Below are 55,043 nucleotides of genomic sequence, written 5' to 3'. Positions count from 1 at the left end.
GCCGATGGGCCCGGCCCCGAGCACCAGCACGGTGCTGTGCCGGTCGGGGTCGGCGTACTGCAGCGCCTGCCAGGCGGTCGGCAGGACGTCGGAGAGGAACAGGAACCGGTCGTCGGGAGGACCGTCCGGCACCTTGATCGGCAGCTGGTTGCCGAAGGGAACGCGCAGATACTCCGCCTGTCCGCCGGGGACCTGGCCGTAGAGCGAGCTGTAGCCGAAGAGGCTGGCGCCGGTGCCCTGGTCGCGGTTCTGGGTGGTCTCGCACTGCGAGTGCAGGCGGTGCTGACACATCCAGCACGTGCCGCAGCTGACGTTGAACGGCACCACGACGCGGTCGCCGACGCTCAGCTCGGTGACGGCGGGGCCCACCTCCGCGACGATGCCCATCGGTTCGTGACCGACCACGTCGCCGGGGGTCATGAAGCCGGTGAGCACCTCGTAGAGGTGAAGGTCGGAACCACACAGTCCCGTCGAGGTGATCTCGACGATGATGTCGTCGTCATCGACGATGTGCGGGTCCGGGACCTCCTCCACTCGGATGTCGCGCTTGCCTTGCCAGGTGACCGCCTTCATGGGATGTGCCTCCTCGGTGTCGGGTCGCCTTCGCGGTACCCCGATCCGTACCTGCTAGCCATCGGGCGGTGCTGAACCCGGTGCAGGTGGGTACCGGTGGGTCACATCGCAGATCCGTCCGGCCGCAGGGAGGCGTGGAACATGAAGGTGGTCGTCATAGGCGCGTCGGGAAACCTCGGCACCGCCGCGATCCGGGCGCTGACCGCGGACGGCGCCGCCATGGTCGTGGGCGTCGCCCGCCGAGCCCCGAGCCCACCGTCCAACGTCCACGCGTCCGTCGAGTGGCGCGAGGCCGATGTCTCGACCGACGACCTGGTGCCGCTGATGGAGGGCGCCGACGCGGTCGTCCATCTCGCCTGGAAGTTCCAGCCCACGCACCGCCCCGAGGAGACCTGGGCCACCAACGCCGTCGGTACGCGCCGCGTGCTCGAGGCCGTGGCCCGGGCGGGCGTCCCGGCGCTGGTGTGCGTCTCGTCGGTGGCGGCGTACTCGCCGGCGCATCACGACGACCCGGTCGACGAGACCTGGGAGACCGACGGTGCCTCGGCGGCTGCGTACTGCCGGGAGAAGGCGTACGTCGAGCGTGCCCTGGACGCCTTCGCCTGCAACCATCCCGAGGTCCGCCTGGTCCGGGTCCGGCCCGCCTTCGTCTTCCAGCGCTCCGCCGCCAGCGAGCAGCGGCGCATCTTCGGCGGCCCGCTGCTCCGTCCCTCGTTCCTCGACCGCCGGCGGATCCCGGCGGTGCCGGTGCCCGCCGGGCTCCGGTTTCAGGCCGTGCATGCCGGCGATGTCGGCCGAGCGCTGGCCGCGGCGGCGACCACCGTCGTGACGGGTGCGTTCAACCTCGCCGGAGCCGGTGTCATCGGCCGCGAGCAGATCGGTGAGCTGATGGACGCCCGGACGGTCGAGATCCCGCCCAACCTCATGCGCCACGGCCTGCACTCGGCCTGGCACGCCCGGCTGGCACCGGTCCCAGGCAGTCTGCTGGACGCGGTCATGCAGCTCCCGCTGATGTCGACCGCCCGTGCGGAGCTGGAGCTCGGCTGGCGGCCGCGCCACACGGCCATGGAGGCGCTCGAGGCGGTGATCTCCGGGATCCCGGAGAAGGCAGGCAGCGATCTCCCGCCTCTGCGTCCCTGACGCCCGCGAGAACGATCAGATTTTCGAGACGTGGTAGTGGCTCAACGCCCATCCGGTGTGTCCACGTCGAGCGATCACGGTGAGGTAGACCGCCACGTCTCCGTCCGGCCGTTCGAACAGCACCCGCGCATATCCCACGAGGGCGTCCGTGGCGATCGCGCGTGTGGAGAGGAGCTCGTACTCCGCGCGGAGGCCGATCGGCTGCTTGGCGTAGTAGCTGCTGATGTAGTCACGCCCGGTGCCGGGTGCGGGGTCGAAGCCCTGGAAGAGGGCGTCCTCGGTGAAGAGGGCGGCGACATCGGCCGGCCGGTGCTCGGCGATGGCGGTGGCCCACTGGTCGAGTACGTTGCGCAGCTCATGCTCCGCAGTGATGGTCTCGCTGGTCATGGAAGTTCTCCTTCGGGTGAGGTGGGATGAGTCAGCGGCCGGCGCTCTGGCCGCCGTCGATGTGGAGGAACTCGCCCGTGACGAAGGGGGACTGCTCCAGGTAGAGCACGCCGCGGGTCACGTCGTCGACCTCGCCCAGCGTCTCCATGGGGTGGAGCGCTGCGAGGAAGTCATGGGTCTCGGGCGCGTGCATGGGGGTCTTGATGATGCCGGGCGAGACCGCGTTCACACGGATGCCCCGGCCGGCGTACTCGACGGCGAGCGACTTGGTCGCGGCCGCGACGCCACCTTTGCTGAGCGACGCCAGGACCGAGGGCACCGCCGCGGATGCGCTCTCGACCAGGGTCGTGGTCACACTGACCACGTGTCCGCCCTCGCCCTGCTCGAGGAACTGTCCGAGGGCCGCCTGGGTGATGTGGAAGAAGCCGTCGAGGTTGGTGCTCTTGATCGCCTCGTAGTCCTCGACGGTGTAGTCGGTGAACGGCTTGGCGACGAAGATGCCCGCATTGTTGACCAGTGTGTCGACCCGGCCGAACCGCTCGAGTGCCGTCGCGATCACGCGTTGTGCGACCGCGGCGTCGCCGATGTCGCCGGCGACGGTCTCGATGGTCTCGGTCGAGCTGGGCTCGATGGATCGAGAGTTGGCGACGACGGCGTAGCCGAGGTCCTGATAGGCCGTGACGAGCGCGGCTCCGATTCCCTGTGAAGCGCCGGTGATGACGGCGACCTTTCGTGTGCTCATGCCGATCCGAACATAGACGGTCGGTCAACTATTCCGCTAGACGACCGGTCTACAATCGAGACCGTGGGACGGACTTCAGATGCGCGCGAGCGGCTTGTGGCCGCAGGCACCGAACTGTTCAGTGAGCGGGCCTACAGCTCGGTCGGCGTGGCGGAGCTCGCCGCCCGTGCCGGGGTGCAGAAGGGCTCGTTCTACTACTTCTTTCCGTCGAAGGAGGCCTTGGCGCTGGCCGTCATCGACGCCCACTGGATGTGGCAGCGCGGCGAGTGGTCCGCGATCCTGGCACGACCGGGCACGGCGTTGGAGCGCCTTCGGGGGATCTTCGACGCAACCGCAGAGATGCAGACGTCGGCACTGCGGGGCACCGGTGCGGTGACCGGCTGCCTGTTCGGCAATCTCGCCCTCGAAGTCAGCTCGATGAACCCGTCGATCCAGAAGAGGCTCCAGGAGATCTTCGAGGAGCAGGTCCAGATCATCGCCGAGCACCTGACCGCGGCGGTGGACGACGGCGAGATCGAGCTCGTGGACCCACGGTTGGCCGCGAAGTCGATCGTGGCCCAGCTCGAGGGACTCGTTCTCTTCGCCAAGCTGTTCAACGACCCGAGCGAGCTGGACGCGCTCTGGGGCAACAGCCTGCGACTGATCGGCGTCGCCTCGCCGGCCGGGCAGTCGGCGGCCCTGTGAGGGACCGGCGCCTCTAGGGGCGTGGGGAATAGGTTCCGAACTTCGGCGTTTAGTAGATGGTCGGTCAACTATTGATCGGCCATCGAGAAAGGACTCACCCCATGTCTGACAACGTGAAGGTCACGATCGTCTACTACTCCTCGACCGGCACCACGGCCGAGGTCGCCCGCGAGCTCGAGAAGGGACTGCTGGCCACCGGCGCCGAGGTCCGTCTCACCAAGGCCCCGGAGCTTGCTCCGATCTCGGCCATCGAGTCGAACCCGGCGTGGACAGCGAACCACGCCACCACCTCGGACGTCCCGGAGGCGTCGCCCGAGGACGTCGCGTGGGCCGACGTCATCCTCTTCGGCACTCCGACGCGGTTCGGGAACGTCTCCGCCCAGCTCAAGCAGTTCATCGACACGCTCGGTGGGCTCTGGGCCGAGGGCAAGCTGGTCGACAAGGTCTACAGCGGATTCGTGTCGTCCTCCAGCCTCCACGGCGGCCAGGAGACGACGCTGCAGTCCCTCTACACCTCGGTGCACCACTTCGGTGGGATCCTCGTCGCGCCCGGCTTCACCGACCCGGTCAAGTACGACGACGGCAACCCGTACGGAACCTCGCACGTCGACGCCCAGGGAACCAACCCGGTCGGCGACGTCACCCGGGCCTCGGCCAAGCACCAGGCCCAGCGTGTGGTCGAGATCGCCCGGCGGCTCAAGGCCGGACAGGCAGCCTAGGAAGGAGTGGACCGATGGCTGAGTTCATCGTCGAGATCACGACCGTGATCCCTGACGGCACCCCGCAGACCGAGGTCGATCGACGGCGGACCGCCGAGGCGGCCCGGGCTGCGGAGCTGGCGGCAGCCGGTCACCTCGTCCGGATCTGGCGACCGATCGGCGAGATGCGGAGCATCGGCCTGTGGGTCGCCGCCGACGAGGCGGCCCTGCGGGCGGACGTCCTGGGAACCTTGCCGCTGGCTCCGTGGATGACCTTCGACGTCACCGCGGTGGCATCGCATCCGAACGACCCGGCGGCTCGCGACCGCTGAGCGACACGCGTACGTCACCGCGACCCGTCGGCTCCCACCGTTCCTCAGGACGGCGCCGGCGAGGTCGCGGTGACGGCGCGTGCGATCAGGGCATGGGGGGCGACGCCCTACGGATACCGGTCGGCATGACGTCACTGAGCTGTCTGATCCTGAACTGCACCCTCAAGCCCTCGCCCGGCGAGTCCAGCTCCGCGCTGTTGGGATCTCAGATCCTCTCGGCGCTCATGGACCACGACGTGAAGGGTGAGATGGTCCGGGTCGTCGACCATGACGTCCGGTTCGGCGTGAGCACCGACGAAGGCGAAGGCGACGCCTGGCCGGAGCTGCGCGAGCGGATGCTCGCCGCCGACGTGCTCGTGCTGGTCACCCCGATCTGGCTGGGCCAGCCGTCCTCGGTGTGCAAGATGGTGCTCGAGCGCCTCGACGCCGAGCTCAGCGAGACCGACGAGGACGGCCGGATGCTGACCTACGACAAGGTCGCCGGGATCGGCGTCGTCGGCAACGAGGACGGTGCCCACCACGTCACCGCCGAGCTCTGCCAGGCGCTCAACGACGTCGGCTTCACCATTCCCGCCGCCGGGTCGACGTACTGGGTCGGCGAGGCCATGCAGGGCGTCGACTACAAGGACAAGGAGCCGACTCCGGAGGCGACCGCGGGGACGACGAAGACCATGGCCCGCCACCTGGCCCACCTCGCCGGGCTGCTCGCCGAGGCGCCGTATCCCGCGGAGTAGGGACCTGTCGTCAGGTCACGTCGCGCTCACGTGGGGCCCGGGCGAGGAGTCGTCGCTGGGTGCGGCGTCCCTGGGCCACGACGAGGGGCGCCGCGCCGAGGCCGAGCCGCGGGATCGCGTCGGCCAGGCGTGCCTGGAGCCCGCGCCACCCGGGCACCGTCTTGACCGGCCGAGGCCTGTCGAGCACCGTGCCGACCGCCGCCACGACCTCCTCGGGCTGGAGCAGCTTGCCGGAGAACGAGAGCGCGGCGGCGGGGTCCTCGAGCTTGTCGTAGAGCATCGGGGTCCAGATGCCGTCGGGGCAGATGCACGAGATGTCGACGTTCTCGACGCCGGCGAGGCGCAGATCCGCGAGGGTGCTGAGGCTGAAGCCGATCGCCGCGTGCTTGGAAGCGGCGTAGACGGCCTCGCCGGGGACCGCGGTGATGCCGGCCAGGGACACGATGTTGACGATGTGGCCACCGGTCCGGGCGCGCATGGCCTCGATGGCGCTGACGGTGCCGTTCATCGTGCCGAGGGCGTTGACCTCGAGCATCAGCCGGCGGGTGTCGGGAGCCTGCGTCCAGGCCGGGCCGCTGACGAGCACACCGGCGTTGTTGACCCAGACGTCGAGCCTGTCGGCGTGGCTGAGCAGCGCGTCGCGGGCGGCGTCGACGGCGTCGGCGTCGCGTACGTCCAGGGCCCGGGGGATCGCATTCGGGCCCAGCTCCTCGGCGGCGGCCTGCGCGGCCGCCTCGTCGAGGTCGGTGACCAGCACGGTATGACCACGCTCGATGAGCAGCGCGGCGATCTGCCGGCCCAGACCGCGGCCAGCTCCGGTGACGAGGGCGCCGGAAGCGGGGCGCGTGGCCGTGGTCATGATGCTCTCCTTCTCGTCGGCGAACGGAGGCTAACACCTCGCCCGCCTGCTCCGATGGACCCCTCAAGAGGGCGCGACCCGTGCTGACGTGCTCGGTCCGGTCCACCCACCGAGGGAGAGGCGACACTCACGAACTGCGCGTAGTGTCGAGTCCGTACCTCGGATCCGGCGAACGGTGGACACCATGAATGGTCTGAGCCTGGGGATCCCTGGGATCGGCGCTGTCAGCTCAGGAACGCATTTCTGCGCGCTCTACTCAGGCCCGGTCGAGCGCGACCGGCTGCTGTACCCCTTCCTCGAGGAGGGGCTCCGGCAGGGCGACAAGTGCCTGTGCCTGATCGACGATGTCGAGCCGATCGTGGTCCGTGACAGGGCCCTGGGCCAGCCCGGCCCGGCGTACTCGCGACGATCCGGTCAGCTCGACGTGGAACGAACATCGGACGCGTACCTCCGCTCGGGGGAGTTCAACGTCGAAGACATGATGAGCTACCTCTCCGAGAACCTCGACGCCGCGGCCGAGGAAGACTTCGACCTTCTCCGAGCCGCTGGTGAGATGTCGTGGGTCCTGCCCGGGCCGCTCGGCTGGGACGACCTGTTCCGCTACGAGTCGGGCCTCAACGCGGTCGTCGACGAGATGCCGGCCATCCTCATCTGCCTCTACGACCTGCAGAAGTTCGGTGCCGACATGCTCGTCGAAGTGCTCCGCACCCATCCCAAGGTCCTGCTGGACCGAACGGTCATCGACAATCCCCACTACCTGACCCCGACGGAGTACCCCGCCGACAGCGTCGCCGCGACCTCCCGCCGTCCCGTGTTCGGGGCAGGTTCGCCCGGCGAGGCGGGCACCGCCCCAGGATGGGCCTCCCTGACCGACGGCGAGCTGCGCGTCGTGGCCGGGGTGGCGCGGGGGATGACCAACCGCAGCATCGCAGCGGAGCTCCGCCTCTCGCGGCACACCGTGGACGCCCATCTCAAGCACGTCTACCTCAAGCTCGACATCCACTCGCGCGTCGAGCTGACGGTGCGGGCCCTGCAGCACCCCGTCCCCGCTCGCCGGCCCAGGACCGATGCGGCTCGGCCGGGGAAAAGCACCCGTTCACGGGATGCCGGACGTCCACGCACCTGAGGATCATGGGCGGTGACAACCATTCCGGGTGAGCCGCTCGCGGTCGACCGGGCTGCAACGGTGCACCCTTCTGAAGAAGGAGTCCGACCTGTGCTGACCAAAGCTCTCCTCGTGCGCCTCGAGGCGCTTCCGGGCAAGGAGTCCGAGCTCGCGGACTTCCTCACCAAAGCTCGGACGATCGTGATGGAAGAGCCGGGTACCGTCGCCTGGTTCGCCATCCAGTTCGGCCCCTCGAGCTTCGGCATCTACGACGTGTTCCCCGACGACGAGGCCCGAGACGCCCACCTCGCCGGCGGAGTCGGTCAGGCGCTCGGCCCGAACACCGGCGTCCTCTTCTCCGAGCCGCAGGTCGAGAAGATCGACCTCCTCGCCGACAAGGTCCCGGGGTAGTCGCGGCGAGGACCGCTCAGCGGACCGAGCGAATCGCGTTCTCGATGAGAGCGAGCGTCTCGTACGGGTGGGACTGCATCGCCACGTGCGAGGACCTCACCCTCACGATCTTGGCGCCGGCCCGGTTCGCCATGAACTCCTGAGCCGCGGGCGGGATCGCCTTGTCGGCTGTGGCCAGCAGGTACCAGGAAGGGACGGACTTCCATGCGGGCTCTCCGGACGGTTCGGTGAACGCCGCCAGCGAGAACGGACGCTGGGAGGCCTGCATCACGGTGGTCGTGCTGCGGGGGAGGTCGCCGGCGAAGGCCTCGCGGAAGATGTCTGCCTTCAGATACAGATCGACCCCGACGCCGCCATCGGGCAGCGGGTAGGGGCGGGGTTCCAGGGCGTCCTCGGTGACCAGCGTGCCAGGAAACTGCTGGGCGAGCTGGGCAACCGGTTCGCCGGCGTCAGGGACGAATGCCGCGATGTAGACGAGGGCCTTGACGTTCGGTAGGCCGGTCGCCGCGTTGCTGATCACGGCGCCGCCATAGGAGTGGCCGACGAGGACGACGGGGCCTGGGATCGTCTCGAGGATGCTGCGCAGGTACGCCGCGTCGGAGGAGAGCCCACGCAGCGGGTTCGCCGGGGCGATGACCGGGTAGCCCTCCTTGGTGAGCTCCGCGACTTCGCGCTGCCAGCCAGAGGCGTCGGCCCACGCACCGTGGACCATGACGATCGTGGGCTTGGCGCCCGTGCTCGAGCCGTGCTGCCCTGCTGTGGAGAGGGTGCGTCCGGTCGCCGAGGCGCCGCTGCCTGCCGTCGCGAGCATGGTGGCCGCGACCAAGAGGGTCACGAGCATTGCCGCGAGCGCTCGGCTGCGGCGGAGAGTGAACTTCATGTCAGTTCTTCCTTTCGATCTTGGGACGATTTCGTCGGGCTCGGAACCTAGGAGGCGATCGCCTTGGCAGCGCGCTTGATCAGGTCGGCCACCGCTTCGGGCTGTGAGATGAAGACGGAGTGGCTGGCGGCGACCTTCTCGACCGACGCTCCGGCCCGTGCGGCCATGCCCTCCTGCGCGGAGGGCGGGATCATCCGGTCACCGGTGGCCACGACGTACCAGCTGGGCTTGGACCGCCATGCCGGTTCGGTGACGGCGGTGCTGAGGGCGGCACCGCCCCACGGGGTCTGGGAGTCGGCCATGAACCGCGCCAGCCCGGGCGGGAGGTCGGCGGCGAACGCGTCCTGGAAGCGGTCGCGTTCCAGGACGAGCGACCCGTCCTTGCGGGGAACGATGGGCGGGGCCGGCGCGTCCGGGTCGGGCTCGGCGAGCATGGATGCGACGGACTCTCCGGCGTCGGGGGCGAACGCCGCGACGTAGACCAGGCCGGCCACCTGCGGGTGCGTGCCCGCCTCGGTGATCACGACACCGCCGTACGAGTGGCCCACGAGCAGGACGAGCCCGTCCTGGGCCTCGATGATCTGATGGACCTCGGTCACGTCCTCGGTGAGAGATCGGGTCGAGTGCTGGGTGACGGCGACGTCGAGACCGTCGTCGGTGAGGAGGTCGTGGACCGGCTGCCATCCGGATCCGTCCACGAACGCTCCGTGGACGAGGATGACGGTGGGGTTGGCGTTGCTCATCTGTTCTCCTTGATGTCGGAATGGTCGAGAGGTCGATGTCCGGTGGCCGTGATGCGATCAGGGACCGGGTCGCGCGGGTGCCTGCTGAAGGCATGGACCCGGCCGTAGGCCGTGGTCACGCCGAGCCCCAGCAGGAACCCGAGCGCGCCGCCGAGAGCGACGCTGATCCAGGCACTACGGAGTCCGGCCGTCGCATCGCCGTCGAAGTAGAGCAGCGAGCGGGTGCCGTCGATGATGTGTCGGAACGGGGAGATCTCGGAGAACCAGCCGAAGAATGCCGGGGTGGCCTCGAGAGGCACCGTTCCGCCGGAGGAGACCATCGCGAGCGCGACGAAGAAGAGCGTGTTCACGAGTGCGCCGAACCCGGGTCCCAGGGCTGCGAAGACCGCCAGGGCGCTGGTGCCGATCGCGGCGATGACGGCCGTGGAGTAGAGCCAGAGCGTGATCCAGTCGGGTGCTGTGACGCCGAGCAGGGCGGCGACGAGCTGGACGGCAGCGGCGGCGAGCGGTGCGGCGGTCACGAGGATCGCGGTCTTTCCGAGGAACGTGCTGCGCCGGGAGATGGCGGTGTAGGGCCGGCGCGCGACGAGGGGACCGATCTCGCTGGGGATGAAGCCCAGGGCGGAGTCGACCAGCGGGCCGACGAGCGAGGCGCCGATGAATCCCAGGAGGACGAGGATCAGCGAGTAGTAGAAGGCGCTGGTTCCCATCCCGGCATGGTCGGGAAGCGGTTCGTACGGGCGCGAGACGATGTCGAAGGGCTGGGACAGCAGCGCGACGTTCGCGGCCGGCGGTGCGGTGGCCGTGTCGCGGTCGAGCAGCTGGTCGCCGAGTGCGTCGGCGGCCCTGTGGAGCACGGGGGTGAGGGTGCCGACCAGCAGCCCGTTGCTGAGGCCGCCGTCTCCGGCGTTGGTGAGGATCGTGACGGTGGGGACGGTGGTACTGACGGCCCCGGGAAGCAGGCTTGCGATCGAGTGGTCGAAGTCGGCGGGGATCACCACAGCACCCGCAACCCGGTCCTCGCGGATGGCGGTGGCCAGCTCGTCGTGGCTCATCCGGGTGACCGCCAGCGCCACACCCGCGCCGTCCTCGATCCCGGTGGCGACGCTCTCTGCCGCGCCGACCTCGGCCATGCCGGTCTGCGGCTCGATGACGAGCCCCACCGGCAGGTTGCGGAGGTTCCCTCGGGGGTCGACCGTCCCGGCCAGGTAGACCGCCGGAAGGACTGCGGCCAGGCAGACGATGAGGAGGATGGGCGCCAACCAGGTGCCTCGTGCGGCGAGCGGACGGCGCGCGTTCATGCCGGGTCCTCGCGGTTGAGGATGGCCCGGGTGGCTCGACGACTGAGTATCGAGCAGTTGCTGAGCGAGCTGAGGATCGAGCAGTTGCTCCGCGAGCTCAGGATGGAGCAGTTGCTCTCCGAGCTCAGCATCGACAGCGCCGACATCCAGGATCCGATCGAGCCGACGGAGAGTACGCCGCCGATGCATCCCACCGAGGCGATCGATCCGATGCTGCCGATGGACAGGATGGACCCCTGGGAGCAGATCGACAGGAACGAGTTCTCTGAGCGGTAGGACAACATGCTCGTGGCCCCCTCAGGCCGTCGCGGAGACGGCGGCCAGTGGCTGCGGTGGGGCCACACGAGGAACGGTGACCGCGAAGAGCAGGAGACCGGCAGCGGTGAGCACCAAGCCGGCCCAGGCGGTCGAGAGAGCGCCCCAGCCGGCGTTCAGGACGAGGGCGCCGCCGATCGCGCCGAGCGCGTTGGCGAGGTTCAGGGAGGCGAGGTTCACGGCCCCCATCAAGGTCGGGGCCTCGGGTGCGTACCGTGTCAGGAGGACCTGGATCGTCGGGATCGCCATCATGGTGGAGGCACCGACTCCGAGCAGGCAGGGCAGCAGGACGGCGAGGTTCTCTCCGCCGACCGCGATGACGGCCAGGAAGGCCAGCGCGACCGCATAGCCCAGGACCAGGCCTCGATACTCGTACTGGTCTGCCAGGCGACCACCGATCCAGTTGCCCAGCGCCATCCCTACCCCGAAGACCGCCAGCGCGACCGGGATCCAGGCTTCGTCGACCGCGACGGCGTCGGTGATGTACGGGCCGATGAAGGTGTAGACGGCGAAGATGCTCGAGATGCCCAGGGCGGCGATGGCCGTCGTGGCCCAGACCATGGGCCGTCTCAAGGCACCGAGCTCCTGCATGACGGATCCGCCGGCGAGCGCGCTGGTCCGTGGGACGAAGACCCAGATGGCGATCCCGGCCAGCAGACCGACCACCGACACGACGACGTACAGCGCCTGCCATCCGACCTGTTGCCCGATGAAGGTGCCGAGCGGCGAGCCGAAGATCGTCGCGATCGTCAGACCGGCCATCACCGTGGCAAACGCCTTGCCGCCCTTGCCCGGGCCGTAGGCGTACGCGGCGACCACCGCCCCGGCGCCGAAGTACGCTCCCTGGACCGTGCCGGTGATGAAGCGGGCCACGATGAGGACACCGAGGCCGGACGCCGCGGCGGACAGCAGGTTGCCGACGATGAAGAGCACGACCAGCCCGAGAAGGAGCGTCCGCCGGTTGAGTCGGGCGGCCGCGATGGTGAGCACCGGTGATCCGATGACGACGCCGAGGGCGTAGGCGGTGATCGCGTTCGTCGCGGTCGGCACCGAGGCACCGAGATCGGCCGCGAAGAGCTGGACGATGCCGTTGCTCCCGAACTCGCCCGACCCGATGGCGAAGGTGCCCAGCGCCAAGGCGAACAGGATGAGCGCGTCACGCTGTCTCGACGCCTGTGCCGGATGTCGGTTCTCCGCGGCTCTGCATTGCGCGTTGTAGGCCTGTTCGTGCATCGTCTGTCCTCTTCCACGCGGAGGTCCGCATGCCCGGCCTTCGACCACGGGCACACGCTCGGTCGATCGGAATCTACGAAGGCGTACTGGACGGGCCGTGGAGATTTTGTGGAGCCCGGCTCGCCCCAGAGGGCTGCGGCGGATTCGATGGGCGCCTAGGCTGGTGCCGAGGCCCGGTACGTGTCGGGGTGTGGGCCAACCGCCTGCGCCCATAGGACTCACGATGGAACACTCCTCGATCGCCGAGAGATCGGATCCGCGGAGTTCCCTGCGCCTGCAGATTCTCGGCCCGTTGCGTGCCTATCGCGACGACGTCGAACTGGAGACCGGCCCGCGGCAGCAGGGGTACCTGCTGGCTCTGCTCCTCGCGCGGGCGGGCCGGCCGACGAGCATGTCGGAGCTCGTAGATCTCCTCTGGGAGGAGAACGTCCCGATGTCGGCGGTCAACACTGTCCAGAAGTACGTTGGGACCATCCGCCGCATGCTCGAGCCCGACCTTCCGGCGCGCGAGTCCGGGCGCTTCATCGTCCGCAGAGGCGGCGGCTACGCCTTCGTCGGAGGGACCGCCGCGGTGGACCTGATCGACTTCAGGTCGCATGTCGACAGCGCCAGAACCCACCTCTCCTCAGGCCGACGTGACGAGGCGGTCGACCAGTACGCCCAGGCACTCGGTCTTTGGCACGGTCCGGCCGGCGACGGCCTCGGTCCGAGCGCGACCACCTCACCGTTGTTCGCCGGCATCAACGAGGAGTTCTTCGACGCCTGCGTCGCGGTGGGGGAGCTGGCCCACACGCAGCGGCTCTCCACACAGATCCTTCAGCCGCTGCGCCTGGCCGCCTGGATGGCACCGCTCAACGAGCCCGTTCAAGCCAGCCTGATGACCGCCCTTGCCGCCGCGGGCAAGCAGGCCGAAGCACTCTCCGTCTTCGAGGCCGTTCGGGCTCGGCTGGCCGGCGACCTCGGGGTGACCCCCGGCGAGGCGCTGCAGGCCGCCCGGACGCGCGTCGTGAAGCAGGCCCGCGTCCGGAGCGACCAGCAGAGCGACCAGGGAGAGAGCGCGCCACTCGTCGGACGCGGCGAGGAACGCGCCCTGCTGGCGCGTTCGCTCGAGTCGGCGGCGGCGGGCAACGCCGCCCTGATCATGGCCGAAGGCGAACCCGGGGCAGGAAAGACGTCTCTCTTCTCCGAGTTCACCCAGGATGCCGAGCGGCTTGGTGCACTCGTCGTGTGGGGACGGTCCCTGAACCACGAGGGAACGCCGGCCCTGTGGCCATGGAGCCGTCTCATCTCCGACCTCGTGGCGAGCCAGCCGGAGCCCACCCGCGCAGGGTTGGCCAGCGGCGAGATCCGACGCCTCCTCGACCCGCGCCCGGAGAACCTCCTCGGTGGTGCGGTGCTACCGGACAGCGGCGCTCAGTTCCGTCTCTTCGAGCAGACCGTCGACCTCATCCGGAGAGCCGCTGCCGAGCGTCCGGTCGTGCTGGTGATCGACGACCTGCAATGGGCGGACGTCGCGTCGTTGCAGCTGTTCAGACATGTGGCAACCCAACAGCCGGACGGCGTCGTCCTGGCTGGTCTCCTGCGCGATCGCGCTCCCGCCCCTGGCGATGGGCTCGGGGGAATGCTCGCAGCGGTCGGACGTCTGCCCCATCACCAACGCATCCGCATCGGCCCGCTCCAACCGACCGAGGTCGGCGAGCTCGTCCGGCGCGAGACCGGACGGACACCGAGCCCGTACGTCGCTCGTTGCATCCAGGCGCGCACCGAGGGCAACCCGTTCTTCGTACGTGAGCTCGCCCGCCTCCTGGCCGACAGCGATCTCGACGTCGCGGCCGGTGAGGACGCCCTGGTACGCACGGGCGTTCCGTCCACGGTGCGTGACATCGTGCGAGACCGTCTCGCCGGTCTCGACCAGGAGACGAGGCGGCTCGTCGAGATCGCAGCGCTCATCGGGCGGGAGGTGGATGTCCGTCTGCTCGCTCGTGCAGCCGGCGTCGGGATGTCGGCCTGTTCGGCACTGCTCGCCACCGCCGACTCGCAGGGCCTGCTGGAGCCGGCCGAGGACAGACCGCTCTCCGTGCGGTTCGTGCACGACCTGGTTCGTGAGTCGGTGCATCAGACGACCTCGCGACTGCTCTCGACCGGTCGGTTGCACCTGCAGATCGCCGATGCGTTGGAGGGGATCCACGGGGACGACGACGCGGTCACCGAGCGACTTGCTCACCACCTGTGGCTGGCCGGGCCGTTCGCAGACCCCACACGAACCACGACCGCCCTCGTCCGCGGCGGTCGACGAGCCGTTGCCCAGTCGGCCTTCGACGCGGCGGTCCCGCACCTCGAGGCCGCTGCCAGCATCGCGCACTCGGCCGGTCTGCTCGAGCTCGAACTGTCCGCGCTGTCACAGCTCGTAGCGGTGATCGGGATGCAGACGGGCTACATGGGAAGCGCCGACGCCACCTTCGACCTGCTCGAACGCGCGGAGCGGGCCGCCCGCGGCCTCGGGCGGGAGCGAGAGGCGGCCGACTTCCTCTTCTCCCACTGGGCCGCTCACTCCCAGGCGATCCAGCTCGACCGCAGCGGTCAGCTGGCCCACCGGCTCCTCGCGGACAGCGAACGATCCGAGGATCCGGTTGTGCGGGCGTACGGGCGACACGCCTGGGGGATCCATCAGTGGGACGTCGGAAATGTCGGTGAGGCGTATCGGCACCTCAGCGAGTCGAACGCCGTCGTCGCCGAACGGGCGAAGTCCCTCGAGCAGGACCAGCTGCGGCACGACCTTCAGCTGCTCTCACCGGCGATGCTCGCGCTCAACGCCGCCCTGCACGGCAAGGACGACGAAGCCCGTCGCATCTTCGGGCGGATCGAGAGCGACGCCGGAAACCACTCCTATGACGTCACGGTGTGGTCCGCGTTCGCGGTCACAGCCGCGGCGCTGATGGCCGACCCGCACTGGGCGCTCCGTGCCGCAGAGCGAGGCATCGCAGCGGATCCTGAGTTCGCGTTCCGTTTCCTGGGCGCCTATCAACGGCTGGGCCGATGCTGGGCACATGCGGTCACCGGCCGGGACGCCGATCGGTCTCTGGCCGAGGCAGAGGCACTGATCGAGTCGAACCTGACCGACCCGCCACGCTCCGGTCTGACGACCTGGCTGGCGCTGCTCGGCGAGATGTATCTCGCGAACGGGCGGGTCCAGGAGGCCGCAGACGCTCTCAGGCGCGCCGACGCGTCCATCGAGGCACACGGGCAACGCTATGCGGCCGCCTTCGTCCAACTGATGCACGCGAAGCTGAGACGAGCACTCGGGGACCCGCTCGAAGCCGTCCACGAGGCCGCGGGACGTGCCCGCGCGACAGCGATCACCCAGCAGGCGTACCTGTTCGTCCATCGCGCGGACGACTTCCTCGGGCTGGCTCGCAGCTCGTGAGCCGCAGTGGCGGGCAGTGGATCAGCAGTGCCGGCAGCGCCATCGCCGATCGCGGCGAAGGAGGGATGTCTGTGCCCAGCCTTCGCCGTGAGATCGCGGCAGGTTCGGGCCTTGGCGCGGAGCGTGGCCCTCGGGTGGCTGCATCTCAGGTGTAGAGAGCCGTCGCCCCGCCCCACAGCGCGCCCGGGTTCAGGCGAGCGGGATAGCGCTCCAGCATCGCGTTGAAGAAGTCGAGGGCGGTGGTCTGTTCGGTCAGGAGCGTTGCCGCGGAGGTGAGGTAGTCCCGCGTCTCGCGAATCGTCCGCTCCGCGTCGTCATCGAGGGCCTTGTTCTTGTGGCCGGCCACGATGAGCCGTGGGTGGAGCGACTCGACGGTGTCGATCGCGCGGAGCCAGGCGTTGATGCCGTCACCCTGCGCCTCTCGCAGGAACTGGTGCACCCCGTTGTAGATGACGTCGCCGGCGACGACCAGGTCGAGGTCTGGGACATGGAGCACGCTGGTCTCGTCCGTGTCGGTGTGCCCGACCTCGATCACCGTGAGCGGGTGCCCCTCGAGGTCGATCGTGTTGTCGACGACCTTCGTCGCCACGACGTCGGTCGCGGGGATCTGGCCGGGAAAGAGTGCATCCCAGAAGAACTCGCGAATGGCGAGGTTGCCGTGCATCTGCTCGATCGTCCCGGCGGTGGCGACCACCTCGGCGCCGAATCGCTCGGCGAGCTCGGCGGAGCCGAACCAGTGGTCGCCGTGGCCGTGGGTGGCGAAGATGTACGTCAGGTTCTTCCCGGTCGACTCGACCCAGTCGCCGACGGCGGCGGTCTGGGCGATCGTCATCGGCGGATCGACGAGGACGGCGTCCCGGTCGCCGGAGATCAGCGTGATCGACAGCGGCGAGAACTCGCGCTTGTCGCCGTTCGGCACGAGGTCGGTGACGTTCTGGGGGATGGGGTCGGCGATGAAGACCTCGTAGGTCAGGTTTCCAGGCATTGGTGCTCCACGTTGTTCGGTGAGTGTGGTCATGTGAAGAGCAGGCAGGTGGCGATCGCATGCGCCACGACCCGCCCGTTGCTGTCGATGACTCGCGCCTCGGCAGTGGCGGTGCGGCGCCCGATGGTGACGACCTCGGCTCGGCAGCGGAGCAGCCCGCTGTCGAGGTTGGCGGCCCTGGTGAACTTGATGTTCAGATCGAGCGACGTGTATCCGGTCCCTGCGGGGAGCTTCGTGTGAACGGCACAGCCAAGAGCTGAGTCGGCAAGACCCGCGAGCATTCCGCCGTGCACCGACCCGATCGGGTTGTAGTGCCACTCCTCGGGCTGCATCTCGAACTCCGCCCAGCCGTCACCCACGGCGACCGGAAGGATGTTCGTCGTCGCTCCGGCGGGAACGAGTGGCAGCTCTCCGCTCCCGATCTTGCCGAGGAACTCCAGTCCGCTCAGGCCGGCGGCGGCATCGACGAAGACCTTCGGGTCTTCCCAGGAGTACGTGCGTTCCCGGCTCATGCGCGGCTCCGTGCTCTGCGTGTGCCGTGCATCTGCGGCATGTCAGATCCTCTCGATGATGGTCGCGTTGGCCAGTCCGCCGGCCTCGCACATGACCTGGAGGCCGAACCGGCCGCCGGTCTGTTCGAGATTGCTCAGCAGGGTGGTCATGAGCCGGGCGCCGGAACCGCCGAGAGGGTGGCCGATCGCGATGGCGCCGCCGTTGATGTTGACCCGGGCGAGATCGGCGCCGGTCTCCTTCTGCCAGGCGAGCACGACGGAGGCGAACGCCTCGTTGACCTCGAAGGCATCGATGTCGTCGATGGACAGTCCGGCCTTCTGGAGCACCTTCTGGGTGGCCGGGATGATGCCGGTGAGCATGTAGATCGGGTCGTCGCCGGCGATGGCGAAGGAGTGCACGCGTGCCCTGGGGGTCAGGCCGAGACGCGCGGTGGCCTCTTCGCTCGCCACCAGGATGGCTGCGGACCCGTCATTGACCGGCGAGCTGTTGCCCGCTGTGACACGCCAGTCGAGATCGGGGTAACGCTCGACCCAGTAGTCGTTCTTGAAGGCCAGCCGGAGGCCGGCGAGCGTGTCGATCGAGGTTTCGGGGCGGATGGTCTCGTCGGTGCGTAGGTCGTTGACCGGTGCCACCTGAGAATCGAAGAGCCCGTCCTTCCACGCGCGTGCGGCGCGGTGATGGGACTCGGCGGCGAACTCGTCGAGTCGGGTGCGGGAGAGGTTCCACTTGTTGGCGATCAGCTCGGCGCTGATGCCCTGGGGCACCAGGCCGTGGTCGTATCTGGCCCCGACCTTGGAGCCCACGAAGTCCTTGCCGAGGGTCTGCGAGCCGATCGGAATCCGGGACATCGACTCCACGCCCGAGGCGATGGCGACGTCGTACGCTCCGGCGATCACGCCCTGTGCGGCGAAGTGCAGGGCCTGCTGGGAGGAGCCGCACTGCCGGTCGACGGTCACGCCGGGGACCGACTCGGGGAACCCCGCCCCGAGCAGCGCCCAGCGGGCCGTGTTGCCGGACTGTTCGCCGACCTGGCCGACCGCACCGGAGATCACGTCGTCCACCACGGACGGGTCGATGCCGGTGCGGGAGACGAGGGCCGCCAACGTGTGGGCGTGCAGGTCGACGGAGTGGATCTCGGAGTAGGCGCCGCCTGGCTTTCCCTTGGCGATGGGAGTGCGGACGGCGTCGACGATGTATGCGCTGGTCATGACGGGGAGTTCCTTTCAGAGGCGCGACCCTGGCTCAGGGAAACCATAGTCAGAACGTACACCCTGACTTGTGACAAGCAAAGCCAGAGGTACGATGGCGCCATGGATCACGACGACAGCGCAGCTGGCTCGACCGACGTCCTCGAGCGCCTGGGAGCCTTCTCGGACCGTGACGACTGGCCCGCGAAGGGTTGGTGCCGGATCGAGCGCTCGCTCGACGTCATCGGTACCCGTTCGGCGATGGTGGTGGTCCGAGAGCTGTTCTACGGCGGGAGCAGGTTCGACGAGCTCGCCCGCCGAACCGGGCTGAGCGAGGCGGTCGTCGCCGGGCGGCTCAAGCAGCTGTACGCCGACGGGATCGTCGACCGCAGGCCGTACCGAGAGGCGGGCAAGCGCACGCGCGACGAATACGTCCTGACGGAACGCGGGCGTGGACTCTTTCCGATCGTCGTCGCCCTGATCGAGTGGGGCGAAGGATTGCGGGACGACCATCGGACAGGCGTCGAGCTGATCCACCGCGACTGCGGCACATCGCTGTCTGCTGTGGTGACGTGCGAGAAGGGCCATGACGTGCCCGTGGAGCGCGCGGCCGTGCGGCTCAGGGACGAGGAGTACGCCCTCGCCGGTCGCCGCCGCCCGAAGAAGTAGGGATGCTCGAGGCCGAGATCCACGCCGAGGAGGAGGCTCTCGCCGCGAGCGCCAGGCCGTTGGTCCGCGGCGCGGAGGACCAACGGCACTGAGGCCGGGGCGGACGCTCGGACTACGTTGGCCGCGGGTGAGTCCTGTGACCGAGCCAATTCCTGACGGCAAGCCGCATGAGTCCACGAGCACCAGCCGCCGGTGGGCGTGGGCGATGACCGCCGTCGCGGCGGTGCTCGCGGTTGCGGTCGTCGTGTTCATCGCCCTTGCGGTGCGCTCGGAGGACGGTGACCGTCGTGCGGACCCGAGTCCGTCGGCGAGCAGCACCGCGACGCCGTCGCCTTCCACGAGCACGACTCCTACGGAGCCCGCCACCCCGAGCCCGACACCTACGAGACCAACGCCCACGTCGCCCTCGCGGTTCGGCTTTCAGCCGCTGTGGCCGTTCGCCGGCGTCGAGGAAGCGGCGGTGTGGCAACAGGCATATCGCGACGGCGGGCACCAGCCGTGGCACCTCGATGCGGGGCTGGTCGCGCTGCGGTTCACCCAGAGCTACCTCGGCTACCAGGAGGTCGACCGGGTGTTGCGGGTGGCGATCTCCGACGACCAGGCATGGGTCGACGTCGGCTTGAGGCTGCCCGACGGCAAGGCCAGCACCTCGGCGATCCTGCACCTGGCGAAGATCGGAACCGGTTCGTACGCCCCGTGGGAGGTCGTCGGGACGAAGGACAGCACCCTGTCGCTGACCACCCCGCGCTACGGCGCGACGGTCACGTCCCCGATGGCCGTCGGCGGCCGGATCACCGGGGTGGACGAGAGCCTCGTGGTCCGGGTCCTGCGCCTGGGCACCGGCGAGGTCGGCCATTCGCCAGGTATCCCCGCCGGTGGGCAGAACCGGCCGTGGTCGACCACGATGCCGTTCGCCGCACCCGCGGGCAGCGTACTGACCATCGCGGTGTCGACCGGCGGTCATGTCGCCGGCGTCGAGCGGTTCGCCATCACGGTCGTCCGCGTCGGGCCATAGCGCTGTCTCCGGCCGGGGCGGTCGCGGCGGTGGCGGTGCGGGGCCAGGTCCAGGCGTACCGGACGATGAGCGCGAGAAGGCCCAGCTCGAGCACGACGCCGAGACCGTAGAAATACAGCCAGGACGCGCCCGCCAGGTTGAAGGCCGTGACCGGGACGTAGAGTGCGGCGACGACGAGGTTCGTGATGCGGTTCGCCCGGGCGGGCAGCGTCATCGACAGCACGACCATGAGGGTCGGGACGGACACGAGGGCCAGTGCCGCGGTCGAGAAGGTCTGGGAGAGGTCGAACTCGAAGACCTTGCCGGCGAGGATGTCGTCGACGACGCCGGGCGTGAAGAAGTTGAGGATGTCCACGTAGGCGTAGAGGAACATGAAGCTCGTCCATGCTGCGGCGAGCTTGGCTCGCGCCGAGGTCGGCTGGTCGTCCAGGGTGGCGGTCTGACGTGTTGTCATCATGGGCTCCGTTGTCGTGGTGAGGATCGGTGGGTCAACGCTCGCCGAGCCCGGCAGCGGGCACATCGGACCGGAGGCCGGAGTCCGCCCGGCCGATGGAACGATCCCCGTCTCGTACTTTCGGCCGGTACGCCGCGGCGTGCCGATCCCTAGGCTGGGGCCGTGAACACCCTCCGGCGCGCCGTCTGGCACGAGCCGCGGCCTGCCGACGCCCCGGCTGTGGGCCGTCTCGACTGGCTGCTGGCGGGCGTCTTTGCCGCCGCCACCCTGGTCGAGGGCATCGTTCGGTCGGGCCTGGCCTGGCAGCCCCTGGTGACGGTGCTCGCCCTGGCGCTGGTGCCTGCTCTGCTCTGGCGGCGGAACCGCCCCCTGCTGGCGGCCCTCGTCGGGTGGGGTGTCGCCGGGCTGCTATCGGCCCTCCAGCTGGCGGTGCACGCCGGGGACCTCGGCCTCTACTCGATGATGGCCGACCTGATCCTGCTCTACTCCCTGGTGCGATGGGGCTCGGGACGGGAGATCGCGCTGGGGACGGCGTTCGTGGTGGTGGTCGTCGTGCTGGGGATGTACGCCTCCTCCGCTGGCTGGGCAGACCTCTTCGGCGGCAGCGTCCTTCTGCTGCTGATCGTCGCGCTCGCTGCCGTGTTCCGCTACCGGGCCGACCTCTGGCAGCGCCAGCAGCGCGAGATCCGCAACCAGGAGCGGGTGGCGCTCGCGCGCGAACTGCACGACACCGTGGCCCACCACGTCTCGGCCATCGCGGTGCAGGCGCAGGCCGGTGGCGTGGTCGCGGGCATCCAGCCCGAGAAGGCCGTCGAGGTCCTGGCCGCGATCGAGTCGGAGGCGTCGCGAACCCTGGCGGAGATGAGATCGATGGTGCGGGTGCTGCGGGAGGAGGAGGCCGTCGCCTACTCGCCGCAGCCGGGAGTCGCGGATCTGCCTGCCCTGGCGCGCGCCGACGCGACGCCCGCCGTCGAGGTCTCGCTGAATGGTCCGTTGACCCGGCTGCCCGGACCCGTCGACGCCGCGCTCTACCGGCTCGCGCAGGAGGCGCTCACCAACGCCGTGCGGCACGCCCGGGGCGCGACCCGGGTCGGGATCGACGTACGCCGGGAGGGTGAGGTCGTCAGGCTGCGCGTCAGCGACGACGGACACACCGAGCCGGGGCCGGCCCCAGAGCCTGGGTTCGGCCTGCTGGGCATGACCGAGCGGGCCCAGCTCCTCGGCGGATCGCTCCGCGCAGGTCCGGCGCCCGAGGGTGGCTGGGTGGTCGAGGCCGTGCTGCCGGCGGAGGCGCCGGCATGAGCATCCGTGTGGTGGTGGCCGACGACCAGGACCTGGTACGTACCGGGCTGGTGATGATCCTCGGCGCGCAGCCCGACCTCGAGGTCGTGGGGGAGGCGGCAGACGGGCTCGCCGCGCTCGACCTGGCGGCCCGGCTGCGACCCGATGTCCTCCTCGTCGACATCCGGATGCCCGGCCTCGACGGCGTCGAGGTCACCCGGCGCCTGGCCGGGCCGGACGTGACGGACCCGATGGCGGTCGTCGTGATCACCACCTTCGACCTCGACGAGTACGTCCTCGGCGCCCTGCGCGCCGGCGCCCGCGGCTTCCTGCTCAAGGATGCCGGGCCGGAGCTCCTCGTGCAGGCCATCCACGCGGCGGCCGACGGGGACGCGCTGATCGCCCCCAACGTCACCCGCCGGCTGCTGGCGACCTTCGCCGACCAGGCTCCGGCGGTGCCGGTCCAGCCCGTCGATCCGCTCACCGAGCGTGAGGAGCAGGTGCTCGCCCTGGTGGCGCGGGGCCGGACCAACGCCGAGATCTCCACCGAGCTCTTCGTGAGCCTGAGCACGGTCAAGACCCATGTCGCCTCCTTGATGACCAAGCTCGGCACCCGCAATCGCGTCGAGATCGCGATGTGGGCCTATGACACCAGGCGGGTGCGGGCCGGTTAGGGAAGCACCCTGTTGACCCCAACGCTGGTGACGAACCTTGTTGGAGGTGCCATGGTGGACCCATGGCCGACGAAGACATCATCACCAGGATCAGCGCGCTCGTGGATGAGGAGCACCAGCTCCGGTCCGGGGCGGGCGGCGACACTCAGCGGCTCGGCGAGCTCGAGACGCAGCTCGACCAGTGCTGGGATCTGCTCCGCCAGAGGCGCGCCAAACGAGAGTTCGGCGAGCCCGAGTCCGAGGCGCACGTGCGTCCTCCGGAGACCGTGGAGAAGTACCTCTCCTGACGCAAGGACGGGCGTCGAGGTGGTGCAGCGACCGAGGAAGGTCGGCACCTGCACTCGCAACCGCGCCGAATCACTTCCGGCGGCAGGCGGAGGGGTTCTGGTGCAGGTCCACGTTGTCCCTCACGATCCCGCGGTCCACCCAGCTGTTGCGAGCCACCGAGAAGTTGCCGGCGTAGGAGTTCCTGAGCACACGCAGGGAACGCACGTGATTGCCGACGACGCGGAGGTTGTTGCACGCCTTGTTGTCCCGGATCATCAACGTCCCGCGATTGTCGCGCACCACCAGATTGTTGGCGATCGACATCTCGCAGATCGCCACGTTGCGGGAGTTTCGGACCATGAGATTCCGTCCGGCGACCGGGTCCACACGGCACCCGGCGGCCCCGATGGTGACGCGTTCGACGACGTTGCGGACGTGGATGTTCCGGCTGACGGCCGTGTCGGTGATGCTGACCACCCTCGGTGCACCGGTGGTGCGGACGTTGCCGGTGATCCTGGAATCGGTGATCACGCAGCGGGCGTCGTCCGGGATGACCACGTGGCGGAGCGTGCGGTGGTGGTAGCTGCCGTCGCAGACGAGGTCGGGCGGCAGCGCCTGGGCGCTGAGCACCTGCCCGAACACGGGTGCGAGCGCGCCGATGAGAAGGAAGACGACGACCTGCTTCATGTGAACCCTCCGAGTTAGGGCGATGTGTGTCTTCATGACGCGCCAACGAGAACATGTGTTGCACTGGCTCGCCCATGTTCCAGATAGCCGATGCGTACTTCCCGCCGCGCGCTCCCGGCTAGCCTGGACAGGTGCCCTACGCCGACCCGACCGGAGCGAGCGCCGAGCTCGGCCAGCCGATCCTCGCCGAAACGGTCTCCGCCGCCTACGACCGCCTCCAGATCGGCGCGGTCACCCGATGACGCCCGACGCGATGGGCGCAGACGAGGCGGGCCGGGTGGCGCTGGTGACCGGAGCGGCACGTGGGATCGGGGCCGCCACCGTGCGGGGCCTGGTGGCCGAGGGCGTACGCGTCGTCGCGCTCGACTGGTGCGCCGGCGAGGACTCCCCGGCCGGCTACCCGCAGGCCACCAGGGCAGACCTCGACACGCTCGTCGCCTCGCTCCCGGCCGGGTGGGTGGAGCCGGTCGTCGGTGACGTACGGGTCCCTGAGGCCGTGGCCGCCGCGGTCGAGGTCGCGACCCAGCGGTGGGGACGGCTCGACATCGCCGTCGCGGCGGCCGCGGTGATCGCCGGCGGCCGCCCGCTGTGGGAGGACGACTCGCTCGACCTGCAGTGGCAGATCGACGTCGCAGGGGTCTGGAACACGGCGGCCGCCGCCGTCCCGGTCATGCTCGCCGGACCCGACCCCGCCGGGTGCCGGTTCGTCGCGCTCGCCTCCGCCGCGGGCTCGCGCGGCCTGTTCCACCTCGCCGCCTACAACGCCGCGAAGCATGCTGTGGTCGGCCTGGTGAAGGGCCTGGCCGCCGACCTCGCGGGGACCGGCGTCACCGCCTGCGCCGTCTCACCCGGCTCCACCGACACCACGATGCTGGCCGCGACCGCCGACCTCTACTCGGTCACCCCGGGCGACCTCGCCGGCCACCAGCTCCTGCGCCGCCCGCTCACCCCGGACGAGGTCGCCGCCACCGTCGTGCACGCCTGCTCCCGTGCCGGCGCCGTGCTCAACGGATCGGACGTCGCCGCCGACGGCGGCTTCGGCGGATGACAGGTCTGGTGAGGCCGAGAGCCGGTCAGCGGGTTGGCGTGGGCCGGGGACCAGCTGGGCTGCCTGCGAAAGCAGGTGCGGTGATCACCGTGTCCGGCGCGGGGCACGCCGCGATGCCGGCCTCGAGCAGAGCGCCCAGCCGTTCGTCGCCGTCGGGGCTAGCGCTCGCCACGACCCCGTCGACGGTGCACCGGACCATCGTCGGCGCGCTCCGTCTGGCGAAGGTGCGGGCGTCGATCGGGCTCCGGATCCCAAGTCCGTCGACCCAGGCGACCGCCCCGGGAACCAGTTCGAGTGCGAACCGGGCCTCCCGCCGGGTGGCCGCCAGATCGGGCTCGGCATCCGCGCACAGGCGCTCGGCTTGAAGCAGGCCGGCTGCCAGCGGTCGCTGCGTCGCTTCGGGGACGTCGAGGATGGTCTGCGCCGCTACCGCCACCGCGACCGTGAGCCAGGTGCGGTCGTTCCCGCGCCGGCCCACGACCGAGGGGACGAGTGGCAGCAGCTGCTGGCGTCCGTCGTCACTGGTGCGATCGTTCACCAGCCGTGCCAGATGCGCGAGCAGGGGATGGGTGCAGGAGGGATGATCGCTCCACCGCTCACCGGCGAGGACCGAGGCGAGCTCCATGAAGCATGCGCCGCGTCGTGGCGTTCGATGCCGGCCACGTGAGAGAACCGGGATGCCGTCGGGAATGCGTGATGGGTTCATCGCAACCTCCTACTCCGAGGATGCGCCGATGTGCTGGCGTGATCAACCCCTTGGCCGGATGCTCGGACACCCGGCTCGTCCGGGTCGGCCGCAGGCATGACCCCGGTGCGTACGGAACGGCCGAAGGCCCCGGGAGATCCCGGGGCCTTCGACGTCCGACAGCAGAGCGGTCGGCTCAGATGTCGTAGTAGAGCTCGAACTCGTGCGGGTGCGGGCGGAGCTGGATCGGGAGGATCTCGTCGTTGGTCTTGTAGTCGATCCAGGTCTCGATCAGGTCGGGGGTGAAGACGTCGCCCACGGTGAGGAAGTCGTGGTCGGTCTCCAGCGCCGACAGGACGGCACCGAGGGAGGTCGGCACCTGGTTGATCTCGGCCATCTCGTCCGGCGGAAGCTCGTAGATGTCCTTGTCGATCGGCGCGGGCGGCTCGATCTTGTTCTGGATACCGTCGATGCCGGCGAGGAGCAGGGCCGAGAAGGCGAGGTACGGGTTCGAGGACGGGTCCGGGAACCGGGTCTCGACGCGCTTGGCCTTCGGGTTGGTGCCGGTGATCGGGATGCGGACCGCGGCGGAGCGGTTGCGCGAGGAGTAGACCAGCGAGATCGGAGCCTCGAAGCCCGGCACCAGGCGGTGGTAGGAGTTCACGGTCGGGTTGGTGAACGCCAGGACCGACGGGGCGTGCTTCAGGATGCCGCCGATGTACCAGCGGGCCATGTCGGAGAGGCCGCCGTAGCCGGTCTCGTCGTAGAACAGCGGCTCGCCGGCGTTCCAGATCGACTGGTGGACGTGCATGCCCGAGCCGTTGTCGCCGAAGACGGGCTTCGGCATGAAGGTGACGGTCTTGCCGGCCTGCCAGGCGGTGTTCTTGACGATGTACTTGAACTTCATGACATCGTCGGCAGCCTTGAGCAGGGTGTCGAACTTGTAGTTGATCTCGGCCTGGCCGGCGGTGCCGACCTCGTGGTGGGCGCGCTCGACGAGCAGGCCGGAGGCCTCGAGGTTCTTGACCATGACGTCGCGCAGGTCGGCGAAGTGATCGGTGGGGGAGACCGGGAAGTAGCCGCCCTTGTAACGGGTCTTGTAGCCCAGGTTGTCCGAGCCGTCGGGGTTCTTGTCGGCGCCCGAGTTCCACCAGGCCTCGACCGAGTCGATCTTGTAGAACGACTCGCCCTCGGAGGTGTTGTAGGCGACCTTGTCGAAGATGAAGAACTCCGCCTCGGGGGCGAAGAAGGCGGTGTCACCGATGCCGGTCGAGGCGAGGTACGCCAGCGCCTTGCGCGCGATGTTGCGCGGGTCGCGCGAGTAGGCCTCGCCGGTGATCGGGTCGTGCACGAAGTACATCAGCGCGAGGGTCTTCGCGGTGCGGAACGGGTCGATGTAGGCAGTCGTGACGTCCGGGTACAGCGCCATGTCGGACTCGTTGATCGCCTGGAAGCCGCGGATCGACGAACCGTCGAAGGCCATCGGCTCCAGGTTGAACGACGACACCGGCACCGTGAAGTGCTGCTGAACGCCGGGAAGGTCGACGAAACGGATGTCGACGAACTCGACCCCCTCGTCAGAGATGAACTTCAAGAGCTCGTCGTCAGTGCTGAACATCAATCCTCCTTGGCTCACCCGGGCGGGAAGAGCCAGATAGGTCTCTCGCGATCGAGGCCAGGTCCTCATGGACCTGACCGTGCCACGCAAACTACGAAGGGACGGTTGCACAGGAGTGTCGCAAATGTTTCAGGCATGTAACAGGTTGTGTGATTTGATCGGCAACCATCCCGATCTCACCCCTCAAGACGTTGCCGCCTACGCTTGCCGGTGTGACCAGTTCCGCCACCCCTGTGACGCCTACTCTGCCTTATCCGACCGCGAGCTGGGGCAGGCGCGTCCTCGCGCTGTTCATCGACTGGCTCGCGTCGTCGCTGGTGGCGTCGGTCTTCCTCGGCGTACGCGCGCTGCCGTTCGGGTCGCTGCTCGCCGGTGTCGACCCGCGGCCGAGCGACAACCTGTGGATCCTGGTCGTCTTCGTCGTGCAGACGGCGGTCTTCACCACGCTCGGTGGCGGCTCGTTCGGCAAGCTCGTCACCCGGCTGCGCACGGTGCGGGTGTCCCCGGGGGAGCCGGACGTACGCCCGCCCGACCCGCTGCGGAGCATCGCCCGTCAGATCCTGGTCGTGCTCGTCGTGCCTCCGCTGGTCTTCCGTCCTGACCGGCGTGGTCTGCACGATCTGGCGGCGGGCACCGCGACCGTCACGCTTCAGACCTATCGACACGTGTTTCGCCGGGTGAGTTGAGGCGTTTCCGAGGGTAGGTTGGAGCGGTCCGCCGTAGGAGCGGAATCACGAAGGGAAGCTCAATGACGCACAACCGTACTCTCGGGCCACGTGGCCTCTGGCGCCGCGCCGCAGTGGCGGGCGTGCTGGCCGTATCGCTCTCGGGCCTGGTGGCCTGTGGCGGTGGTGGGGCCGGCGGCGCCAGCGAGGGTGACAAGGTCTCGGCCGAGGACATGACCGAGGTCATGAAGAAGGCCACCGACATCGACACCGCCCACTTCACCACGAAGATGGACGCGAAGGTCTCCGGCCAGGCCGTCTCGATGACCGGCGAGGGCGACATCCGCAAGGAGCCGCCGGCCCAGCACTCCACCATGAAGATGAGCGGTGGCTCGATGGACATGGACCTCGAGACGATCCTGGTCGACGAGAAGATCTACATCAAGGGCATGATGGGCGACTCGTGGATGACCGCGAGCGCCGACGACCTCGCCAAGATGGGTGGCACCAGCCTGGAGTCGATGAGCAACCCGCTCGCCTTCTTCGACGGCATGGAGAAGTCGATCAAGTCCTCCAAGTTCGAGGGCGAGGAGAAGCTCGACGGCACCGACACCAAGCACTACAGCTTCACCGTCGACTCCGCGAGCCTGGCCAAGAACATGGGTTCCGACAGCGCCAGCGGCATGCCCGAGACGATCGAGCAGGACATCTGGGTCGACGGCGACGGCCTGCTCCGCAAGGCCGAGGTCGGCATGGGGGAGATGGGCACCGTCGAGATGGTGCTCACCAAGCACGGTGAGGACGTGACCATCGAGGCGCCGCCCGCCGACCAGGTCACCGACATGCCGAGCATGGCAGGCTGACAGCCCGATCTCGTACGCAGCAGGGCCGGCCCCGAACGGGTCCGGCCCTGTGTCGTCTCGTGGGACCGTGGTCGCATGACTCTCGACCCCGAAATCACTCGCCAGATCGAGGCCAACCGAGCCAACTGGGACGCCCGGACGCCGATCCACGTCGCCAGCGACTTCTACGGCATCGACGGGTCCCGGCCCGCCGAGTCCTGGTTCGCCGACTACGAGTGGACCGACCTCGGTGACCTCGCCGGCCGCGAGGTCGTGCACCTGCAGTGTCATCTCGGCACCGAGACGGTCGCCTTCGCGCAGCGTGGTGCGGTGACGTACGGGCTGGACATCTCGGCCGAGGCGGTGGCGGCCGCTCGCCGGATCGCGGAGCAGCGGGGTCTGGCGGTCGACTACCACCAGGCCGACGTCCACGACGCCGTCGAGGTGCTGGGTGCGGGCCGGTTCGACGTCGTCTACACCGGCAAGGGCGCGGTCTGCTACCTGCCCGACATCGACCTGTGGGCGCGGGTGGTGCACGACCTGCTCAAGCCCGGCGGGTTCGTCTACCTCGCCGAGTTCCACCCGCTCCTCGACGCCCTCGGCGAGGTGCCGGAGCCGGGTCACGAGGACTCCCTCGAGCTGCGCCACGACTATCTCTCAGGGCGAGGCGTGATCGCGAAGGACTCGACCCACACCTACACCGACGGCCCGGCACTGAGCACCGCCACGACGGCGTACGAATGGCGCCACGGGGTCGGCGAGGTCGTCACCGCCCTCGCGGGCGCGGGGCTGCGCATCGAGGTCGTCCGTGAGGACGAGCGGCTGCCGTGGCCCCGCTTCCCGTCGATGGTGGCGGGCGAGGACGGCTGGTTCAGGCTGCCCGAGCAGGCGCCCCGGATCCCGTTGCTCTACGCGATCCGGGCACGCCGCGCTGATTAACGGCCGCGGAGGTTGCCGCGCATGCCCTTCATCGAGGTCGGGACGGGGCCCTTCGGGATCGGCATGGTGCCACGGGTGGCGTCGACGGCCTTGAGCCGGTTGATGATGTCGGTGATCTCCGGGCCGGCGACCTTGCGGCCGAGCTTGGTGACGTGCCTGGTCAGCTGCGGCAGCGGCACCTCGTCCTCGCCGTTGCCGGCGACGACGGTCGTGATCGGCACCTCGCCGAGGACCCGGGCGTGGTTGCGCTTGGTGCTGGCCAGCAGCGAGCGGACCTTGCTCGGGCTGTTGCCCTCGCCGACGAGGACGACTCCCGGAGGACCGACCACGCGGTGCACCAGCGTCTGGCTGCGCGGCTCGACACCGACGGCCTGGGTGACGGTCCAGCCGCGGCGGAGCATGGTCAGGGCTGCGTACCCGCCGCCGACCTGACCCTCGAGGCGGGAGTACATGACCTTCTGCGCACGCCGGGAGAAGACCACCATCGCGGCCAGGAGGCCGGCCAGGAGGGCGCCGACGATCGTGAAGATCCAGGAGAAGATGCCCTCGCCGGGCAGGAGCCAGAAGATCACGCCGGCCACCGCGGCGACGACCACGAAGATCGAGACCAGGATCAGGCCGATCTTGGGGTCTGACTGCTTGGTGAGCTTGTAGGTCTCCACCATCTGCTGGCGGCGACTCATGCTGCTCGGGTCGGTCTGGGACATCTTCCTCTTTCAGTCTTCAGAAATTCGTACGCTGCCTCAGGCTGTGGTCTCGACAGGCTCGACCACCGAGGCGGTGCGTGCCTCGATTGCCTGACGGTACAGCCGACCGGCGCGGTAGGACGAACGAACGAGCGGTCCGGACATGACGCCGGAGAAACCGATCTCCTCGGCCTCGGCCTGGAGCTCGATGAACTCCTCGGGCTTGACCCAGCGCTCGACGGGGTGGTGACGCACGCTCGGGCGCAGGTACTGCGTGATCGTGATCAGCTCGCAGCCGGCGGCGTGCAGGTCGCGCAGCGCCTCGGAGACCTCCTCGCGGGTCTCGCCCATGCCGAGGATCAGGTTGGACTTGGTGACCAGACCGAAGTCGCGGGCCTGGGTGATCACGTCGAGGCTCCGCTCGTAGCGGAAGGCCGGGCGGATCCGCTTGAAGATCCGCGGCACGGTCTCGACGTTGTGGGCGAGGACCTCGGGACGGGACTCGAAGACCTCCTCGAGCAGCTCGGGGATGCCGTTGAAGTCGGGGATGAGGTTCTCGACGCCGGTCTCGGGGTTGAGCTCGTGGATCTGCTTGACCGTCTCGGCGTAGAGCCAGGCACCGCCGTCGGCGAGGTCGTCGCGGGCGACGCCGGTGATCGTGGCGTACTTCAGGCCCATGGTCTGCACGGACTCGGCCACGCGGCGCGGCTCGTCGCGGTCGAGGTCGGTCGGCTTGCCGGTGTCGATCTGGCAGAAGTCGCAGCGGCGGGTGCACTGGTCGCCACCGATGAGGAAGGTGGCCTCGCGGTCCTCCCAGCACTCGAAGATGTTGGGGCAGCCGGCCTCCTGGCACACCGTGTGCAGGCCCTCGGACTTCACCAGCGCGGTGAGCTCCTTGTATTCCGGCCCCATCTTCGCTTTGGTCTTGATCCACTCCGGTTTGCGTTCGATCGGAGTCTGAGCGTTGCGGACCTCGAGACGGAGGAGCTTGCGACCTTCTGGGGCAGGAGCTTGAGTCACCCCACCAGCCTACGCCGGGGGAGGGTGGAACCCCGAAGCCAGGCGGTTACTGGACGGTCACTCCGCTTCGGTGCCTGGGTCAGGTCAGGCTGGGGGAGAGCAGCGGAACTCGTGGAGTCTTGGCCGGGTCGGGCTTGGGCTCCAGGCTCGGCCCCTGCTCGTAGTCGCGCCAGGAGAGCATCTCGGCGATCTGCGCGTGCAGCACCGGCATCGCCTCGGCGTTGCCGATTTGGCGGCCCGCCTCGATCGAGAGGGTGGTCACGCCGGCGTCGGAGATCCCGCACGGCACGAACCGCTCGTACCACCCCAGGTCGACGTCGCAGTTGAGCGCGATGCCGTGCATCGTCACGTGCTGGCTGACCCGCAGCCCGATCGCTCCGACCTTCCGCTCCAGTCGGCGCACGCCGTCCGGGGTCTCGCCCGCGGGCAGCCACACGCCGCTACGGCCCGGGACCCGGTAGGCGGTGACGCCGAACTCGGCACAGGTGCGGATCATCGCCTGCTCCAGGCGGCGTACGAAGTCGACGACCTTGACCTTCTCGGGCAGTCGCACGATCGGATAGGCGACGATCTGGCCGGGGCCGTGGAAGGTGACCTCGCCGCCGCGGTCGACGTCGATCACCGGCGCGCCGCCGGGATCCGCGGGGCGGTCCTCCGGCTTCGTACGCTTCCCGGCGGTGTAGGTCGGCGGGTGCTCGAGCAGCAGCACGGTGTCGGGCTCTTCGCGGTCCACGACGCGCTGGTGGATCTGCTTCTGCAGCTCCCAGGCGTCCAGGTAGTCGATCGTCCCGACCTCAACGAAGCGCAGCTCTGTCACACCCGAGATCGTACGCCGGGCCGGATAACGGTTTGGCGATAACCCCGCGGGGGTAAAGAGATTGTGCACAGAATGCGTCTGTTTCGGCTGGCCGCGCTCGGGAGCGATCGGTCATCGGATCAGTCTTGAAAGGCACACCAGACGTGCGTACCACCCAGAACCGGCGCCGCCTCGCGGCCGCCGTCCTCGTCCTGGCCACGACCGGCGCTCTCGCGGCGTGCGGAGCCGGCGACGAGGGAGACAAGAACACCAAGGCTTCGGCGTCCGAGGCGACGCCGGACTTCGAGAAGGGTGCCAAGCTGACGGCTGACGAAGCCCACAAGGTGCTCGATGACGTCATGAAGGGCACGAGCACGGCACGCTACGCCGTCTCCATCGAACCAGCCGGCGGCAGCGAGGCGATCGAGGGGAGCGGGAGCGGAGAGATCCAGATGGATCCGCTCTCGGTCCGGGCGACCGGGACGGTGACTCAGGACGGGGAGACGATGGATCTCGACTACGTCGTTCTCGGTGAGGACGAGATCTACTCCAAGATCGAGGGGGAGTGGGCCAAGAACGGACTCGCGGCATTGACCGTCCTTGCGCTTCCGCCGGCGAGCACGGTCATCGAGGCGACGCGCGCAGCGATCGAGCCGAGCAGCACGGTCTATGTCGGTCAGGAGTCGATCGACGGCGTCGACGCGGCCCACTACACCTTCACCTCCGGTGAAGAGTCCGAGGCCGGCACCGAGGAGCCGGTCGATCTCTACGTCGGCTCGGGTGACCGGCTCATGCGCGTGTTCATGAAGCTCGAGGACATCGCGACCATCACGTACGACCTGTCCCACCACGGCGAGAAGGTGACGATCGAGAAGCCCGACGGCGAGATCACGGACATGACCGACATGGATCTCGGCTGATCCGACCCCCTGTCACAGCCGGGTTGGGCACCGGCGTCGCAGATGCGTCGCGGCGTGGTCCGGATCGGACCGCGCCGCGACGTACTGATCGTTGGCCCAGCCAGCTCAGATCTCGAACTGAGCGGCCTCGAGACGCTTCTTCACGTCCTGGAGGAAGCGGCCGGCGTCGGCGCCGTCGACCAGGCGGTGGTCGTAGGTCAGCGCGACGTTGACCATGTAGCGCACCGCGATGGTCTCGCCCAGGTCCGGGTCGTCGATGACGACCGGACGCTTCACGACAGCACCCGGGCCGAGGATGGCGACCTGCGGCTGGTTGATGATCGGGGTGTCGAAGAGCGCACCGAACGAGCCCAGGTTGGTGATCGTGAAGGTGCCACCGGAGAGCTCGTCCGGGGTGATCTTGTTGTTGCGCGTGCGGTCGGCGACATCGGCGATCTTCTTCGCGATGCCTGCGATCGACAGGTCGCCGGCGTCCTTGACGACCGGGGTCAGCAGACCGCGCTCGGTGTCGACGGCGAAGGCGATGTTCTCGCGGTCGTAGTAGGTGACCGTGCCGGCCTCGACGTCGATCCCGGCGTTGAGCTTCGGGTGCACCTTGAGCGCGTCGATCGCGGCCTTGGCGAAGAAGGGCAGGTAGGTCAGCTTGACGCCCTCGCGCTGCAGGAAGCCGGCCTTGTTGGCGTCACGGAGGCGGGCGATGTTGGTGACATCGACCTCCATGACCTGGGTCAGCTGGGCCGCGGTGTGCAGCGACTCGGTCATCCGCTCGGCGATCACCTTGCGCAGGCGCGAGATCTTCTCGGTGGTGCCACGCAGCGGCGACGGGGCCGCCGGAGCGGCGGCGGGAGCGGCGGAGGCCGCCGGAGCCGCGGCTGCTGCCGGAGCAGCGGCCGGAGCCGACTTGGCGGCGGCCGCCTGGAGGATGTCCTCCTTGCGGATGCGGCCACCCACACCGGAACCCTGCACGGTGTTGAGGTCGACGTTGTGCTGAGCGGCGAGCTTGCGCACCAGCGGGGTGACGTAGCCACCGGGCTGGATCGCAGGGGAGCTGTCGGTGGCCGGGGCGGCGTGGGCCGGGGCTGCGGGAGCCGGAGCCGGAGCCGTGGCTGCCGGAGCCGTGGCTGCCGGAGCCGGAGCGGCCGGGGCGGGCGCTGCCGGCGCCGGGGCGGGCGCGGCAGGCGCGGGCGCGGCGGCGGCCGGAGCGGGCTCGGGGGCCGGAGCAGGAGTCGGCTCGGGGGCCGGCTCCGGAGTGGGCTCGGGAGCCGGGGCGGCCGGAGCAGGCGCGGCGGCCGGGGCGGCGGCCGGGGCGGCGCCGGCGTCACCGACGAGCGCGAGCACGGCGCCGACCTCGACGGTCTCGTCCTCGGCGACCTTGATCTCGAGCAGGGTGCCGGCCACCGGCGAAGGGATCTCGGTGTCGACCTTGTCGGTGGAGACCTCGAGCAGCGCGTCGTCCACGGCCACCGTGTCGCCGACCTGCTTGAGCCAGCGGGTGACGGTGCCCTCGGTGACCGACTCGCCCAGCGCGGGGAGAGCGACCTCGGTGGCGTTGCCACCGGCGGCGGGCGCCGGAGCGGCAGGCGCGGCCGGAGCGGCGGGCTCGGCAGGCGCCTCGGGCTCGGCCGGAGCAGCAGGGGCGGCGGGGGCCTCGGGCTCGGCGGCAGGAGCGGGAGCGGCGGCCTCGGCGGGCTCGGCCGCCGGCGCGGCGGGCTCGGCCGGGGCGGAGCCGGCCTCGTCGGCGGCACCGATGACGGCGAGCAGGCCACCGACCTCGACGGTGTCGTCCTCGGCGGCCTTGATCTCGAGCACGGTGCCCGCGACCGGGGAGGGGATCTCGGTGTCGACCTTGTCGGTGGAGACCTCCAGCAGGGCCTCGTCGACCGCAACGGTGTCGCCGACCTGCTTGAGCCAGCGGGTGACGGTGCCCTCGGTGACGGACTCGCCGAGTGCCGGGAGAGTTACTTCGGTGGCCATGGGTTCCTTCGTTCTACGTCTGTTCGTTGCTCTACTTGTATGTCCGGAAACGCGCGCCGTCACCGCCGGGCCGCAGGCTCGGTGAGGAGACTCTGTGAGAAGAGAGGCGCATCGGTCTGGGCCGACACCTGCCCGACGCACGCATGGTGCCGCCGGACGGGCGGCCAAGGGCGTCGATCACGGGCCCATCTTGTCACTACCCCCGCAGCGCTGTGTCAACCGGACCACTACTGATCGGTAGCCATCTCGCGTACGTAGTCCACCAGTGTTGCCACCGCCACACCCGTGCCTCCGGGAGTCTGATGGCCCGAGGCGCCCCCGCTGTTGAAGGAGGGTCCGGCGATGTCGAGATGGGCCCAGGGAAGGCCGCCGGTGAACTCGCGCAGGAACGCTGCTGCGTAGAGGCCACCACCCCAGCGGATCCAGTCGTGCTGGTTGAGGTCGGCCACCTTGGAGGAACGGATCCGCTCGTCCATCCATTCCGGGATCGGCATCGGCCACATCTGCTCCCCGGCGACCTCGGCGGCGGCGAGGATGCGCTCGACGACCTCCTCGGAGCCGAGCACGCCGCTCACCTTGTCGCCCAGCGCCATCACCATGTGGCCGGTGAGCGTAGCCACGTCGATGATCACGTCGGGGGAGACCTCGGTGGCCCGCACCAGCGCGTCGGCGAGGATCATCCGCCCCTCGGCGTCCATGTTGGAGACCTCGACGGTCGTGCCGCCGTAGTGGGTGACGACGTCGCCGGGACGGTAGGAGGAGCCGGAGACCATGTTCTCCGCCATCGGCACGAACGCGGAGACCTTCACCGGAAGCCCGAGACGGGCGATCGCGAAGGTCGCCTGGGCCACCGCGGCGGCCCCGGCCATGTCCGACTTCATCGTGGACATCGAGCTGCCCGGCTTGATGGTGAGGCCGCCGGAGTCGAAGGTGATGCCCTTGCCGACCAGCGCGATGTGGCCGCGGGCGTCGTCGGGGGAGTAGGTCAGCTCGACCAGGCGCGGCGGAGCCGCCGAGCCCATGCCCACGGCGAGGATGCCGCCGCAGCCGAGCTCGGCGAGCTGCTCCTCGTCGTAGACGGTCGTCTCGACACCGTCGACCAGGCCGGCCACGTGCTCGATGGCCTCGGCGAACGCCGGTGGAGTCAGGTCGGCGGGCGGGACGTTGACCCACTCGCGGGTGCCGGCGATCGCCTGGGCGAGGATCTGCGCCTGCTCGAAGGCGGTGACCGCGTCCGTACGCCGCGCGATCGGGCTCAGGACCGCGACGTCGCTCGGGCCCTTGCTCTCCCCGCCGGACTTGCCCGAGCCCGACTTGTAGGCGGTGTAGGTGTAGCCGCCGAGGAGGTAGCCCTCGGTGACCGCACGGACCAGCTCGGGGGTGTCGGCGGGCAGGGCCACGGCGACGGAGGTGGCGTTGGGCACCGAGCGGGCGGCGGCACCGGCGGCGCGGCGTACGGCATCGGCCGAGTAGGTCCCGTCGGCATCGGCCCTGCCGAGACCGACCATCACCAGGAGCTGTGCGCCGATCTCCTCGCCCGCGGGCAGCCGGGTGACCTCGCCGGCCTTGCCGCTGACGCCCAGGGTGGCCAGCATCCCGCGCCACCTGCGGCCGTAGGCGGCCTTGACGTCCTCCGCGCCCGTCGTGACCTCGACGTCCTTCGCGCCCTGGCCGACGCCGACGACGACCGCCTCGGCACGGGTCTTGGCGGGAGAGGCGGTACGCAGCGTGTAGGTGATGTCAGGCAGGGTCACGCCGTGCAGTCTAGGTGTGGCACGCCGGAGGAGGGGCCACGGACCGGGCTGTGTCGACCAGGTGCGATAGGTTCGCAGCATGGCTGATGAGACCTCCATGGGGGGCGGGTCGGAGCTGCTCCAGTCCCCTCTGCACACAAAGCACCAGGAACTCGGTGCGAAGTTCGGTGAGTTCGGCGGCTGGTCGATGCCGCTGGAGTACTCCGGGGTCGTCAAGGAGCACACCGCCGTACGCGAGGCCGTCGGTGTCTTCGACGTCAGCCATCTCGGCAAGGTCATGATCAGCGGTCAGGGTGCCGCCGAGTTCGTCAACGCCTCGTTCACCAACGACCTCGGCCGGATCAAGCCCGGCAAGGCGCAGTACACGCTGTGCTGCGACGAGGAGACCGGCGGCATCGTCGACGACCTCATCGCCTACTACCGCGACGACGAGCACGTCCTGATCGTCCCCAACGCCGCCAACACCCCCGAGGTCGTACGCCGGCTCCAGGCTGCCGCGCCCGCGGGCATCACCCTCACCGACCACCACCGCGACTACGCGGTGCTCGCCGTCCAGGGGCCGAAGTCCGACGAGCTGCTCGAGGCCGTCGGGCTCCCGGCCGGCCACGAATACATGTCCTTCGTGGAGGCCGCCGCCCGCGACGTGCTCGGTGACGAGATCGGCGTGGTCGTGTGCCGCTCGGGCTACTCCGGCGAGCGCGGCTACGAGCTGATCGTCGCCAACGAGGCCGCCGAGGCGCTCTGGGACGCGCTGCTGTCCCGGGGCGAGGCGCTGGGCGCGCTGCCGTGCGGCCTCGGCGCCCGCGACACCCTGCGCACCGAGATGGGCTACCCGCTCCACGGCCAGGACATCACCCTCGACGTCACCCCCAACGAGGCCGGGCTCGGCTGGGCCGTCGGCTGGAAGAAGGAGGCCTTCTGGGGCCGCGACAAGCTCGTCGCGGAGAAGGAGGCCGGCCCGAAGCGCGCGCTGCGCGGCATCGTCGCCGTCGGCCGCGGCATCCCACGCCCGCACATGACGGCGTCGCTGACCGCCGACGTACCGGTCGGCGAGGTCACCTCCGGCACCTTCTCGCCCACGTTGAAGAAGGGCGTCGGCCTGGTGCTCGTCTCGACCACCGTCAACCCCGAGGCCGAGATCGGCATCGACGTACGCGGCCGCCGCGAGATCTTCCAGCTCACCAAGCCGCCCTTCGTCCCGTCGCACGTGAGGGAGGGCTGAGCCCGCATGAGCATCCCGGACGTACCTTCGGTGTTCAAGCAGCCCACGGCTGCCGAGCGGCCGTGGTGGTGGCAGCTCGTCGACGCCTCGGGTGCCGAGGTGGCGGTCGTCGGAGAGCTCGCCGGCCAGCGCTTCGCCAACCAGAGCGACGCCGAGTCGTGGGTGGGCGAGGTCTGGCAGGACCTCCTGGACGCGGGCGTGGCCGCGGTGGTGCTCTTCGAGCACGACCGCCAGGTCTACGGCCCGATGAAGCTGACCGCCTGACCCCGTCTCCCTGCGGATAGGGTCGGCGCGTGAGTGCCTATGAGTTCCGTCAGGTCGACGTCTTCACCGACGAGCCGCTGCTGGGCAACCCGGTAGCCGTCGTGCACGGGGCCGACGGCCTCACCGACGAGCAGATGGCCGCCTTCGCGCGGTGGACGAACCTGTCCGAGACGACGTTCCTGCTGAGCCCCACGGACCCGGCCGCCGACTACCGGCTGCGGATCTTCACGGTCGGCGGTGAGCTGCCGTTCGCGGGCCACCCGACGCTCGGCTCGGCGCACGCGTGGCTGGAGGCGGGCGGCAAGCCCCAGGGCACCGGCCTGGTGCAGGAGTGCGGCGTCGGGCTGGTCGAGCTGCGCCGCGACGGGCGGATCGCCTTCGCCGCCCCCGAGCTGCTCCGCGGCGGCGAGGTCGACGAGGAGACCCTCGGCGCCATCGCGAAGGGCCTGCAGATCGACCGGGGCGACATCCTCGACGCGCGGTGGTGCGACAACGGGCCGGGCTGGGTCGGCGTGATGCTCGCCGACGCGGAGGCGGTCCTGGCCGTCACCCCCGACCACGCCGCCCTGGGCGACCACAAGGTGGGGCTGGTCGGGCGCTACCCCGAGGGCAGCGCGTGCGCGGTCGAGGTCCGGGCGTTCTACCCGGCCGACGGCGTCGCCTTCGAGGACCCGGTCACCGGCTCGCTCAACGCCGCCCTCGGGCAGTGGCTGGCGGGGTCGCTGCTCCCCGATGCGTACGTCTCCTCCCAGGGGACCGTCATGAAGCGGAGGGGACGGGTGTACGTCGAGCGGACGCAGGACCAGGTGTGGGTGGGCGGAGACACACTGACCACCATCCGCGGGACCGTCGAGCTCTGACCTAGGCTGGGGCCGTGCAGTCCTACCTTGATCTGTTGACCCGCATCCTCGACGAGGGTGTGGAGAAGTCCGACCGCACCGGGACGGGCACGATCAGCGTCTTCGGTCACCAGACCCGCTACGACCTGGCCGAGGGTTTCCCCCTGCTGACCACGAAGAAGATCCACACCAGGTCCGTCTTCGGTGAGCTGCTGTGGTTCCTGCGCGGCGACACCAACGTGCGCTGGCTCCAGGAGCGCGGCATCACGATCTGGGACGAGTGGGCCGACGAGAACGGCGATCTGGGCCCGGTCTACGGCTACCAGTGGCGCTCCTGGCCGACGCCCGACGGCCGTCACGTCGACCAGATCGCCCGGATCATCGACCAGATCAAGCAGGACCCGGACAGCCGCCGCCACATCGTGACCGCCTGGAACCCGGCCGACATCGACGACATGGCGCTGCCGCCGTGCCACACGCTGTGCCAGTTCTACGTCGCCGACGGCAAGCTGAGCCTGCAGCTCTACCAGCGCTCCGCCGACGTGTTCCTCGGCGTGCCGTTCAACATCGCCTCCTACGCCCTGCTCACCCATATGGTCGCCCACGTGACCGGTCTGCAGCCGGGTGAGTTCGTGCACACGCTCGGCGACGCCCACCTCTACAGCAACCACGTCGAGCAGGCGCGTCTCCAGCTCACCCGCACCCCGCGGCCGCTGCCGACGCTGCGCCTCAACCCGGACGTCAAGGACATCGACGCCTTCGACCTCGACGACATCACCGTCGAGGGCTACGACCCGGCTCCCGGCATCAAGGCCCCCGTTGCCGTCTGAGGCGGCACCGGGGCGGGTCGTGATGGTCGCCGCCGTCGCCGACAACGGCGTCATCGGCAACGGCCCCGACATCCCCTGGAAGATCCCCGGCGAGCAGGCCGAGTTCAAGGCGATCACGATGGGTCACACGCTCGTCATGGGCCGCACCACCTTCGAGTCCATCGGCCGCCCCCTCCCGGGCCGCACGACGGTCGTCCTGACCACCGACGAGGACTGGGCCTACGACGGTGTCCTGGTCGCCCACGACATCGAGTCCGCCCTCACCCTGGCCGCGGCCGAGCAGGGCGACACGGTCATCGCCGGGGGAGCGCAGGTCTACGCCGCTGCCCTCCCTTACGCCACCGAGCAGGTCATCACCCGGGTCCACCTGAGGCCGGAGGGCGACGTCCTCTACCCGCCGTTCGACGAGACCGAGTGGGTCGAGACGAGGCGCGAGCCGCACGAGGCGTACGACCGGGTGTTCCTCACCCGTGCTCCCTGACGCGCGAGTAGCCTCGCCGTCCCTCTAAGGTAAACGGCATGGAGCTGCGCATCTTCACCGAGCCCCAGCAGGGGGCGTCCTACGCCGACATCCTCGCCGTCGCCCAGAGGGCCGAGGAGCTCGGGTTCGGAGCGTTCTTCCGCTCCGACCACTACCTGAAGATGGGGTCGGTCGACGGGCTGCCCGGACCGAGCGACGCCTGGACGACGCTCGCCGCCCTGGCCCGCGACACCAGCACGATCCGGCTCGGCACGCTGGTCACCTCGGCGACCTTCCGCTTCCCGGGCGTCCTGGCCATCCAGGCCGCCAACGTGGACGACATGTCCGAGGGCCGGGTCGAGCTCGGACTGGGCGCGGGCTGGTTCGAGGAGGAGCACGCGGCGTACGGGATCCCGTTCCCGGCGCTCGGGGAGCGCTTCGACCGGCTCGAGGAGCAGCTCGAGATCATCACCGGCCTGTGGGCGACCGAACCCGGGGAGACCTTCGGCTTCGAGGGGAAGCACTACACGATCACGGACAGCCCGGGTCTGCCGAAGCCGGTCCAGACCGGTGGCCATGCCGGCTCGATCCCGGTGATCGTGGGCGGCGGCGGCAAGAAGCGTACGCCGACGCTGGCCGCGACGTTCGCCGACGAGTTCAACGCCGCGTTCGTCTCCGTGGAGGAGTCCCAGGCGCTCTTCGAGAACGTCGGGCGCTTCGTCGAGGCGGCCGGTCGTGACGACTCGATGATCTACTCCGCCGCCCAGGTGCTCTGCGTCGGGCGCGACGAGGACGAGCTCGCCCGCCGCGCGCAGGCGATCGGCCGCGAGCCCGCCGAGCTGCGTGAGAACGGCCTGGCCGGGACCCCGGACGAGGTGGTCGCCAAGATCAAGCGGTTCGAGGACGTCGGTGCCAGCCGGATCTACCTCCAGGTGCTCGATCTGAGCGATCTCGACCATCTCGCACTCGTAGCCGACGAGGTCATGCAGCGCGTCTGACGATAGTCTGTAGCCATGACTGATGCTCCCTTCGGCACCGTGCTCTCAGCACTCGTCACGATCTTCAACGACGACGGCTCGGTCGATCTGGAGCAGACCCAGAAAGTCGCCAAGCACCTGGTCGATCACGGCCACGACGGCATCGTCGTCTCCGGCACCACCGGTGAGTCGCCGACCACCACTCCGGCCGAGGACGGCGAGATCCTGGCGGCCGTCAAGGACGCCGTCGGCGACCGTGCCAAGATCGTGGCCGGCATCGGCACCAACGACACCCGCACCAGCGTCGAGCTCGCCAAGCAGGCGGCCTCGGTCGGCGCCGACGGCCTGCTGCTGGTGACGCCCTACTACAACAAGCCGGGCGAGCGCGGCATCCGCGAGCACTTCCGCACCGTCGCCTCCGCCACCGACACCCCCGTCATCCTCTACGACGTCCCCGGCCGCACCGGGTCCCCGATCACCCTCGACACCTATCGCGAGGCGATCACCTGGGACACCGTCGTCGCGGTCAAGGAGGCCGCCGGCGACTTCCCGCGCGGCACCCGCCTGCTCGACCTGGGCTACTCGATCTACTCCGGTGACGACGCGCTCACCCTCGCCTGGCTGGCGCACGGCGCCGTCGGCGTGATCAGCGTCGCCGCTCACGTGCTCGGCGACCAGACGCGGACGATGATCGACGCCTTCGCGGCCAGCGACATCGAGACCGCCCGCAAGACCTATGCGCGGATGCTCCCCGCGATCGACGCCATCATGGGCGTCCCGAACTACGGAGCCACCACTGCCAAGGCCGCTCTCGAGCTGACCGGCGTGATCGACAACCGCAACGTGCGAGGGCCCCTGGTGGCGCTCGACGACGACGAGGTCGAGGCGCTGCGAGCCGGGCTGGAGGCCTCTGGCCTTCTCTAGAAGGAATGCCTTTGTCTCACCCACACCCGGAGCTGACCGAACCCGGCAAGCTCCCCAAGGGCGGCCTGCGGGTCACCCCTCTCGGCGGCCTCGGCGAGGTCGGCCGCAACATGACCGTCTTCGAGTACGACGGCCGGCTGCTGATCGTCGACTGCGGCGTGCTCTTCCCCGAGGAGCAGCAGCCCGGCGTCGACCTGATCCTGCCCGACTTCGGTCCGATCCGTGACCGGCTCGGCGACGTCGAGGCGCTGGTCCTGACCCATGGTCACGAGGACCACATCGGCGCGACGCCCTACCTGCTCCGCGAGCGCCAGGACATCCCGCTGGTCGGCTCCGAGCTGACCCTGGCCCTGCTCGGCTCCAAGCTGCGCGAGCACCGCCTGCGCGAGACCGTCCAGCACAACGTACGCGAGGGCGACACGATCAGCTTCGGGCCGTTCGAGCTCGAGTTCGTCGCCGTCAACCACTCCATCCCGGACGCGCTCGCGGTCGCGATCCGCACCGGCGCCGGACTGGTGCTGCACACCGGTGACTTCAAGATGGACCAGCTGCCGCTGGACGGCCGGATCACCGACCTGCGCGCCTTCGCCCGGCTCGGCGAGGAGGGCGTGGACCTGTTCCTCACCGACTCCACCAACGCCGAGGTCCCCGGCTTCACGACCGCCGAGAAGAAGATCGCGCCCGCGATCGAGCAGGTCTTCCGCGAGTCCGACCAGCGCATCATCGTGGCCTGCTTCGCCTCCCACGTGCACCGCGTCCAGCAGGTGCTGGACAGCGCCGTCGCGCACGGGCGCAAGGTGGCGTACGTCGGTCGCTCGATGGTCCGCAACATGCAGATCGCCGCCGACCTGGGCTACCTGCACGTGCCCGAGGACGTCATCGTCGACGCCAAGGAGCTCGCCGAGCTGCCGCCGGAGCGCGTCGTGATGGTCTCGACCGGCTCGCAGGGCGAGCCGATGTCGGCGCTGTCGCGGATCGCCAACGGCACCCACAACTTCGTCCACATCGAGCCGGGCGACACCGTCCTGCTCGCCTCCTCGCTGATCCCGGGCAACGAGAACTCGGTCTACCGGGTGATCAACGGCCTCGCCCGTCTCGGCGCCAACGTGGTCCACAAGGGCAACGCGCTGGTGCACGTCTCCGGCCACGCCAGCGCCGGCGAGCTGCTCTACTGCTACAACATCGTCCGCCCGCGCAACGTGATGCCCGTGCACGGCGAGGTGCGCCACCTGCTCGCCAACGGCGACCTGGCCCGCCAGACCGGCGTGGAGAGCGTCGTCTACGCCGAGGACGGCGTCGTCGTCGACCTCATCGACGGCAAGGCCGAGATCGCCGGCAAGGTCGAGTGCGGCTACGTCTTCGTCGACGGCACCACCGTCGGCGACGTCACCGAGTCCGAGCTCAAGGACCGCCGCATCCTCTCCGAGGAGGGCTTCGTCTCGATCATCGTCGTGGTCGACTCCGTCAACGGGGTGGTCTCGAGCGGACCCGAGATCCACGCCCGCGGCCACGTCTGGCCCGACAACGCCTTCGACCCGATCAAGCAGCCGATCGTCAAGGCGGTCAACCGCGCCATCTCCGAGGGCGCGACCGACACCTACCAGCTGCAGCAGGCCATCCGGCGTACGTTCGGGCGCTGGGTCTCCAGCACCCACCGCCGGCGCCCGATGATCATCCCGGTCGTCATCGAGGCCTAGGAGAGCTGTAGCAGCACTCCGGCCGTGATCAGCGCCTGGCCGACGTGGTAGGTCGTCATGATCGCCACGTCGGTCAGGCGCGGCGGCTCGTTGCCGTGCTCGGCGAGGTTGAGCCCGATCAGGGTGTCGCTGATGACGAAGACGAGCGCACCCGCGGCGATCCACACGCTCCCGGTCAGCCAGGCGAGCACGAGCATGCCGGCGATCACGAGCGAGTACGCAGCCAGCGCCGCCGCCACCGGCGTACCGCCCATCTGGCGGGCGCCCCGGAGCACCCGCCCCATCGGGATCGCGAGCGCGATCGCCGCGGCGAAGCCGGCCCAGGACCACGCGGGGGCGTCGAGGCCGAGGGTGAGGAAGGTCACGGCGTACGCCAGGTGGCCGACGAAGAACAGCCCCACCCCGCCGAGGAACCGCCGGGTCGAGGACCCGATCATCGAGATGTCCCCGAGCATCCCGAAGAAGAGCGCGACGAGCAGCCACCAGGCGGCCGGCTCCCCGCCGCTGACCAGCCCCATCAGCACCGTCAGCCCCATGAGTCCCACCATCACCAGCGGCTTGGTGACGTAGTGGAGCCGTCGCCAGCCGAACCACACGCAGGCCCAGTCGATGAGGGCATCGACGGCGGTGAGGAGGGCGACCAGGACTGTCAGGCTCTGCATGGCGGCAAACTACACTGCTGCAACACACCCCCATGGGGGTCCCGGAGCCTAGGCGCCCGGTCGAATACCCTGCTTGTATGGCGACCCGTACGTCTTCCCCGCCGGGTTCGCGGAGCTCGACCACCACCAAGAGCACCCGTCCCCGGAGTACGACCACGACAAAGCGAGCAACGGCCACGAGCCGGGCCCGCTCCAAGGCGACGCCGGCCAAACGCCGTCCTGCCGCCAAGAAGAAGACGACGAACCGTACGCCACCCCGTGCCGTACGCAGCGGGCCCAGCCCGATCGCGGTCCTCTTCGACGCCATCTTCTCGACCATCGCGAGCCTGTGGCTGGCGATCGCCGGGGGAGTGGCCGCCGTCTTCCGCGTCGGCGGCCAGGCTGCCAGCGACCTCGAGCCGGAGCACCGGCGCGACGGCGCCGGCCTGTTCCTGATCGGCCTCGCCGTCCTCGTCGCCGCCGGCGTCTGGTTCCAGCTCGGCGGACAGTTCTTCGACGTCGTCCGCATCGCCGTGGCCGGCGTGGTCGGCAAGGTCGGCTGGCTGGTGCCGGTCGGCCTCGTCGTCGCCGGCGCGCGACTGATGCGCGACCCGGTCGACGCCGCCCCGGTCGGGCGGCTCGCGATCGGCTGGGCCGCGTTCCTGATGGCGACGCTCGGCATCATCCAGATCGCCAACGGCAACCCGCAGCCCACCTCGGGCGACAGCACCGAGCTGCAGTGGGCGGGTGGCGCCATCGGCTACGTCGTGGCCAGCCTGCTGCTCGACGTCCTGCGCTCGACGGCCGTGGTCGTCGTACTCCTGTCTCTTCTCGTCGTCTTCGGTGTCCTGGTCATCACCGGGACCCCGCTCTACCAGGTGCCGGGCCGGCTGGTGGAGCTGCGCGACCGGGCCCTGGGCCTGACCCCGCCCGAGGAGCTGAGCGAGAGCGGCACCAACATCCGGCGGGTGCGCCGGAGCGGCAAGCTCTTCGCCGACGACGACACCTTCGACCCGGAGGGCTTCGAGCCCTACGAGACGCCGCTCCTCGAGGAGGAGAAGCCGAAGAAGAAGCGCAAGAAGGACGGGCTCGACATCGCGCTCGCCCTCGACGACGACTCGGACGCCGACACCCAGCCCGACGAGGTCGTGGCGAGCGATGCGGCCGGCCTCATGCCCGCGGTCTCGGACAGCGGCCCGAAGCCGGGGGCGAAGCGCGACCTCGAGCCGCCGCCGCACGCGGAGCTGCCGCAGCGCGTCGAGCAGCTGATGCTCGCCGGCGACGTCGCCTACACCCTCCCGGCCAGCGACCTCCTCAAGCCCGGTTCGCCGCACAAGGCCCGCTCGAAGGCCTCCGACGACATCGTCAACCGGCTCCAGGCGGTGCTGGAGGAGTTCAACATCGACGCCGCGGTGACCGGCTACACCCGTGGCCCGACGGTCACCCGCTACGTGGTCGAGCTCGGCGCCGGGGTGAAGGTCGAGAAGATCACCGGGATCCAGAAGAACATCGCCTACGCGGTGGCCTCCGCCGACGTACGCATCCTCTCGCCGATCCCCGGCAAGTCCGCCGTCGGCGTCGAGATCCCGAACTCCGACAAGGAGATCGTCACCCTCGGCGACGTGCTCCGCTCCAACGCGGCGCGCGGCGACCACCACCCGATGATCACCGGTGTCGGCAAGGACGTCGAGGGCGGCTTCGTGGTCGCCAACCTCGCCAAGATGCCTCACCTGCTGGTCGCGGGTGCGACCGGCTCGGGTAAGTCGTCCTTCATCAACTCGATGATCACCTCGGTCCTGATGCGGGCCACGCCCGACGAGGTCCGGATGATCATGGTCGACCCCAAGCGGGTCGAGCTGAACTCCTACGAGGGCGTGCCGCACCTGATCACGCCGATCATCACCAACCCGAAGAAGGCCGCCGAGGCGCTGGCCTGGGTCGTACGCGAGATGGACATGCGCTACGACGACCTGGCCAACTTCGGCTTCCGTCACGTCGACGACTTCAACAAGGCCGTCCGCGCCGGGAAGGTGCAGGTCCCGCCCGACTCCGAGCGCGTCCTGTCGCCCTACCCCTACCTGCTGGTGATCGTCGACGAGCTCGCCGACCTGATGATGGTCGCCCCGCGGGATGTCGAGGACGCGGTCGTACGCATCACCCAGCTCGCCCGCGCCGCCGGCATCCACCTGGTGCTGGCCACGCAGCGGCCCTCGGTCGACGTCGTCACCGGTCTGATCAAGGCCAACGTGCCCTCGAGGCTCGCCTTCGCGACCTCGTCGCTGGCCGACTCGCGCGTCATCCTCGACCAGCCCGGTGCGGAGAAGCTGGTCGGCCAGGGTGACGGGCTCTTCCTGCCGATGGGCTCCTCCAAGCCGATCCGTGTGCAGGGCTCGTGGGTCTCCGAGTCGGAGGTCAACGCGGTCGTGAAGTCGGTCAAGGGTCAGCTCGAGCCGGTCTACCGCGAGGACGTGACCGCGCCCGCGGAGTCCAAGCGGGTGCTGGACGACGACATCGGCGACGACATGGACCTGGTCACCCAGGCGATCGAGCTGATCGTCTCGACCCAGTTCGGGTCGACCTCGATGCTGCAGCGCAAGCTGCGCGTCGGGTTCGCCAAGGCCGGCCGCCTCATGGACATCCTCGAGTCGCGCGGCGTGGTCGGTCCCTCCGAGGGCTCCAAGGCACGCGACGTACTCGTCAAGCCGGACGAGATCGACGGCGTCATCGCAACGATCCAGGGGGAGATGTGAGCGAGAACCCAGTGACGGCCGAGACCGTCGACCCTGAAGAGGCCGTCGAGGCTCCCGACGTCGATGTCGATGTCGATGTCGTCGAGGTACGCCGCAACGGCCGGCTCGCACTGGTGGTGGCGCTCGCGTCGCTGCTGGTCGGCCTCGCCTTCGTGCTGCGCGGCGGCATCGAGGGCTATCTGGTCGGTCTGATCCTGCTCGCCGTCGCGGCGGTGCAGGGCTGGACGGCCTGGGACTCCCGGATGCCGCTGCTGCTCGTGGACGAGCAGGGCGTACGTCTCCGCTTCGGCCAGACCTGGCAGGGCATCCCGTGGTCGAAGATCGAGTCCGTCGAGCACACCCCGCGTCCGGACGGGATCGAGCGGTTCTGGAAGGACGGCCGCATCGGCGTGCTGCTGCACGACGAGGACGAGGTGCTCGACGAGCTCTCGCCGACCGCGCGGCGCCAGGCGATGCTGACCGAGCGTCTCTACGGCCTGCCGTTCTCGCTTCCGCTGGGCCTCTCGACCCGCGTCCTGGGCGCCGGCGACGACGTCACCGAGGCCATCGCCATCGTCGCCGCCGAGGGTGTCGAGGTCGTCGAGATCGATCCCGGTCTCGAGGCCGAGCCGGAGGCGGAGATCGAGGACGACAGCGCCGAGGACACCGGCGGTGAGGCCGTCGACGAGGCCGTCGACGGCATCGTCGCGGCCCCGGTCGAGGACGGGGACACGGCCATCCGGCCACCCCTGCGGGCAGGGGCCGACGACACCAACCCCCGGATGCTCCGGGTCTTGGACGAGCCTGATATCAATGCCGCGGACGCGGAGGACGAGGCGGGGCAGGACCAGGTGGATCGGGACACTGAGACGACCGGAGTGACCGCGCGCAGCGCGGAGCAGGACGAGACGACGACCAAGACCGACCCCGAGCCTGCGCTGAAGGCCGAGGCGAAGGCGGAGCCGGTCGCACCGCTTCGCGAGCCGTCGACGGCGGTCCGGGTCGACGTACGCTACGTGCCCGAGGAGCCCCAGGAGACCATCGCGGTCCACGGCGCGAACGCGCTCCAGCTGGAGCCGGCGGAGTCCGACGCCGTGGACGCGGAGACGGAGGCCGACGAGGAGACCCAGGTCTTCGCGATCGAGTCGGCCGACGAGGACGCCGAGCCCGAAGGTGTTCGGCCGCTCGCCGAGCCCGAGGAGGGCATCAAGACGCTCGCCCCTTCGACGAGCTCTGTGCGCCGGATCGACGACGTCGACGACGAGCCCACCGAGGTGGTCCCGACCAAGGTCCCGGAGATCGGTGCCGAGATCGCTGCCGCCCGTCGCCGGCTCGCCCTCGACGTCGAGGGCCTCGCCGAGTGGACGCGGATCCGTCCGCACGTGATCGAGGCGATCGAGGTCGACGACTTCGGCCCCTGCGGCGGCGACTTCTACGCCCGCGGCCACCTGCGTACGCTCGCCCGTGTCCTCGGCATCGAGGTCGCGCCGCTGCTGCGCACCTACGACGAGAAGTACGCCTCCGGCCCGGTCAGCGCGCGCGCCGTCTTCGAGGCCGAGCTCGCCCACAGTGCGGCGATCCGCCCGGTCCGGCGGATGCGTGGCGGTCCGTCCTGGTCGGTCCTGGTCGCTGCCGTGATGGCGGTCATCCTGGTCTGGTCGGTCGCCCGCCTGGTCATCGACGGCACCCAGCACGAGCCCCAGGCCGGAGCGATCCAGCTCGACGGCTCGGCCGGCACCGACAGCCCCTACGGCAAGTCCTCGCCGGTCCCGGTGACCATCTCCGCCGCCGGAGGCGGTGCCCACGTCGTCGTACGCGACTCGCGCGGCAAGGTCGTCTTCAGCGGCGACCTCGCCTTCGGTGAGTCCAAGCAGCTCCAGGTCACCCCGCCGCTGCGCGTCCAGACCTCCGACGGCTCGCTCAAGGTCGCGGTCGGGGAGAGCAAGGCCAGGGCCCTCGGCAAGACCGGCGAGGCCGCCCAGCGCACCTACACCGCCGACTGACCCAACCCGCCGACTCGGCGCGTCTGTCCCGATGCACCGCGCCGAGTCGGCGTCTCTGTCTCGCCTGACGTGCTCGAGTCGGCGCAACTGTCCCAGACCCGCGGGACATTTGCGCCGACTCGACGGTTGTGAGCGGGACAGTTGCGCCGGGTGGGCGGGATCTTAAAGAGTTCGGCGTTTGGTGACGCGCGTCACATCACTTTGGGACCATGACATCCGAGAGAGCGCTCTCACGAGTCGCAAGGGCTCATCGCTCGTTCATTCGGAAAGCGAGTCATCATGAGAAGTCTCAAGGCATTAGGAGCCGCCGTCGTCGCGGCCGGCGTGGTCGCGGTGGCGATCCCGCTGTCATCGTTCGGACAGGCGTCCGAGGCGTCGGAGCCGGGCACGCCGGCCGGCTGGACCAAGGTGTGGAGCGACGACTTCACCGGTGCGGCCGGGTCGCGGATCAACACGAACAACTGGATCTACGACATCGGCCACTCCTACCCCGGAGGTGCCGCCAACTGGGGCACCGGGGAGATCGCGTACCACACCGACAGCACCCAGAACGTCTACCAGGACGGCGGCGGCAACCTCGTCATCAAGCCGATCCGCGACGGCGCCGGCAACTGGACCTCGGGTCGCATCGAGACCACCCGGACCGACTTCCAGCCGCCCGCCGGTGGCGTGCTCCGCGTCGAGAGCCGCATCCAGATGCCGAACGTCACCGGCGCGGCCGCACAGGGCATCTGGCCGGCGTTCTGGATGCTCGGCGAACCCTTCCGCGGCAACTACTGGAACTGGCCGGGCATCGGCGAGATCGACATCATGGAGAACGTCAACGGCGCCAACCAGGTCTGGGGCACGCTGCACTGCGGCACCTCGCCCGGCGGCCCGTGCAACGAGACCACCGGCCTCGGCGGGACCATCCAGGGCTGCCCCGGCTCGACCTGCCAGTCCTCGTTCCACACCTACGCGATGGAGTGGGACCGGAGCACCAGCCCGCAGCAGATCCGGTTCTACGTCGACAACACGCTCTACCACACGGTCCGCTCGGACCAGGTCGACGCGACCACCTGGAGCAACGCGACCAACCACGGCTTCTTCATCATCCTCAACGTCGCGATCGGTGGTGGCTGGCCCGGCAACCCGACCGCGGCGACCGCGTCCGGCGTGCCGATGCTGGTCGACTACGTCGCGGTCTACTCCAAGGGCGGCGGCACCACCGAGCCGACCGACCCGCCCGCACCGGGCAGCCGGGACGCCTACTCGACGATCCAGGCCGAGTCCTACAACGCCCAGAGCGGCACCCAGACCGAGGCGACCACCGACACCGGCGGCGGCCAGAACGTCGGCTACCTCAGCAACGGCGACTGGCTCCGCTACGGCGGCGTGAACTTCGGCTCGAGCGCGGCACGCACGTTCTCCGCACGGGTCGCCTCCGGTGCTCCCGCCGGGGTCAGCGGCCTGGTGGAGGTACGCCTCGACAACGTGAACAACGCCCCGATCGGCAGCTTCTCGGTGGCCAACACCGGAGGCTGGCAGAGCTGGCGTACGGTCCCGGGCAGCATCAGCGGGGTGACCGGCACGCACACGGTGTTCCTGCGCTTCACCAGCGGCCAGCCGGCCGACTTCGTCAACCTCAACTGGTTCACGTTCTCCCGGTGACCGTCGAAGCCAAGAGGCGATAGGTTCCACTCATGAACGAGACCCCGGCCGGCCGGCCGACGCTGGAGACGGTGGCCCGGGCGGCCGGGGCCTCGCGAGCGACCGTCTCGCGCGTCGTCAACGGCTCCACGACGGTGCGCCCCGACATCGCCGAGAGCATCCGCCGGGCCATCGCCGACCTGGGCTACGTGCCGAACCCGGCGGCGCGGAGCCTGGTGACGCAGCGTACGGACTCCATCGCTCTGATCCTGCCCGAGTCCGCCACCCGGGTCTTCTCCGACGACGCCTTCTTCCCGGGGGTCATCCGTGGCGTCGGTGAGGCGCTGGAGAAGGCCGACAAGCAGCTCGTCCTGCTGCTCGCCTCGACGCAGTCGAGCCACGACCGGATCCTGCGCTACGTGCACGGGCGCACCGTCGACGGTGTCGTGCTGGCCTCGATGCACGGTGCCGACACCCTGCCCGAGGAGCTGCGGGCGGCCGGAGTTCCGGTCGTGACCAGCGGGCGGCCGCTGGGCGAGGCCACCGTGCCGTACATCGACGTCGAGCACGCCAGTGGTGTGAAGGCGGCGATGCACCACCTGATCGGCCTCGGCCGGCGCCGGATCGCGACCATCGCCGGACCCCAGGACATGGTCGCCGGGCGCGAGCGGCTGGCTGGCTACCTCGCCGGTCTGGAGGCGCTGCCGGGAGCCGTTCCGCTGGTCGAGGAGGGCGACTTCATGCGCCAGTCCGGCATCGACGCCATGGAGCGGCTGCTCGAGCGCGATCCCGGCATCGACGGCGTCTTCGCGGCCTCCGACCTGATGGCCGACGGCGCCCTGCGTACGCTGCGACGGCTCGGCCGCCGCGTGCCCGACGACGTCGCGGTGATCGGGTTCGACGACGTCGAGGCGGCCCGGTTCACCGACCCGCCGCTGACCACGGTGCACCAGCCGATCCACGAGATCGGCACCCGCCTCGCCGAGCAGATCCTCCGCCTGGTGGCGGGGGAGGAGGTCGAGGCCTCCGTGGTGCTCCCGACGAGGCTGGTGATCCGGGAGTCGGCCTGAGCCGGCCTTCTAGGAGAGCGCGCGGTAGCGGCGTTCGGGCCGCCCGGCGGTGCCGTAGTTGAGACGTACGCCGATCCGGCCCGTGCTCGCGAAGTGCTCCAGATAGCGGCGCGCGCTCACCCGGGAGACCCCGATCGCGTCGGCACACTCGGTGGCGCTCAGCTCGCCGGCGGTCTGCAGCGCGGCCAGCACGGCGCGGGCGGTCTCGGCACTGAGCCCCTTCGGCAGCCGCTCACGGGCCTCACGAGCGCCCTGGTGGCTGAAGACCTCGTCGATGCCGGCCTGGACCTCGTCGCGGTGCTCGGCGCCCTCGGCCCCCTCGGCACGCTGCCCGATCCGGGCGAGCGCCTCGCGGGAGCGGCGTACGTCGTCGAGCCGCGCGGCCAGGTCCTCGAACGGGAACGGCTTGACCACGTAGTGGGCGGCGCCGCCGGCTGCGGCCGCGCGCACGGTGTCGGCCTCGCGGGCGGCGGTGATGACGATGACGTCGGTGTCGTCGCCGCGGCCGCGCAGCCGCCGCAGCAGCTCGATGCCGCTGAAGTCGGGCAGGTGCACGTCGAGCAGCAGGACGTCGGGGGAGAGGCGCGCGGTCTCCTCGAGCGCCTGCGTGCCGGTGGCGGCCACGCCGACGACCCGGAAACCCTCGACGCGCTCCACGAAGCGGGTGTGGATCGAGGCCACCATGAAGTCGTCCTCGACCACGAGCACGGTGAGCTCCGGTGTGGACGTCATCGGGTCTCCTCGGGGTCAGCGGTGGTGGGTGGTGCGAGCGGGACGGCGCCGGGCAGGGTCGCGACGAAGACCGCGCCCGGGCGTTCCGCCGAGCCGGTATTCTCCACCTCGACCTCGCCGCCGCGTGTGCGGCACACCAGCTGCACCAGCGCGAGCCCCACCCCGCGGCCGCTGGCGTCGCGTGGTTTCGTGCTGAAGCCGCGCCGGAAGATCTCCGGCAGCCGCTCGACCGGTACGCCGCCGCCGGTGTCGGAGACGCGCACGGTCACGGTCTCGCCCTCGGCCCTCAGCAGTACGCCGACCCGGCCGTCGAGCGGCCCGACCAGCGCGGCCGCGTCGACGGCGTTGTCGACCAGGTTGCCGAGGACGGTGACCACGTCGGCGGAGCCGTCGGAGGTGAGCCGGGGGAGCGAGCTGGCGGCATCCAGGTCGATGCTCACCCGCCGCTCGGCGGCCAGGCTGGCCTTGGCGATGAGCAGGGCGGCCACCGCCGGGTCGTCGATCCGGGAGGTGATGTGGTCGCTCAGCGCCGCCCGGCGTGCGGTCAGCCCGGTCACGAACTGGCCCACCTCGGCGTACTCCTCCAGCTCGAGCAGACCGGTGATCGTGTGGAGCTGGTTGCTGAACTCGTGGGTCTGGGCCCGCAGCGTCTCGGTGACGCTCTCGCGCGCGTTGAGCTCGCTCTGCAACGCGACCAGCTCGGTGCGGTCGCGCAGCGTGGTGACGGTGCCTGCGGGGCGGCCGGCGTGGTGGACCCGGTTGCGGTTGAGCACGAGCACGCGGTCGCCGGCGACCAGCGGCGCGTCGTGGACCTCCTCGGGGCCGCTGAGCAGGGCGAGGGTCTCGGCGGGCAGGCCGAGCCCGTCGAGACGGCGCCCGGTCGGGTCCTCGCTCAGTCCGAGCAGCTCGCGGGCGCTGTCGCTCATCAGGCTGACCCGGCCGTCGGCGCCGACGGCCAGCACCCCTTCGCGGATCGAGCGCAGCAGGCCCTCGCGGTGGTCAGCGAGCGCGGCGATGTCGCGAGGCTCCAGTCCACGCGTACGCCGCTTGATCAGCCGCGCCAGCAGCCACGACCCCAGCACCCCGAGCGCGAGGCCGGCGAGCAGCACGGTCAGGGCGTCGGCCCAGGTGCGGGCGAGGCGCTCGGTCAGCGGCGGGTAGTCCTCGGTCACCACGACCACGCCGACGGGACGCGGGGCCTGCGCGTCCGGGCCGGTCGACCCGCCGCCGTAGACCGGCACCTGGGCGGCGATCGCGCGCCGGCCGGCGTCGTCGATGTCGCCGGACCAGGCCCGGCTCGCCTCGCGGCCGCCGAGGTGGAGCTTCTCGCCGAGCCGGGTGGGGTCGGTGGCGACGAGCACCTCGCCGTCCAGGCTGGTGAGGTAGCCGGTGTCGGCGCCCGCGTCCGCGGCCCGGGTCTGGAGGTAGAAGGCCAGCGCCAGCCGGTCGGGTGTGCCGGTCAGGCCGTCCTGCACGGCCGCGGTGCCGGCCAGGCTCTCCGCGGCGGCGCGCAGGCGGTCCTCGCGGGAGTCACGGAAGTCGGCGTCGCTCTGCCGCAGGGACACGATGCTGGTCGCCACGACGACAAGAAGCAGCACCGAGAGCTGCAGCACCAGCACCTGTCCGGCCAGCGACAGGTGGCGGCGCGAACCCTGTGACCACAAGTTCCACAACCTCCTTTGGTTGCCCAATGGTGACGGCGGTCACCGCGGGCTGTGACCATCGCCACTGACCGTTTCATCCCCTGAGTCTGGAGGCCAGCCGTTGTCGACCGCGACATCGCAGTCCCCGCCCCGGCCGCCGCTGCCGACGCAGCGCCGTCGGGCAGCGAGCATACGCCGTACTCGCGCCCTCACCGTTGTGCTCGTGACCTGCCTGCTCGCCGCGGTGTCCGCCTGCGGCGTGACCCGTGGCGAGGAGTCCCGTGACCTCGACATGTGGATCCCGAACAGCCCCGGCGGCGGCTACGACCAGACCGGCCGCGCGGCCGTCGGCGTGCTCGACCGCGACAACATGACCGGCGGCGACATCCAGGTCACCAACATCCTCGGCGCGGGCGGTTCGGTCGCGATGTCCCGTCTGATGAGCGAGGAGGGCAACGGCAACCTGCTCATGACCATCGGTCTGGGCGTGGTCGGCTCGACGTACTCCTTCGGCGTGGACGCCCGCCCCCAGGACGCCACCCCGATCGCCCAGCTCATCGAGGAGCAGGAGGGCGTGCTGGTCCCGGCCGACTCGCCGTTCAAGACCATCGACGACCTGGTGAAGGCCTGGAGCGAGGACCCCGAGTCCGTCGTCGTCGGCGGCGGGTCCTCGCCCGGTGGCCCCGACCACCTCTTCCCGATGCAGCTGGCCAAGGCCGCCGGCATCGACCCCAAGGAGGTCAAGTACGTCACGTACGACGGTGGTGGCCCGCTCACCAGCGCGCTGCTCGGCAACAAGATCGACGTCGGCTTCTCCGGTCTCGCGGAGTTCGAGGGCCAGGTGAAGGCCGGCGAGCTCCGGGTCCTGGCCACCTCCGGCGACGAGCGCGCCACCGGCGTCTTCGCCGACGCGCCCACGCTGACCGAGAGCGGCATCGACCTGGTCTTCCTCAACTGGCGCGGCATCCTCGCCCCGCCGGGGATCAGCGACGAGCGCCGCCAGGAGCTCATCGACCTGCTCACCCGCATGCACGACTCCAAGCAGTGGCAGCAGGCGCTGAAGGACAACGGCTGGACGGACGCGTTCGTCACCGGCGACGACTTCGACAAGCTGCTCGTCGAGCAGGACCAGCGCGTCGCCTC

At 69.9% G+C, this 55,043-nt stretch carries 55 protein-coding genes (2 of these 55 running past the window's edge); 32 read left to right on the top strand and 23 right to left on the bottom strand.

The annotated features are described in order from the left end of the window. On the bottom strand, positions 1-573 hold the 5' portion of the coding sequence (locus ACWZJV_RS03865) for an alcohol dehydrogenase catalytic domain-containing protein (RefSeq protein WP_457180278.1). It extends 108 nt beyond the left edge of the window; 573 of the gene's 681 nt are visible here — the first part of the coding sequence; it begins with the start codon at positions 571-573; its stop codon lies beyond the left edge, outside the window. A gap of 96 nt (positions 574-669) precedes the next feature. Between ACWZJV_RS03865 and ACWZJV_RS03860 the strand changes: the two genes are divergently transcribed. Further along, positions 670-1,713, top strand: a complete 1,044-nt coding sequence (locus tag ACWZJV_RS03860) for an NAD-dependent epimerase/dehydratase family protein (protein WP_457180277.1) — start codon at positions 670-672, stop codon at positions 1,711-1,713. A gap of 15 nt (positions 1,714-1,728) precedes the next feature. On the opposite strand, the gene ACWZJV_RS03855 is transcribed toward ACWZJV_RS03860, so the two are convergent. Together ACWZJV_RS03855 and ACWZJV_RS03850 are read right to left on the bottom strand one after the other, a co-directional pair. Continuing rightward, positions 1,729-2,100 (bottom strand): nuclear transport factor 2 family protein, encoded by a 372-nt coding sequence (locus tag ACWZJV_RS03855; RefSeq protein WP_457180276.1) that lies wholly within the window; start codon positions 2,098-2,100, stop codon positions 1,729-1,731. 31 nt (positions 2,101-2,131) lie between these two features. Beyond that, positions 2,132-2,842 (bottom strand): SDR family NAD(P)-dependent oxidoreductase, encoded by a 711-nt coding sequence (locus ACWZJV_RS03850; protein ID WP_457180275.1) that lies wholly within the window; start codon positions 2,840-2,842, stop codon positions 2,132-2,134. Between the two features lie 63 nt (positions 2,843-2,905). Between ACWZJV_RS03850 and ACWZJV_RS03845 the strand changes: the two genes are divergently transcribed. The 4 genes from ACWZJV_RS03845 to ACWZJV_RS03830 all read left to right on the top strand — a co-directional run bounded on the left by ACWZJV_RS03845 (position 2,906) and on the right by ACWZJV_RS03830 (position 5,290). Then, complete coding sequence (locus ACWZJV_RS03845) at positions 2,906-3,526, top strand: TetR/AcrR family transcriptional regulator (RefSeq protein ID WP_457180274.1); 621 nt, start codon at positions 2,906-2,908, stop codon at positions 3,524-3,526. Between the two features lie 101 nt (positions 3,527-3,627). Continuing rightward, positions 3,628-4,245, top strand: coding sequence for an NAD(P)H:quinone oxidoreductase (gene wrbA / locus ACWZJV_RS03840; RefSeq protein WP_457180273.1), 618 nt, complete (start codon positions 3,628-3,630; stop codon positions 4,243-4,245). Between the two features lie 14 nt (positions 4,246-4,259). Continuing rightward, positions 4,260-4,556: a muconolactone Delta-isomerase family protein gene (locus ACWZJV_RS03835; RefSeq protein WP_457180272.1), complete on the top strand. Its 297-nt coding sequence runs from the start codon at positions 4,260-4,262 to the stop codon at positions 4,554-4,556. 125 nt (positions 4,557-4,681) lie between these two features. Then, positions 4,682-5,290 carry a flavodoxin family protein gene (locus tag ACWZJV_RS03830; protein ID WP_457180271.1) on the top strand — a complete coding sequence of 203 codons (609 nt, stop codon included), beginning with the start codon at positions 4,682-4,684 and terminating at the stop codon, positions 5,288-5,290. A gap of 10 nt (positions 5,291-5,300) precedes the next feature. On the opposite strand, the gene ACWZJV_RS03825 is transcribed toward ACWZJV_RS03830, so the two are convergent. After that, the gene (locus ACWZJV_RS03825) at positions 5,301-6,149 is read right to left on the bottom strand and encodes an SDR family oxidoreductase (protein WP_457180270.1); all 849 of its coding nucleotides are present in this window, start codon (positions 6,147-6,149) and stop codon (positions 5,301-5,303) included. A 184-nt stretch (positions 6,150-6,333) separates the two neighbouring features. Here ACWZJV_RS03825 and ACWZJV_RS03820 point away from each other — a divergent pair, with 184 nt between their 5' ends. Together ACWZJV_RS03820 and ACWZJV_RS03815 are read left to right on the top strand one after the other, a co-directional pair. Then, positions 6,334-7,275, top strand: coding sequence for an MEDS domain-containing protein (locus ACWZJV_RS03820; RefSeq protein ID WP_457180269.1), 942 nt, complete (start codon positions 6,334-6,336; stop codon positions 7,273-7,275). Between the two features lie 90 nt (positions 7,276-7,365). Beyond that, complete coding sequence (locus tag ACWZJV_RS03815; RefSeq protein ID WP_196873627.1) at positions 7,366-7,665, top strand: putative quinol monooxygenase; 300 nt, start codon at positions 7,366-7,368, stop codon at positions 7,663-7,665. Between the two features lie 16 nt (positions 7,666-7,681). On the opposite strand, the gene ACWZJV_RS03810 is transcribed toward ACWZJV_RS03815, so the two are convergent. Genes ACWZJV_RS03810 through ACWZJV_RS03800 form a run of 3 tightly spaced genes read right to left on the bottom strand, consistent with a single transcriptional unit; the run spans position 7,682 to position 10,589 of the window. Further along, a complete protein-coding gene (locus ACWZJV_RS03810; RefSeq protein ID WP_008357590.1) occupies positions 7,682-8,545 on the bottom strand; it encodes an alpha/beta fold hydrolase in 864 nt (287 codons plus the stop codon). A gap of 47 nt (positions 8,546-8,592) precedes the next feature. Beyond that, entirely contained in the window at positions 8,593-9,288 is a 696-nt protein-coding gene (locus ACWZJV_RS03805) for an alpha/beta fold hydrolase (RefSeq protein WP_008357589.1), read from the bottom strand. After that, entirely contained in the window at positions 9,285-10,589 is a 1,305-nt protein-coding gene (locus tag ACWZJV_RS03800; RefSeq protein ID WP_008357587.1) for a YhgE/Pip domain-containing protein, read from the bottom strand. The genes ACWZJV_RS03805 and ACWZJV_RS03800 overlap by 4 nt, the downstream gene beginning before the upstream one ends. 30 nt (positions 10,590-10,619) lie before the next feature. Here ACWZJV_RS03800 and ACWZJV_RS03795 point away from each other — a divergent pair, with 30 nt between their 5' ends. After that, the gene (locus ACWZJV_RS03795; protein ID WP_040755013.1) at positions 10,620-10,865 is read left to right on the top strand and encodes a hypothetical protein; all 246 of its coding nucleotides are present in this window, start codon (positions 10,620-10,622) and stop codon (positions 10,863-10,865) included. A gap of 21 nt (positions 10,866-10,886) precedes the next feature. Here the strand turns inward: ACWZJV_RS03795 and ACWZJV_RS03790 are convergent, their stop codons facing one another. Beyond that, entirely contained in the window at positions 10,887-12,137 is a 1,251-nt protein-coding gene (locus ACWZJV_RS03790; RefSeq protein WP_008357583.1) for an MFS transporter, read from the bottom strand. A gap of 292 nt (positions 12,138-12,429) precedes the next feature. Here ACWZJV_RS03790 and ACWZJV_RS03785 point away from each other — a divergent pair, with 292 nt between their 5' ends. Beyond that, positions 12,430-15,561 (top strand): BTAD domain-containing putative transcriptional regulator, encoded by a 3,132-nt coding sequence (locus ACWZJV_RS03785; protein ID WP_196873629.1) that lies wholly within the window; start codon positions 12,430-12,432, stop codon positions 15,559-15,561. A gap of 145 nt (positions 15,562-15,706) precedes the next feature. Here the strand turns inward: ACWZJV_RS03785 and ACWZJV_RS03780 are convergent, their stop codons facing one another. The 3 genes from ACWZJV_RS03780 to ACWZJV_RS03770 are packed head-to-tail and all read right to left on the bottom strand — an operon-like array spanning position 15,707 to position 18,267. Beyond that, entirely contained in the window at positions 15,707-16,546 is an 840-nt protein-coding gene (locus ACWZJV_RS03780; protein WP_008357580.1) for an MBL fold metallo-hydrolase, read from the bottom strand. A gap of 29 nt (positions 16,547-16,575) precedes the next feature. Beyond that, a complete protein-coding gene (locus ACWZJV_RS03775) occupies positions 16,576-17,058 on the bottom strand; it encodes a PaaI family thioesterase (protein WP_008357578.1) in 483 nt (160 codons plus the stop codon). A 42-nt stretch (positions 17,059-17,100) separates the two neighbouring features. Beyond that, on the bottom strand, positions 17,101-18,267 hold the full coding sequence (locus ACWZJV_RS03770) for an acetyl-CoA C-acyltransferase (RefSeq protein ID WP_196873630.1): 1,167 nt from the start codon (positions 18,265-18,267) through the stop codon (positions 17,101-17,103). 102 nt (positions 18,268-18,369) lie between these two features. Between ACWZJV_RS03770 and ACWZJV_RS03765 the strand changes: the two genes are divergently transcribed. Continuing rightward, complete coding sequence (locus tag ACWZJV_RS03765) at positions 18,370-18,915, top strand: winged helix-turn-helix transcriptional regulator (RefSeq protein ID WP_008357575.1); 546 nt, start codon at positions 18,370-18,372, stop codon at positions 18,913-18,915. 127 nt (positions 18,916-19,042) lie between these two features. Further along, a complete protein-coding gene (locus ACWZJV_RS03760; protein WP_457180268.1) occupies positions 19,043-19,930 on the top strand; it encodes a hypothetical protein in 888 nt (295 codons plus the stop codon). Here the strand turns inward: ACWZJV_RS03760 and ACWZJV_RS03755 are convergent. Further along, positions 19,905-20,384 carry a DUF6326 family protein gene (locus ACWZJV_RS03755; protein WP_457180267.1) on the bottom strand — a complete coding sequence of 160 codons (480 nt, stop codon included), beginning with the start codon at positions 20,382-20,384 and terminating at the stop codon, positions 19,905-19,907. The two genes, ACWZJV_RS03760 and ACWZJV_RS03755, sit on opposite strands and share 26 nt — an antisense overlap. A 162-nt stretch (positions 20,385-20,546) precedes the next feature. Here ACWZJV_RS03755 and ACWZJV_RS03750 point away from each other — a divergent pair, with 162 nt between their 5' ends. The 3 genes from ACWZJV_RS03750 (at position 20,547) to ACWZJV_RS03740 (ending at position 22,626) form a co-directional block, all read left to right on the top strand. Beyond that, positions 20,547-21,686, top strand: a complete 1,140-nt coding sequence (locus ACWZJV_RS03750) for a sensor histidine kinase (protein WP_457180266.1) — start codon at positions 20,547-20,549, stop codon at positions 21,684-21,686. Continuing rightward, entirely contained in the window at positions 21,683-22,339 is a 657-nt protein-coding gene (locus ACWZJV_RS03745; protein ID WP_008357569.1) for a response regulator, read from the top strand. The genes ACWZJV_RS03750 and ACWZJV_RS03745 overlap by 4 nt, the downstream gene beginning before the upstream one ends. Before the next feature lie 62 nt (positions 22,340-22,401). Continuing rightward, a complete protein-coding gene (locus ACWZJV_RS03740) occupies positions 22,402-22,626 on the top strand; it encodes a DUF2630 family protein (protein WP_008357567.1) in 225 nt (74 codons plus the stop codon). Positions 22,627-22,696: 70 nt separating this feature from the next. On the opposite strand, the gene ACWZJV_RS03735 is transcribed toward ACWZJV_RS03740, so the two are convergent. Continuing rightward, positions 22,697-23,293, bottom strand: coding sequence for a hypothetical protein (locus ACWZJV_RS03735; RefSeq protein ID WP_008357565.1), 597 nt, complete (start codon positions 23,291-23,293; stop codon positions 22,697-22,699). A gap of 238 nt (positions 23,294-23,531) precedes the next feature. Here ACWZJV_RS03735 and ACWZJV_RS03730 point away from each other — a divergent pair, with 238 nt between their 5' ends. Continuing rightward, positions 23,532-24,341, top strand: coding sequence for a mycofactocin-coupled SDR family oxidoreductase (locus ACWZJV_RS03730; RefSeq protein ID WP_457180265.1), 810 nt, complete (start codon positions 23,532-23,534; stop codon positions 24,339-24,341). A gap of 25 nt (positions 24,342-24,366) precedes the next feature. On the opposite strand, the gene ACWZJV_RS03725 is transcribed toward ACWZJV_RS03730, so the two are convergent. Both ACWZJV_RS03725 and glnA read right to left on the bottom strand, forming a co-directional pair. Continuing rightward, positions 24,367-25,047, bottom strand: a complete 681-nt coding sequence (locus ACWZJV_RS03725; RefSeq protein ID WP_457180264.1) for a hypothetical protein — start codon at positions 25,045-25,047, stop codon at positions 24,367-24,369. 175 nt (positions 25,048-25,222) lie between these two features. Beyond that, on the bottom strand, positions 25,223-26,644 hold the full coding sequence (glnA, locus tag ACWZJV_RS03720) for a type I glutamate--ammonia ligase (protein WP_008357364.1): 1,422 nt from the start codon (positions 26,642-26,644) through the stop codon (positions 25,223-25,225). 212 nt (positions 26,645-26,856) lie between these two features. Between glnA and ACWZJV_RS03715 the strand changes: the two genes are divergently transcribed. The 3 genes from ACWZJV_RS03715 to ACWZJV_RS03705 all read left to right on the top strand — a co-directional run bounded on the left by ACWZJV_RS03715 (position 26,857) and on the right by ACWZJV_RS03705 (position 29,090). Next, positions 26,857-27,330, top strand: coding sequence for an RDD family protein (locus ACWZJV_RS03715; protein ID WP_307785571.1), 474 nt, complete (start codon positions 26,857-26,859; stop codon positions 27,328-27,330). A gap of 62 nt (positions 27,331-27,392) precedes the next feature. After that, positions 27,393-28,172: a DUF6612 family protein gene (locus tag ACWZJV_RS03710; protein ID WP_457180263.1), complete on the top strand. Its 780-nt coding sequence runs from the start codon at positions 27,393-27,395 to the stop codon at positions 28,170-28,172. Positions 28,173-28,247: 75 nt separating this feature from the next. Continuing rightward, a complete protein-coding gene (locus ACWZJV_RS03705) occupies positions 28,248-29,090 on the top strand; it encodes a class I SAM-dependent methyltransferase (protein ID WP_457180262.1) in 843 nt (280 codons plus the stop codon). Here ACWZJV_RS03705 and ACWZJV_RS03700 read toward each other — a convergent pair. From ACWZJV_RS03700 to lipB, 3 genes are all read right to left on the bottom strand, one after another. After that, positions 29,087-29,797, bottom strand: coding sequence for a DUF4191 domain-containing protein (locus tag ACWZJV_RS03700; protein WP_196873679.1), 711 nt, complete (start codon positions 29,795-29,797; stop codon positions 29,087-29,089). The genes ACWZJV_RS03705 and ACWZJV_RS03700 overlap by 4 nt on opposite strands. A 36-nt stretch (positions 29,798-29,833) precedes the next feature. Continuing rightward, positions 29,834-30,796: a lipoyl synthase gene (gene lipA / locus ACWZJV_RS03695; RefSeq protein ID WP_008357359.1), complete on the bottom strand. Its 963-nt coding sequence runs from the start codon at positions 30,794-30,796 to the stop codon at positions 29,834-29,836. A gap of 79 nt (positions 30,797-30,875) precedes the next feature. Then, the gene (gene lipB, locus ACWZJV_RS03690; protein WP_196873681.1) at positions 30,876-31,613 is read right to left on the bottom strand and encodes a lipoyl(octanoyl) transferase LipB; all 738 of its coding nucleotides are present in this window, start codon (positions 31,611-31,613) and stop codon (positions 30,876-30,878) included. A gap of 143 nt (positions 31,614-31,756) precedes the next feature. Here lipB and ACWZJV_RS03685 point away from each other — a divergent pair, with 143 nt between their 5' ends. After that, complete coding sequence (locus ACWZJV_RS03685) at positions 31,757-32,512, top strand: hypothetical protein (protein ID WP_457180261.1); 756 nt, start codon at positions 31,757-31,759, stop codon at positions 32,510-32,512. A 105-nt stretch (positions 32,513-32,617) separates the two neighbouring features. Here ACWZJV_RS03685 and sucB read toward each other — a convergent pair whose 3' ends face one another. Beyond that, positions 32,618-34,486, bottom strand: coding sequence for a 2-oxoglutarate dehydrogenase, E2 component, dihydrolipoamide succinyltransferase (sucB, locus tag ACWZJV_RS03680; RefSeq protein ID WP_457180260.1), 1,869 nt, complete (start codon positions 34,484-34,486; stop codon positions 32,618-32,620). 227 nt (positions 34,487-34,713) lie between these two features. Then, a complete protein-coding gene (locus ACWZJV_RS03675) occupies positions 34,714-36,240 on the bottom strand; it encodes a leucyl aminopeptidase (RefSeq protein WP_457180259.1) in 1,527 nt (508 codons plus the stop codon). 79 nt (positions 36,241-36,319) lie between these two features. On the opposite strand from ACWZJV_RS03675, the gene gcvT reads away from it, so the two are divergent. Genes gcvT through ACWZJV_RS03635 form a run of 8 tightly spaced genes read left to right on the top strand, consistent with a single transcriptional unit; the run spans position 36,320 to position 43,453 of the window. After that, on the top strand, positions 36,320-37,462 hold the full coding sequence (gene gcvT / locus ACWZJV_RS03670; protein WP_231380238.1) for a glycine cleavage system aminomethyltransferase GcvT: 1,143 nt from the start codon (positions 36,320-36,322) through the stop codon (positions 37,460-37,462). Positions 37,463-37,468: 6 nt separating this feature from the next. Then, a complete protein-coding gene (locus tag ACWZJV_RS03665) occupies positions 37,469-37,726 on the top strand; it encodes a hypothetical protein (RefSeq protein ID WP_457180258.1) in 258 nt (85 codons plus the stop codon). Positions 37,727-37,755: 29 nt separating this feature from the next. Beyond that, positions 37,756-38,586 carry a PhzF family phenazine biosynthesis protein gene (locus ACWZJV_RS03660; RefSeq protein ID WP_457180257.1) on the top strand — a complete coding sequence of 277 codons (831 nt, stop codon included), beginning with the start codon at positions 37,756-37,758 and terminating at the stop codon, positions 38,584-38,586. Between the two features lie 14 nt (positions 38,587-38,600). Further along, the gene (locus ACWZJV_RS03655) at positions 38,601-39,395 is read left to right on the top strand and encodes a thymidylate synthase (RefSeq protein WP_008357342.1); all 795 of its coding nucleotides are present in this window, start codon (positions 38,601-38,603) and stop codon (positions 39,393-39,395) included. A gap of 22 nt (positions 39,396-39,417) precedes the next feature. Then, complete coding sequence (locus ACWZJV_RS03650) at positions 39,418-39,876, top strand: dihydrofolate reductase (RefSeq protein WP_457180256.1); 459 nt, start codon at positions 39,418-39,420, stop codon at positions 39,874-39,876. Positions 39,877-39,914: 38 nt separating this feature from the next. Further along, complete coding sequence (locus ACWZJV_RS03645; RefSeq protein ID WP_457180255.1) at positions 39,915-40,853, top strand: LLM class F420-dependent oxidoreductase; 939 nt, start codon at positions 39,915-39,917, stop codon at positions 40,851-40,853. A gap of 15 nt (positions 40,854-40,868) precedes the next feature. Then, positions 40,869-41,756 carry a 4-hydroxy-tetrahydrodipicolinate synthase gene (gene dapA / locus ACWZJV_RS03640; RefSeq protein ID WP_008357336.1) on the top strand — a complete coding sequence of 296 codons (888 nt, stop codon included), beginning with the start codon at positions 40,869-40,871 and terminating at the stop codon, positions 41,754-41,756. An 11-nt stretch (positions 41,757-41,767) separates the two neighbouring features. After that, a complete protein-coding gene (locus ACWZJV_RS03635; protein ID WP_457180254.1) occupies positions 41,768-43,453 on the top strand; it encodes a ribonuclease J in 1,686 nt (561 codons plus the stop codon). On the opposite strand, the gene ACWZJV_RS03630 is transcribed toward ACWZJV_RS03635, so the two are convergent. Next, positions 43,450-44,115, bottom strand: a complete 666-nt coding sequence (locus tag ACWZJV_RS03630; protein ID WP_457180253.1) for a lysoplasmalogenase — start codon at positions 44,113-44,115, stop codon at positions 43,450-43,452. The genes ACWZJV_RS03635 and ACWZJV_RS03630 overlap by 4 nt on opposite strands. A 77-nt stretch (positions 44,116-44,192) precedes the next feature. On the opposite strand from ACWZJV_RS03630, the gene ACWZJV_RS03625 reads away from it, so the two are divergent. From ACWZJV_RS03625 to ACWZJV_RS03610, 4 genes are all read left to right on the top strand, one after another. After that, the gene (locus ACWZJV_RS03625; protein WP_457180252.1) at positions 44,193-46,844 is read left to right on the top strand and encodes a DNA translocase FtsK 4TM domain-containing protein; all 2,652 of its coding nucleotides are present in this window, start codon (positions 44,193-44,195) and stop codon (positions 46,842-46,844) included. Continuing rightward, positions 46,841-48,826 (top strand): helix-turn-helix domain-containing protein, encoded by a 1,986-nt coding sequence (locus ACWZJV_RS03620; RefSeq protein WP_457180251.1) that lies wholly within the window; start codon positions 46,841-46,843, stop codon positions 48,824-48,826. The genes ACWZJV_RS03625 and ACWZJV_RS03620 overlap by 4 nt, the downstream gene beginning before the upstream one ends. Positions 48,827-49,105: 279 nt before the next feature. Then, positions 49,106-50,476 (top strand): glycoside hydrolase family 16 protein, encoded by a 1,371-nt coding sequence (locus tag ACWZJV_RS03615; RefSeq protein ID WP_457180250.1) that lies wholly within the window; start codon positions 49,106-49,108, stop codon positions 50,474-50,476. A 32-nt stretch (positions 50,477-50,508) separates the two neighbouring features. Next, positions 50,509-51,525 (top strand): LacI family DNA-binding transcriptional regulator, encoded by a 1,017-nt coding sequence (locus ACWZJV_RS03610; RefSeq protein WP_457180249.1) that lies wholly within the window; start codon positions 50,509-50,511, stop codon positions 51,523-51,525. 9 nt (positions 51,526-51,534) lie between these two features. On the opposite strand, the gene ACWZJV_RS03605 is transcribed toward ACWZJV_RS03610, so the two are convergent. Together ACWZJV_RS03605 and ACWZJV_RS03600 are read right to left on the bottom strand one after the other, a co-directional pair. Further along, positions 51,535-52,257, bottom strand: coding sequence for a response regulator (locus tag ACWZJV_RS03605; protein WP_457180248.1), 723 nt, complete (start codon positions 52,255-52,257; stop codon positions 51,535-51,537). Next, the gene (locus tag ACWZJV_RS03600; RefSeq protein ID WP_457180247.1) at positions 52,254-53,921 is read right to left on the bottom strand and encodes an ATP-binding protein; all 1,668 of its coding nucleotides are present in this window, start codon (positions 53,919-53,921) and stop codon (positions 52,254-52,256) included. The genes ACWZJV_RS03605 and ACWZJV_RS03600 overlap by 4 nt, the downstream gene beginning before the upstream one ends. Positions 53,922-54,123: 202 nt before the next feature. Between ACWZJV_RS03600 and ACWZJV_RS03595 the strand changes: the two genes are divergently transcribed. Further along, positions 54,124-55,043, top strand: partial view of a Bug family tripartite tricarboxylate transporter substrate binding protein gene (locus ACWZJV_RS03595; RefSeq protein WP_307785572.1) — the 5' portion only. It continues 28 nt past the right edge of the window; 920 of the gene's 948 nt are visible here — the first part of the coding sequence; the start codon lies at positions 54,124-54,126; the stop codon falls past the right edge of the window.

The organism is Nocardioides sp. WG-D5, assembly GCF_054031175.1.
This window is presented reverse-complemented; position numbering and strand designations above follow the sequence as displayed.

What these genes read in the sequence shown, in the direction of transcription:
- ACWZJV_RS03855 (WP_457180276.1), bottom strand. Translation starts at nt 2,100, where the DNA reads ATGACCAGCGAGACCATCACTGCGGAGCATGAGCTGCGCAACGTACTC.
- ACWZJV_RS03765 (WP_008357575.1), top strand. Translation starts at nt 18,370, where the DNA reads ATGGATCACGACGACAGCGCAGCTGGCTCGACCGACGTCCTCGAGCGC.
- ACWZJV_RS03770 (WP_196873630.1), bottom strand. Translation starts at nt 18,267, where the DNA reads ATGACCAGCGCATACATCGTCGACGCCGTCCGCACTCCCATCGCCAAG.
- ACWZJV_RS03625 (WP_457180252.1), top strand. Translation starts at nt 44,193, where the DNA reads ATGGCGACCCGTACGTCTTCCCCGCCGGGTTCGCGGAGCTCGACCACC.
- ACWZJV_RS03650 (WP_457180256.1), top strand. Translation starts at nt 39,418, where the DNA reads ATGGTCGCCGCCGTCGCCGACAACGGCGTCATCGGCAACGGCCCCGAC.
- sucB (WP_457180260.1), bottom strand. Translation starts at nt 34,486, where the DNA reads ATGGCCACCGAAGTAACTCTCCCGGCACTCGGCGAGTCCGTCACCGAG.
- ACWZJV_RS03775 (WP_008357578.1), bottom strand. Translation starts at nt 17,058, where the DNA reads ATGAGCCGGGAACGCACGTACTCCTGGGAAGACCCGAAGGTCTTCGTC.
- ACWZJV_RS03700 (WP_196873679.1), bottom strand. Translation starts at nt 29,797, where the DNA reads ATGTCCCAGACCGACCCGAGCAGCATGAGTCGCCGCCAGCAGATGGTG.
- ACWZJV_RS03810 (WP_008357590.1), bottom strand. Translation starts at nt 8,545, where the DNA reads ATGAAGTTCACTCTCCGCCGCAGCCGAGCGCTCGCGGCAATGCTCGTG.
- ACWZJV_RS03665 (WP_457180258.1), top strand. Translation starts at nt 37,469, where the DNA reads ATGAGCATCCCGGACGTACCTTCGGTGTTCAAGCAGCCCACGGCTGCC.
- ACWZJV_RS03830 (WP_457180271.1), top strand. Translation starts at nt 4,682, where the DNA reads ATGACGTCACTGAGCTGTCTGATCCTGAACTGCACCCTCAAGCCCTCG.
- ACWZJV_RS03730 (WP_457180265.1), top strand. Translation starts at nt 23,532, where the DNA reads ATGACGCCCGACGCGATGGGCGCAGACGAGGCGGGCCGGGTGGCGCTG.
- glnA (WP_008357364.1), bottom strand. Translation starts at nt 26,644, where the DNA reads ATGTTCAGCACTGACGACGAGCTCTTGAAGTTCATCTCTGACGAGGGG.
- ACWZJV_RS03615 (WP_457180250.1), top strand. Translation starts at nt 49,106, where the DNA reads ATGAGAAGTCTCAAGGCATTAGGAGCCGCCGTCGTCGCGGCCGGCGTG.
- ACWZJV_RS03745 (WP_008357569.1), top strand. Translation starts at nt 21,683, where the DNA reads ATGAGCATCCGTGTGGTGGTGGCCGACGACCAGGACCTGGTACGTACC.
- ACWZJV_RS03835 (WP_457180272.1), top strand. Translation starts at nt 4,260, where the DNA reads ATGGCTGAGTTCATCGTCGAGATCACGACCGTGATCCCTGACGGCACC.
- ACWZJV_RS03610 (WP_457180249.1), top strand. Translation starts at nt 50,509, where the DNA reads ATGAACGAGACCCCGGCCGGCCGGCCGACGCTGGAGACGGTGGCCCGG.
- ACWZJV_RS03630 (WP_457180253.1), bottom strand. Translation starts at nt 44,115, where the DNA reads ATGCAGAGCCTGACAGTCCTGGTCGCCCTCCTCACCGCCGTCGATGCC.
- ACWZJV_RS03800 (WP_008357587.1), bottom strand. Translation starts at nt 10,589, where the DNA reads ATGAACGCGCGCCGTCCGCTCGCCGCACGAGGCACCTGGTTGGCGCCC.
- wrbA (WP_457180273.1), top strand. Translation starts at nt 3,628, where the DNA reads ATGTCTGACAACGTGAAGGTCACGATCGTCTACTACTCCTCGACCGGC.
- ACWZJV_RS03725 (WP_457180264.1), bottom strand. Translation starts at nt 25,047, where the DNA reads ATGAACCCATCACGCATTCCCGACGGCATCCCGGTTCTCTCACGTGGC.
- ACWZJV_RS03710 (WP_457180263.1), top strand. Translation starts at nt 27,393, where the DNA reads ATGACGCACAACCGTACTCTCGGGCCACGTGGCCTCTGGCGCCGCGCC.
- ACWZJV_RS03820 (WP_457180269.1), top strand. Translation starts at nt 6,334, where the DNA reads ATGAATGGTCTGAGCCTGGGGATCCCTGGGATCGGCGCTGTCAGCTCA.
- ACWZJV_RS03805 (WP_008357589.1), bottom strand. Translation starts at nt 9,288, where the DNA reads ATGAGCAACGCCAACCCCACCGTCATCCTCGTCCACGGAGCGTTCGTG.
- ACWZJV_RS03735 (WP_008357565.1), bottom strand. Translation starts at nt 23,293, where the DNA reads ATGAAGCAGGTCGTCGTCTTCCTTCTCATCGGCGCGCTCGCACCCGTG.
- ACWZJV_RS03605 (WP_457180248.1), bottom strand. Translation starts at nt 52,257, where the DNA reads ATGACGTCCACACCGGAGCTCACCGTGCTCGTGGTCGAGGACGACTTC.
- ACWZJV_RS03780 (WP_008357580.1), bottom strand. Translation starts at nt 16,546, where the DNA reads ATGCCTGGAAACCTGACCTACGAGGTCTTCATCGCCGACCCCATCCCC.
- ACWZJV_RS03850 (WP_457180275.1), bottom strand. Translation starts at nt 2,842, where the DNA reads ATGAGCACACGAAAGGTCGCCGTCATCACCGGCGCTTCACAGGGAATC.
- dapA (WP_008357336.1), top strand. Translation starts at nt 40,869, where the DNA reads ATGACTGATGCTCCCTTCGGCACCGTGCTCTCAGCACTCGTCACGATC.
- ACWZJV_RS03755 (WP_457180267.1), bottom strand. Translation starts at nt 20,384, where the DNA reads ATGACAACACGTCAGACCGCCACCCTGGACGACCAGCCGACCTCGGCG.
- gcvT (WP_231380238.1), top strand. Translation starts at nt 36,320, where the DNA reads ATGGCTGATGAGACCTCCATGGGGGGCGGGTCGGAGCTGCTCCAGTCC.
- ACWZJV_RS03740 (WP_008357567.1), top strand. Translation starts at nt 22,402, where the DNA reads ATGGCCGACGAAGACATCATCACCAGGATCAGCGCGCTCGTGGATGAG.
- ACWZJV_RS03705 (WP_457180262.1), top strand. Translation starts at nt 28,248, where the DNA reads ATGACTCTCGACCCCGAAATCACTCGCCAGATCGAGGCCAACCGAGCC.
- ACWZJV_RS03825 (WP_457180270.1), bottom strand. Translation starts at nt 6,149, where the DNA reads ATGACCACGGCCACGCGCCCCGCTTCCGGCGCCCTCGTCACCGGAGCT.
- ACWZJV_RS03645 (WP_457180255.1), top strand. Translation starts at nt 39,915, where the DNA reads ATGGAGCTGCGCATCTTCACCGAGCCCCAGCAGGGGGCGTCCTACGCC.
- ACWZJV_RS03790 (WP_008357583.1), bottom strand. Translation starts at nt 12,137, where the DNA reads ATGCACGAACAGGCCTACAACGCGCAATGCAGAGCCGCGGAGAACCGA.